Origin of the sequence: Streptomyces ziwulingensis (genome assembly GCF_039542605.1) — a bacterium.
GTDB classification, from domain to species: domain Bacteria; phylum Actinomycetota; class Actinomycetes; order Streptomycetales; family Streptomycetaceae; genus Streptomyces; species Streptomyces ziwulingensis.
Genome location: NZ_BAABIG010000022.1, coordinates 228003 through 285673, shown reverse-complemented (window position 1 = coordinate 285673; position 57671 = coordinate 228003). Strand labels below are relative to the sequence as shown.

Sequence of the window (57671 nt, the reverse complement as noted above, 5' to 3'; positions counted from 1 at the left end):
GAAGTAGGAGGAGACCAGTTCGGCGGCCTCCCCGTCCTCCTCGACCAGGAGGCGACGCATGAGCGCCTTGGCCCGCTTCGGCAGCCCGAGGGCCGAGGCCACCCGGGCCGGTACCGCCACTTCGCCGACCTGTACGAGCCGCCCGGCCGTCTGCAACTCATCACGCGTGAGCACGACACGGCCGCGCCGTTCTCTCTCCTCGGCGCCCGCGGGGCGACCGCGCACGATGGTGCCGTACCCCTGCCGGGACTCCAGCCAGCCGTCACGCTTCAGGAGCTCCAGGGCTCGCACGACCGTGGGCCGGGACATCCCGAATGCCTGGACAAGTTGGTTCTCGCTGGGAACGCGGGTACCGGGCGGGTACGTTCCGTCCTCGATGCGACCTTGCAGGGTCTGCGCGAGGCGCACGTACTTGGGGGCCTCCACCTCATATCCCATGAACGCCGCCCGTCGCGATTGGCCAAGTCAACTGGTCAACCAGACTAGCGACAATCCCTGAGCAGATGTAGAAGCGGGGCACTCCTCCCTTAGGAAGGCCAGGCATCAGCCATCACGAAGGAGACCACCGTCCCGCCGAAGCGACTGGGCCCGGAATGCCACGACTCGGCCATGGCGTCGACCAGCAGCAGCCCGCGCCCATGCGCGTCATTCGCGTCCGGCCGGCGCATGCGCACGTTCGCCGGGAAGCCGGGGTTGTGCACCTCCACGCGGAGCGAGGTTTTCTCCCGGAACCACTCCACGCGCACGCGCCACTCCTCGTCGGCCCGTCCGTACAGGATGGCGTTGGTCACCAACTCGGAAATCATCAGCGCACAGTCGTCGACCGAGCAGGCCGGGTTGTACGGGGCGATGAACTTCCGGAACCAGCGTCGAGCCCGAGGTACGGACTCCGGGACCGGGTGCAGGGTCATCGCCCCGAGCCACGGTGATTCCTCGCTGGGGAAGCGGTTGAACCGGTAGGTCATCCGCGCTCACTCCTTGCCGCTGCCGTCGCAGTCGAGGCAGCGCCGCTTCGACGTGGCACGGGTGTGGTCGTTGGCGGTGGCGAGGACCACCGACGTACGCGAAGCGACGCGCTTCCAACCGCGTCCCCGGCATCCCCGGCATGCTGCGCGCGTGCCCTGATCCGGCCGCCGACCTGTCACACCCTGCCCCTTCCAGTAAGTGGCCTTAGCCACTTACTGGATAGTGGCATTAGCCACTCGCGTCGCGCAAGCGGTTCACCTAACTGATGACCCGTCATGTCACACCAGCGGATAGCCCTGTTCGAATGCCCAGCGGTGCGGCGGATAGGTCGCCTCGGCGAACTCCAACGGCCGGTCCTGCATGTCGTAGACGACGTGGTGGACGATCAGCACGGCGGACCCCGGTTGCAGCTCCAGGTCGGCGGCCTCTTCCTCGGTGGCGCTCCGGGCACACATCCGGTCCTCGGCGTAACTCCCCTGCCGGCCGGTCATGTTCTCGACGTACATCAGGGTCCCCTCCTGGATCCGCCCGGGATCCGTGAGCCTGGGCGCCCGCTGCCCGACGTCCGGAGCGAACCACGAGGTCGACAACGTGATGGGACCGTCCTGGTTGTTGGTCACGCGCCGGCGGTGCACGGCCCGGCGGTCCTTCACCAGCCCGAGAGCCTCGGCCACGTGGTCCGGTGCGTCCATCCACCCGGCCGACGTGATCACCGCGTACTCACCGGGCGTGTAGATCTTCCCCGTCTGACGCGCCCGGCCGTACAACTCCCGCGCCCGCCGGTTGACTTCCAAGCTGCGCACGTAGGTCCCCGAGCCCTGCCGCTTCTCGACGAGCCCCTGATGACTGAGCGCCTCCAGAGCACGGGCCGCAGTCGGACGCGACACCTTCCAGTCCGCCGCCAACTGCCGTTCCGACGGCACCTCGTCACCCGCTCGCAGGTCGCCCCGAAGGATCTGATCGCGGATGTGGTGAGCGATCTGGAGATACTTCGGCTGCGCCTCCTCGATCTGCGGCACATTCCCTCCTCGTCCAAGTGGCTATGGCCTCTGGCCACTATAGGGTGAGTGGTAAATAGCAGAACCCGTAATGTTGACCACATGACGCGGTTGATCGTCGCAGCAGGAGGAGGGGGCGACGCAGTCGCCGCCGCAATGCTTCACGCCGCCCTGTACGGCGACGAGGACCAGGCGGTGATCCTCACGTACGCGTGGGACCGCCTGTTGGTCGACCCGGTACCGGGCCCGCGCGGCGCGCACGACTTCACCGACCTGGAAGCCGTCACCCCGTCCGTGTGGTCAGTGCCGGCGACCGCCCGCCCAGTCGCTCCGGCAGGGTCGACACTCCCTCGCCTCGCGGCCGAGCTCCCACAGATACTCGCCCTGCTAGACCCCTCCCACGGAGTCGAGGGCGTGACGCGCCAGCTGGAAGAGCTGCTGGCCCACTTGGCGCCCGAGTCGATCGACCTCCTGGACGTCGGCGGAGACATCCTCGCCCGCGGCGACGAACCGACCCTGAAGAGCCCGCTTGCCGACGCAGTGACGCTTGCAGCGTGCTGCCAGGTAAACGCCCCGGTCCGGCTCCTGGTCGCCGGCCCCGGTCTCGACGGCGAGCTGTCGGCGGAGGATCTCCGCCCGTTGCTGGGCCCCGTAGTCCACACCCTCACGGCGCAGGACGTGGCCCCGGTCGGCAACGTCCTGGAGTGGCACCCGTCCGAAGCCACGGGGATGCTCGCGGCGACGGCCCGGGGAACGCGCGGCATCTGCGAGGTACGCGACGCCGGCTTGCCGGTACCGCTCAGGGACGAAGGCCCGCGTGTCCACGAAGTCGACTTGGACGAGGCACTGAGCCACAACACCCTCGCCCGAGCCATCACGGCAACGACGACCCTGGACGAGGCCGAGGCCCACAGCCGCGAGATCTGCGGCTTCTCGGAGATCGACTACGAACGCAACAAGGCCCTGTGGTTGAAGGACCAGCCGTCGGCCCCGCTCGACGAAGGGGCGGTACTGCGCCAGGTCGACGAGTTCGAGTCGGAAGCCCGCACCCGCGGAGTCACACACACGACGTTCCGCCACCTCACCGAGGTCCTGCACCTCAACGGCTCCCAGCGCAGCGACCTGCGCCACCTCCTGCTCAACAGACGCCCGGAGCAGTACGCAGCCCCACTCTGGCGCATCCCAGACGCCACCTGAGTTACAACCTTCTTTACTGGTTCAAGGCGGCTCGCTCCGCTCCCCGCACGCGGCCCGGCCCCCGGCCGGGCCTGCGCTCCAGTCTCCGCCCCGCTCCAGCCCGGCCGACGCCCAGGCCGCGCGCACAGCAATCAGCCACCTGACCTCAGAGAAGGGGTATGTCATGGCTGGGGCGGTCGGCTCCACGGCTTTTAGCCACCTCCCCGGTCCGGGTCCCGCGTCGAGCAAGACCAGGGGGCCACTCGTGCACATTGCGGTCAGGCCAAAAGCCTGCCCGAGTTGCCAACCAGCGTACGGCCCCCTGATCATGCTCGACCCCAGACCGGGCAGGCCACCGGCCGAACCCGTTACGCCGACTCGGCTTCCAGTTCACGTTAGCCACACCTACTGCCAACTTGCTCGGTACGCTTACATGAGGTGCGCATGCGCATCCACCCTTGCCGGGCCAGATCTCAGTAGCGGGGGGCTACATGCAGCAAGAAGAAGACCGAACCAACCTCCGAATATCGGATCATGCGACGGTCGGCAAGGCCGTGGTGATCGAACACGCTGGCCATGTATCCCTGAGCGGACCGGAACTCAAGCAGCGCAGACGTCCGCTACAGATTCCACGCGATATTCCTGAATTCACCGGACGCGAGGGAATATTTGAAAAGATTAGCGGATCTCTCGCCATCAACCTCGAAACCCCGGCCATTTGGGTTCTTTCAGGAATGGCCGGCGTAGGAAAAACGTCAATCGCCATCAGGGCGGCAAATAGGCATTCGGAAAGATTTCCCGATGGAATCCTCTATGCGAAACTCGCCGGCGCAGGTTCCAATCCAGCAGATCCCAATGAGATCCTGGTGCGCTTCCTAAAGGACCTAGGCGTCACGCTCGGCGAGATTCCAGGAGATTACGAAAGTCTCGTGACCGCCTACAGGACACTAATTGCAACCAAGGCGATACTCGTAGTCCTCGATGATGCAGCTGATACGGCGCAAGTGAACGACTTGATCCCTACATCGCCGCGCAGTGCTGCACTGATCACAAGCCGTCGCCCATTGGCCACGCTTCCGGGAGCGCAAAGCATCTCGGTTGACGTATGGACTTTGGACGAGTGTACACAGTTCCTCAAAGTACTTCTTGGTGCCAACCGTATCGCAGACAGCATTGATGAAGTCCATGAGCTGTCGGAGATCTGCGGACGACTCCCACTAGCTTTGCGTATCGCTGGAGCACAGTTGCTCAGGCGTCCACTCTGGCCATTGGCGCGCATGGTGAGCCGACTGCGAGACGAACAGAGGCGTCTGGAGGTACTGCGCGCTGACGATATTGCAATCCGATCAGTTTTCGCAACGGCCTACGAATCGCTAACTGATGCCCAATCGCGCATATTTCGCGCAGTAGGACTAACTCTTGGATTCTCATTCAGCGTGGAATCAGTCGCCAGGTTAACTGATGCCGACGAGTATTTTGTTGAAGATGCGCTGGAAGACCTAGCAGATCGCCATTTGATCAGTCCTGACGACATTCCCGGCAGGTTCAAGATCCATGACCTGATGCGCCTTTTTGCGAAAGAAAGGGCTGTCGATCAAGACGCGCCCACGGCTGTAACAGAATCTGTTCATCGCCTGCTTCAGTGGCACCTCGAAATCCTGGAAGGTAGCAGTCCATCCATCCGCAAATGGGTGCGTCTAGAAAGGCCCAGTCTTGTCGCTGGCGTGTTGCTGGCCAATGAAAACCATTGGGATTATCTGTGCTGGAAAACAGCAGATTACCTGGCCGACTTCCATTCAATAGAACGTGATTACAGCGACTGGATCCTATGCAACGAGGCTGGCCTAGTAGCCGCGCGCAGATGCGGGGCTCGCGAAGGCGAAGCATTGATGCTCGGAGGACTCGGTCAAGCAAGCAGGCGTCTAAATCGGTTTAATGACGCCCGATCATATCTAGAAGAATCCTTGAAGGTCTTTCGTGACTTGAAGGACCTTGAACGTTGCGCCGAAGTTCTCTGGGAAATTGGTAATACCTCAAGCAGCCAGTGGGACGTCGGTCGAGCCATGTCTGCCTACAGGGAATCTGTTGAGATATACACTGCGCTAGGTTATCCGCCAGGCCAAGCTAGGGCCCTCCATGCACTTGGGCATTTGCACAGCGGAATTGGGCGTCATGACGAAGCGCTAAAGTATTTTCAGGAAGAACTTGCACTGGCCATAAAAGCTAGCGCCAACTCAAATTCCCTTAGCACCACCTACCAAGGCATGGCATCTTGCTTGGCCGCTGGAGGCATGCTCGAAGAATCGATCAACGCTTATGAAAAATCGATTTCTGAGGCGCAGGCCGCTAGGGACAAGAAAGCTCTTCGAATCCGGCTAGCGAGGAAAGCCAGTGTCCTCCAGCGCATGGGTAAGGCCGATGAGGCCAGCGCGACTTACGAAGAGGCTCTGAGACTGGCGCGTGAGCAGAATGACACGTCAGGAATTGCATGGATCCTGCACAATCTCGCGGACAACCACGAAAGGGCGAAGAAGTACGAGGAAGCAGATTCTCTGTACGCGGATATTCTCAACACTGACGGCATTGATGAGGTGCCGGAAGGTTTGATCAACACGCTGCACTGCTGGGCAGATTCCCACATACGGCGCGAAAATTTCGACCGGGCTAATGAATTGCTGGACAAAGCCCAAGATATCGCCCGCCAGCATGACAGAGTGCCTGAGCTGATAAAGGTATTGCTCTGTCAGAGTGCAGCACTGCAAAAGAATGAGGACATTACTGAGGCGCTCTCTCTTGCCCGCGAGGCTGCAGATATTGCGACATCATACGGTTCGGCAAAGCATCTCGCGCAATGTCTGCGCAGAGTAGGAATGTCTCTGCGAGGACTCAATCGTATAGAGGGTGCCGCGAAGATATACGCGGAAAAAATGCGTTTGGAGGTTCTCATGCAGCAACATGGGAGCGCGCGCGAAACAGCACAAGAGCTCTCCTTGATCTGGACAGAACTAGGCGACACCGATAAGGCGGAATTTTATTCTGCTAGAGCGTCAGAATTTACTCGTGAGGCTGAGCGCGTCGCCTCGGAAGAGCGCAAGCCCCTTGGCAGTCATTAGATCAACAACGAAGGAAACACCATGACTGATCCTATTTCCTTGACTGTAGCAACCTTGCTGGCCGGAGGATACCTGGCTGAGGCTGGAAGTGGGGCCTGGCGAACGACCACTCGTATTGTTGCCTTTTTGCGAAACAAATTCGGGCGGGATCAGCAAGCACTCGATGCCCTGCAACGCTGCGAAGATGATCCCTCTAGTGCATCAGCGCAAGCCGATGTGCGTACCGCGCTAGACCGCTATCTGGACACGGACCCGGGCTTTCGCAGTGAGTTGCTGTCCGTACTGGATTCTCAGGGATACAGCCAGAAAGAGGTGCTGAACAATCAAGTGACTGTGACAGATCAAGCCAATGTTGGAAAGATCGTTACAATCAAGGATGTACAGGGCGACGTAAGTTTCTAGGTTCAGAACGCAAGCGGACTCAAGGCTCTGCGGGGGCCCTACCTGAGCGCAGACACTCAGCATGGGGCAGGGTTGCGTGTCTAACTGCGTGACAACACGCACGCACACCAGCGAACAAGCACGGACGGTTGCGAACCGTCAGCGCAGGTGAGACGCCCACCGACCCAATGCAACGCTCCTGTCCCAGTTGCTTCGGGACGAAGAGGTCATCGTCAAAGGTCTCACCGCCGCGCTTCCACCGACGTAGCTTGCTCTGGTCGACGCCATGGCAGCGTGGCTAAGGCCGGTGGGGGTGCGGCGAGGCACACGCGCGCCTGATCGGTCGGAGTACCCACCATCGTTGCTGACTGTCGTCGGCTGAGGATCGGACACTCCAGCGCAGCTCCGAGAAGGGGCGTACGAGGCGAAGGGCCCGTGCCGTTCGCGTGCCAGAACCTGCGGGGAACCACGGGGAACAGCGGGAACTCGCCCCGGTGCGACCAGGACTCCAACACCACTCCGCCGCAGGTCAGCGCCGCAAACGCCCCCAAGAAACCCAAGCTTCCCAAGCTGAGAGCGCGAGTTCGATTCTCGTCACCCGCTCCATGTGGAACCCCCAGGTCGCCGACCCGGGGGTTGTTTGTTGTCCAGTCCAATTCGGGGGCGGCGTGCCCTCCGCGAGCCCTAAAACAACATCGTGCGCTGGGCACGTCCGGGATCAGGGCCTGCTCGGTGCGGCGACGCCGCCAGTCAGCTGAGGGCGGCATCGGGACCGACCGGTAGGAGGCGCTTCCTCGGCCCGACGGGTCGACGAGGTCCAGTCGTGGTACGCCCAGGTGGGTACCACGGCCCAGGCCCACGGCCGGCTTTCTGGGTTGTCCCCGGCACATTGGTCACAGGTGACGATCAGCTCACTCTAAGGCTCGACAGTGACAGCGGCGGCTCGGTCATCCTGCGTGCTGAGGGAGCGGGGCGGGTCAGATCACGCGGAACAGGTCGGCGGCGGCCTGGACGTCGGTGAGGTTGTCGATGGAGCGGAGGTTGTCGCACAGGGACTCCAGGACCGAGTCGGCTTCGGCTACGCGTGGAACGCCCACGGCCACGCCGAAGACCCGGAAGCCCAGCCGGTGCTTGGCGTCGTTCCAGGCGCGCATCCAGTCCTCGGTGACGCCGCAGTCGTCGTCGGTGAGCAGCACGATGTCGCCGCGCGTGCGGGAGGCGTCGTCGAACTCCTTCTCCAGCAGTTCGCCGGCCGCCGACAGGGGCCTCTGGTAGCTGGTGCCGCCGCCGAGGAAGGTCTCCGCGAAGTCGAGGATCCGGTCGATGCCGGCTGCCCGGCCGGCCGGGAAGCGGAAGACCTGGAGCTGGTCGGCGGCGGAGAACAGGATGCCGACGAAGTCACGGCCCGCGTGGCGGGCCTGGTCCAGCAGCGCCAGTGCGCATGCCCTGGCCCATGCCTCCCGGGTGACCCCGCCGGGCCCTGCCTCGTACATGGAGTGCGAGGTGTCCACGCACGCGATGACGGCGCCCCGGCCGGTGGGCTGCTCTCCCTGGCTGTCGTAGGGCATCAGCTCCCCGGCGGCGTAGCGCGCGGCGAACACCGCGCGCAGCTCAGGCAGGCCGAGGTTGGCCAGCTCGGAGGGGATGACACGGAAGAGGTCATTGCCGAGCGTGACGCCGATCAGCTCCCCGGTGGCGTTCTCCACCTTGCGGGCGCGTTCACCGCCGGCCATCTGCCGGAAACGGCCGATCAGCTCGGCTCACTGTGCGGATCGGCTCGCCGCCGCTCTCGGGGTGGTAGATCCGCTCGTTGAGGTAGCCCAGCGTCTCGTTCAGCGCCGCTGCGGAGCACTTGAAGATCTCGTCGATGAACGCGATGTGCGCGGTCGTGGCACGGCCGTCATACACCTGGCGGTACTCACCGCGGGCCAGCGCGGCGACGTCGATGGGACCGAACATCCTCGTCGGCGCGGTGAACTTCGACAGGAGGATCTCCCAGTACGACGCCCCCTCGAACCTGCCCGTGAGCTCACGGGCCATCTCGGACTTCGCCGTACCGGGCGGGCCGAGCACCAGTGAGTGCTGTCCGGCCAGCAGCGTCACCAACAGCGTCCGCACCACGTCGTCCCGCTCGTAGAAACGGTCCGACAGTTCGTCGCTGATCGCCCGCAGCCGCCTGGCCGTGTCCTGCGCGTCCTGCGGGTCCTGCGCGCTCATGTCCAACTCCTCGCCGGCGACGCCCGGTGGGCACGGGACGGCCCTTCCCCGACGGTACGACGAAGTGGCGCGGAGCCGTTCGGTGTTGCCTGGAACCGCGAGCGTCAGTATCTGAGCAGGAGGCGGGCGGGGATCGGCTGCCGGCCGGGCCCGGTCAGCTCGCGGGCATGAGGACCGTGTCGATGAGGTAGACGTTGGCGTTGGCGGTCCTGACATCGCCGCAGACCACCTTGGCGGAGTCGTTGACGGTGTACTCCTCGTCGGCGCCCGAGGTCATCAGCTTGGTCTTCTCCAGGGTGTCGAAGGAGCCGGAGTCCAGGTCGCCGGGGGTCAGCTTCTGGCCCACCACGTGGTAGGTCAGGATCTTCGTGAGCTGGGCCTTGTCGCTGAGGACCTTGTCCAGGTCGGCCTTCGGGATCTTGGCGAAGGCGTCGTCGGTCGGGGCGAACACCGTGATGTTCTCGGCGTTGTTGAGGGTGTCGACCAGGCCCGCCTTCTTCACCGCGGCCACCAGGGTGGACAGGGCGGGGTTGTTCGAGGCGGCGGTCGCGACCGGGTCCTTGGCCATGCCGTCGAAGGATCCGGCACCGTCCTCGGGCACGGCGGAGCAGCCGGGACCGAACGGCTCGCTCATGGCGGAGTCACCGCTGCCGGAGTCGGCCATGGAGTCGTCGGACGCCGACGCGGACGCCGACGCGTTGCCGCTGGCATCCGACGCGGCCGAGTCGCCGCCGTCGTCGGAACACGCGCTGAGCGCCAGCGGGAGGACGGCCGCCGCGGCGGCGGTCAGGGCGATACGGCGGATACGGGTGTGCGTCATGGTGTTTCTCTTCCTGGGAGCGAGCGGACAAGCGCGGCGGTCGCCGTCTTGGGGGGGGGGAAGGTGGTCGGGGGTGGTCATTCGACGGTCACCACGACGGAGTGCCATCCGCTGGCGCCGTCGGGGACGGTCCGGGTGCGTTTCTCGGTCTGTGTCTCGCCGGTGCGGTCCGTCGCCCGCACGGTGAGGGTGTGGCCGCCCTTCGTGGCCTGCCACGCGTAGGACCACTGGCGCCAGGTGTCGCGGGAGTCCTCGGCGGCGAGGGTGGCGTCCTGCCAGGGGCCCTCGTCGACCCGGATCTCGACCCTGTCGACACCGCGGTGCTGGGCCCAGGCGACGCCGGCCACCATGACCGTCCCCGTCTTCGGCCGGGCGAACGGCTTGGGGGTGTCGATCCGGGACTGGGTCTTCACCGGGGCCTCACGGGCCCAGTCGCGCTTGACCCAGTACGAGTCGTAGGCGTCGAAGGTGGTCAGCTCGATGTCCTCGATCCACTTGCAGGCCGAGACGTACCCGTACAGGCCGGGGACGACCATCCGGACGGGGAAGCCGTGGTCGAAGGGGAGGGGCTCGCCGTTCATGCCGACGGCGAGCAGGGCGTCCCGGCCGTCCATGACGTCCTCGACGGGGCTGCCGATGGTCATGCCGTCCACGGAGCGGGCGACGAGCTGGTCGGCGGGTCCGCCGCGGGAGGGCGGCACCACACCGCAGTCGGCCAGCAGGTCGGCCAGGCGTACGCCGATCCAGCGGGCGTTACCGGCGTAGGGACCGCCGACCTCGTTGGAGACGCAGGTGAGCGTGATGTCCCGTTCGATCAGCTTCCGCCGCAGCAGGTCGTCGAAGGACAGCGTCACCGGACGGCGTACGCCCGTGCCGTGGATGCGCAGGCGCCAGGCCGTGGCGTCCACCTGGGGCACCACCAGGGCGGTGTCCACGCGGTAGAAGTCGTCGTTCGGGGTGATGAACGAGCTGACGCCCGCGACCCGCACCTGCGCCCGACCGGGCACCGCCGGAGCGGGCGAGGCCGCGGGCGGCAGGCGGAGGTTGTCGCGGGAGGCGACCGCGTCCCGGTCACCACCGCCGTTCAGGACCCGGCCCAGTACCCCGGCCCCGGCCGAGGCGGCGGCAGCCGCGGTCGCGGCGATCACGAACCCACGCCGGTCCCAGCCCTGCCCCGGGTGCCGCGGCGCGGCCGGGGCGGCGTCCGGTTCCGGCAGCCGGCCGGCGAGGACGTAGAGGAGTACCGCCCCGGCCACCCCTCCCACGGCGGACGGCAGGGAGTCGGTGAAGCTGGTGGAGTCGGGCCGGGTGGTGGCCGCCGCGGCTCCGACCACACCGAAGAGCAGGACCCCGGCGGCGGCGGCCCGCCGGTGACGCGGCGCGAGCACGCCGAGGGCCAGGGCGAACAGGGCCAGCACGGCGAGGATGCCGAGCTGAAGTACCAGCTTGTCGTCGGTGCCGAAGGTGCGGATCGCCCAGTCCTTCACGGCGATCGGCGCCCGGTCGATGGCGGCACCGCCGACCGCGGTCACCGGACCGGCCTGGGGGCGGACTCCGGCCGCCGCCAGCTCGGCGACGGCGAGCGCGGCGAACCCGGCCAGCAGGCCGATCAGCGCGCCCAGGCCGAAGCGTGTCGCCCGCCCCGGGTTCCGCGTCTCCTGCTCTTCGTCGCTCACACCGGTAATCCGGCTCCGGTCGGCCGGCGGATTGGCCCGGAATCCGGGCAAGTCGCGAATTTCTCGGACCGATCCGCGGCTTCGACGGCTACGTACGGGCGCCCGCGTGCCCGGCGGCGGTCCGCGTCGCGGCGGTCCGCGTCGCGTGCCGGGCACAGTCACGCCGTGTCCGTCAGGCCGGCAGGGTGACCAGGGCCAGGGGCGTGGTGGTGGGGCGGGTCGAACCTCCCGCGGGTTCGATCGTGATGCCCACGGCCGAGGCGGAGTTCGCGGAACCGGCCAGGACGACGGCCCGGTCGGTGCGGCCGGCGTCCATCAGGCCCGCCGACCGCATGGTGCCGTCCACGTCGTACCAGAGCTGGTAGACCCTGCCGGCGGGAGGCGCGGTCAGGCCGGACGTCATCCAGACGGCCTTGTCGCGGGCGGAGGAGACGACGACCGTGGCGTCAGCCCCGCCGTCCAGCGGCACGCGCCGGGAGGCGGCGTCGGGTGCGCCGAGCACAGCGACCAGTTCGTCCGTCCGCTGCCGGGCCTGCTGTGCCTCGGTCGCGGCGTCCTCGGCCCTCCCGTGCTCCCGCACGGCGATGCCGCCGAGCCCGGCGGCCACCGCCATACAGGCGGCCAGGGCCAGCCGGGGAAGTCGCCGCCGGTACGTGCCGGCCGGTCTCGGGGGGCGGGTGGGCGGCGGGAGCTGCCGGATGGCGGCGACCCGGCGCAGGACGTCTTGCCTCATGGCGGGGCGCGGGGTGACCGCGACCGCCACCGCGAGCTTCGCGGCGGTGGCGGTGAACTCGGCCACCTCGTCGGCGCAGGAACCGCAGGTGCTCAGGTGCCGGGTGAACCGCGCGCGTTCCTCGTCGGGCAGGGCGTGCAGGGCGTAGGCGCCGGTGAGGGTGTGCGGGTCGGTGTCGGCGGTCGTCATGCGCTCACTCCCAGGCAGTCACGCAACCGGATCAGCCCGTCGCGCAGACGGGTCTTGACCGTCCCCAGCGGAACGGACAACTGGGCGGCCACCTCGCGGTAGGTGAGCCCCCGGTAGTAGGCGAGGGTGACGGACTGGCGTTGCAGCTCCGTGAGTGTCCGCAGGCAGCGGCGGACCTGTTCCCGCTCCAGGCGGTGCTCGACCTGCTCGGTCACCTCGTCGTACTCGGGCACCTGGTCGAGCAGCGCCGCCTTGTGGTCCCTGGCGGCGGCCGCCGCCACCGAACGGACCCGGTCGATGGCACGCCGGTGGGCGAGAGTGAGGACCCAGTTCATGACGGTGCCGCGCTCGGGCCGGTAGCGGGGCGCGGTGCGCCACATCTCCACCAGCACCTCCTGGGCGACCTCCTCGGACTGCGCCATGTCCCGCAGCACCGCGCGGACCACACCCAGTACGGGGGCCGCGACGATGTCGTACAGCGCCGCGAAGGCGTCACCGTCACCGCAGGCCACCGAGCGCATCAGTGCCTGCGGGTCCGGTTGGTGCGCCGGGGAACGGCCGATGAATACGGGCTCTTCCAACAGATCCGTCCTTGTCCGAGCGGAGCGGCCCGCGGCGGGAGACGACGCGGTACCCACCGCGGTACCCACCGCGGCACCCCGGGTCATTCGTCACTCAGGGAATCCGTATCTGGCGGGCCGGAGGATTGGTCTCCTTCCCACTTCTCTTCCCGGGCCTTCTCTTGCCGGGCCTTCTCTTCCCGGGCGATCGTCCCCGCGGTCCTGGCGCCGCTCGGCCACCGGGCCCGGTGGCCGCCCCGTATTCTCGACCGTGTGCTGCCGCGCGTGGACATGAACGCGAGCAGCGTGCCGCTGAGCAGCACCACGCCGGGCCGGTCGATCCCGTGGTCCGGCCGGACCGGCGGATCGCGATCGGGACAGGGGAACGCGCGGCTCTCGCGCGCCTCCCACACTTCCCTCCGGTGTCCGGGCCGGGCATCGTCTCCCGGCGCGCCGCTTCGGTTCAGGCCTCGTCGACGTGGCCGTTCAGGTGGAAGAGGAGCCATTCGAGCCGGTCCGCGGTGACCCCCATGGACGAGGCCCAGCCGTGCACGGAACTGACGTAGGTGGCGTAACGGGTGGGCCAGTGGCGGGTGCCGGCCGTCTCCCAACTGGACCAGCCGAGGGCGTTCAGGGAACGGAAGACCCGGTCGTCGAGGATCAGCGCCCGGTCGCGTCCGGCTCGGCGGTCGTCCACGGCCGCGAGCCACTTGGTGAAGAAGGACCGCCCCACCCCCGTGAGGACGAACTTCCGGTAGGCGCCGCTCAAATCGCCGCCGCGGACCGCCTCGCGCGTGGTCCGCAGGACCGCGGGCATGCGCGGGTCGGCGAGGGCCGCTTCGGTGTAGCGCGGCCCGCGTCCGTTGGTGGTGCCCGCGCCCCAGATCATGACGGCCACGAACAGGTCGCGCAGGCCGTCGGCGTCGTCGCCGACGCGGTCGCGGAGTTCGGTCAGGTCGGCCCGTGCGACGAGACGGTCGCCGTTCGCCCCGTGCGCGGACGGGACGCCGATGTCGAGCACGTGCGCCGCCCCGAGCGGCTCCAGCCGCGAGCGCCAGGTGCCGGGGCGGAAGCGCACGGGCTCCTGTACGCAGTCTTCGTGGCGGACGACGAGTCTCTGAAGCTGCTCCATCATGCTCCCCCGGGCCATGACAACGGCGGCGTGCCGTGGGTCACAGCGTACGGGGGGTGTGGGGGTGGGGTTCCCGGGTTCCGGAGCTTGGTGGTGCGCAGGTAGTGGTAGATCACCGAGGTGGCCGCCAGGACCAGCAGGGGGCCGGCCAGCCAGGGGTGTTCGGCCATCCGCAGGGGCAGGTAGCGGTAGGAGAGCAGGAGCGCGGTGAAGACCGCCGCGCCGTGCCCGACCAGCCGGATGCCGGCGCGGTCCCAGCCGCGGTCGTACGCGCGCAGGGCCGCCTCGACGGTGAGGGCGAAGACCACCCCGGCGAGCAGGTCCACGCCGTAGTGGTAGCCGAAGCCGAGCGTCGCGGCGAGGGTCGCGAGCAGCCAGAACGTTCCCGCGTGGCGCAGCGCGCGGGGGCCCGTGCGGGAGTGGAGGAAGAGCGCGGTGGCCCAGGCCGTGTGCAGGCTCGGCATGCAGTTGCGGGGGGTGACGGCGTCGTACGGCATCGGGTGCGGGACGGCCGGCGGCGGCGGGGTCTGCGGCCACAGGTGGGCCACTGCCCAGGACCCGCTGGACGGGGTGTCCGCCCACAGGCTGACCGTCGCCCAGTGGGCGGGGCCGTCGCCGTACGCGAAGATCGGGCCGACCACCGGGAAGATCATGTAGACGGCCGGTCCGAGGAGCCCGATCGCCAGGAAGGTGCGCACCAGGTGGTGGCCCGGGAAGCGGCGGCGGACGGAGACGTCCCGCAGTTGGTACAGGGCGACGATCACGGCGGCCACCGCGAGCTGGCCGTAGACGACGTCGAGGAGATTGAAGCCGATCGGGCCGGTGGCGGTGAGGAGCCGGCCCGCCAGCCAGGACGGGTTGCCCAGGGCGTGGTCGGCGGTGGCCACGTACTGGTCGAGCACGACCGGGCGGGCCTTGGAGGTGATCAGCAGCCAGGTGTCGCCGGTCTTGCGGCCGGCCACCAGCAGCAGGCCGAGGCCGACGCCCTTCAGCAGGAGGACGCGTTCCTGGCCGGTACGGCGCGTGACGGCGATGACCGCGCAGCCGAGCAGCACCCACAGCGCGCCGTTGCCGAAGGGGTGGCCGTCGCTCGGGCCGGCCTGCGCCAACCGCCGGACCAGGGAGAGGACGAGGTCGATACCGATCGCCGCACCGGCCGCGAGGAACCGTTGCCGCCAGGTGAGGACCACCATCATCAACGCCATGGCCGCGTAGAGCAGAGCGCCCGACTTGGGGGCGGCCACCAGCTCTCGCACCTGGGTGCTGACCGGGCCCGGCAGACCGTAATGACGTGCGGCGAACTCCAGCGCGGCGAAGAACCCGAGGGCCGCGACACCCGCCGCGACGAGGAGCACGGGCCGTGCTCCACGGGGCGCGCGGGAGGCGCTTATTCGGTCCGGTCGCGGGTCCGGTCGCGGGACGTTCCGCAGATCCTGCGGTGGTATGTGGCTCAACTCTTGGCTGCTTTGCTAGATTCTGGTGGTTGTTTAGTCGCACTTAGTTATATACGAGCGGTTTTTACCCGTGGTTTTTCGGCCGCAGTGTCATTCCCTCACAAGGACTGCCCGTCGGAGCTAGACAGAAAGGTCACAGCTTGGGTTGCCTCGGTTCGTCGTCGACCGCGTCACCCGCGACGCCCGGTCGGCGCGGGTGCGGTCCCGGTGGCGGCCAGTTTTCTTGCCGGATACCGAAGGGCCAGGTCAGGGGCTTGATCTCGGGGACCGGCCCGGGACGCTCCCGCCGCCGTCCGGGGATCGGGAAGGGGAACGGCCGCCGACGGCCACACCGAGCGGTGCGCACTGGCGCATACTGGGGGCACAATGACAAAGCCAGTTGCAGCGAAGCGCTATCTGCCCACCAGCCCCTTCAAGGCTCCGGTCGCGCCGCCTCCCAAGCAGTTCGCCGTGGGAGACCAGGTCACACACGACATGTACGGCCTCGGCCGAGTGATCGGCATCGAGGAAGGAATCGCGGTGCTCGTGGACTTCGGTTCCACGAAGGAGCGGATCCTGAGTCCGTACCCCAAGTTGAGCAAGCTGTAGTACCGACGTGCCCGGTCACGGCACGCCAGGCCCCTTCGTGGCCTGCATCACCAACGGGAGCCTCTCATCGACTCGACCTCGCTTTTCTCCGCTCCGGAAGGAGCGCCCCGCTATGCCAACGCGGCATCGCCACTTCCCGCGACGGACCCCTTCCAGGCCCCGGACTTCGGGGACATCGACACCTACGAGGGGGACCTGCCCTCGGACGACCCCAGCCGCCCGGGTCACCCGTTCTCGTAGCGTCAGCCGGATGCCCGGGGCGTCGTCGCTCCCCCGGGGGCGACGACTGCGGGAGTGCCCCGCCCCCTACGGAACGCCGAGTTCGAAGAGGGCGTAGCCCGCGTACGAGCCCGAGGCCAGGGCCGCGAGGCCGAGCAGGCCGAAGAGGTAGGGCCGGCCGAGGCGGCGCAGCGCGAAGGCCAGGGGGAGGAACAGGGGGAAGAGGGGGAGCAGGTAGCGGGAGACGTTGCTGAAGATCTGCTGGCTGCCCAGGACGAGAACCAGGGTGAGCACGGTGTGCACGATCAGCACGAGCGGGGGGCGGGTGCGGATCAGCAGGGGGAGAAGCGCGAGATCCAGGAGCACGACCGCCACGGCGATCAGGTCCGCGAAGGGCCAGGCGAAGAGGTAGTCGCGATGTCCCACCGGAAGTGAGGTGAGGACGTCGAGGGTCTGTACGCCGAAGTCCCACTCGTGGGCCCAGGCCCCGGACTGCAGCGTGAAGTAACCGCTGAGGTCGCCCATGCGATGGCCCACCCAGGCGAGGTAGGCGAGCAGACCGAGCGGGGCGACGGCCAGCGCGGCCAGCGGGCGCAGGACGCCGTCCCGGCGCCGGTACAGCGCGAGCAGGGCGGCCAGCGCGACGGCGGCGATCAGTGCGCCCGCCGTGGGCCGGTTGAGTCCGGCGAGACAGGCGAGCAGGCCGGCGGTGAGCCAGCGGCGGGTCAGGACGGCGTGACAGGTCCAGGCGGCCAGCGCCACGTAGAGGGAGTCGGAGTAGACCGCCCACTCCACCCCCGAACCGGGCCACACGGCCCACAGCCCGGCCGCGGCCAGTCCGGCCCGCCGGCCGCCGAGGAGTTCGGCGATCGCGTAGATCCCGAGGGCGGCGGCGAAGGACGCGAGGACGGAGACGAGCAGGCCGGCACCGTACGAGCCGAGTCCGGTGGTCTCGGAGGTCAGCCGGATCAGCGCCGGGTAGAGCGGGAAGAACGCCGCCGAGTTCCCTTCCAGCGTGATCAGGCCGGTGGCTCCGGGGACCGGGACCAGGGCGGGATCGTAGCCGTGCTCGGCGATCTGCTGGTACCACCACCCGTCCCAGGTGGCCAGGACGTCCCACGGCCGCTCGCCGCCGCCGAAGCGCGGATTCTTCGTCCGGTGGTCCCCGGCGGAGTGCAGCAGGCACATGAAGACGGTGAAGCCGATCAGCTTCAGGGTGCCGTAGAGGGCCAGTACGGGGCCGAGGTGCGCGGCGGTGCGGCGCAGACTCCGCCGCCACCCGCCGGGCGGACCGGGAGGGGAACCGTGGTCCGGGACGGAAGCCGGGGCAGGGGCCGGGAAATGGGCGGGGGCGGGGGCGGGGGCGGACGGTGATCGCGGCGGTCTCGCGTGCCAGGCGCCTGCCGGGGTGGCGCTCGGGTTCATCCGCGGAACACCCACGCCCGGAAGAGCAGGAACCGCAGCAGGGTCGCGGCCAGGTTGGCCCCGAGCAGGACGGCGAGTTCGGTGGAGTGCGCGGCCGAGGGCGCCGAGTGGTGCAAGGTGGCCAGCGAGCCGCTGGTGAGTGCCAGGCCGATCAGGAAGACCACCAGGCCCCGGCCCTGGTGGCGCAGTACGCCGCCGCCGCGCAGCCCGAAGGTCAGGCGCCTGTTGGCGGCCGTGTTGGCGACGGCGCAGACCAGCAGGGCGAGCGCGTTGGCGGCCTGGGCGCCCGCCGCCGGACGCAGCACCGCGTACAGGACGAGGTGCATGAGGGTGCTCATCGCGCCCACCCCGGCGAAGCGGAGCAGTTGGGTGAGGAGTTCGCCGGGCGGCGGCTCCCCGCCGGGTCCCCCGGCACGGCGCGGTACGGCGGGGGACCCGGGGCCGCGTCTGGGCGCGAGGGCGATCCTGGCGATGCCGCGCAGGTCGGCCAGGGCCGTGGCGAGGAGGTCGACCCGGCTGTCGGGATCGTCCACCCAGTCGACGGGCACCTCGTGGATACGCAGTCCGGCGCGCTCGGCGGCCACCAGGAGTTCGGTGTCGAAGAACCACCCGTCGTCCCGCACCCCGGGCAGCAGCCGCTCGGCCACCTCACGCCGTACGGCCTTGAAACCGCACTGCGCGTCGGTGAAGCCGACGGCGAGAGTGGCGCGCAGGAGGGCGTTGTAGCAACGGGAGGTGGCCTCCCGCTTCGGTCCGCGCACCACCCGGGAGCCGGGGGCCAGACGGGTGCCGATGGCGAGGTCGGAGTGGCCGGATATCAGCGGGGCGACGAGCGGCAGCAGCGCCGCGAGTTCGGTGGACAGGTCGACGTCCACGTACGCGAGCACCGGGGCCGGTGACCGCGACCAGGCGGCGCGCAGCGCCCGGCCGCGGCCCTTCTCGGGCAGCCGCAGCCACTGCGTCCCGGGCAGTTCGGCGGCCAGGCGGGCGGCGATCACCGGGGTGCGGTCGGTACTGGCGTTGTCGGCGACGGTGATACGGAAGGGATACGGGAAGGTCTCGCGCAGGTGTGCGTGCAGCCGGCGCACGCTCGGCTCCAGATCCGTCTCCTCGTTGAACACGGGGACGACCACGTCCAGGACGGGCTGCTCCTGTTCCCGCTCCGGCTCGGGCTCCGGCTCGGGCTCCGGCTCGCGGTGGTGCTGGTGGTGCTCGTAGTGCTGGTAGTGCTGGTGGTGCGCCTTCGGTAGGTCTCTCATCCTTGTCCTTGTCCTTGTCCTCTGGCTCAGGGCACGCCGAAGGCAGTGGTGGGCGTGGGGCGGGGCGGGGCGTCGGCGGGCTCGTCATCCGCCTCCGGGCGAGGCGTCGTAGGAAGGGAGGGAGGAGGCGGGGGCCGTGCGGGTCGCCGACGGCTGGTACGTCGGTTCGCCCGACGCGCCCCCCGTGTCCGACGCGCCCGAAGGCGGGGGTGGATCCGTCGTGGGCGGGGGCGTGGAAGCCGTGCTCCCGGGCGGGGACGCGCCGTCCGTGGCGGGAGCGCCGGTCGTGGCCGGGGGCAGCGACGCGCGCGTGGTGGTGACCGCCGAGGAGGGGGCACCGCTGAAGGAGGGGTCCGGGGTCGTGGCCGGGGCGGTGGGCGACGGACTGGTCGCGGGCCGGGGTCCGGGGTGGGGGCTGCCGGGCTCGACGCGGTGGGCGCTCTGCGGCAGCAGGAACAGCCCCGCGCCGACCGCGGCGACGGCGAGGACGGAGCCGACGGCCCCCTGTACGGCGCGGGCGCGGCGGCGGGCCCGTACGGCGAGCCGGAGACGTTCGCGGTGGCGCGGTTCGAAGGACGCGGGCCCGGAGGTGTCGCGCATGATCCGCGCCAACTGCCGCTCGAAGTGATCCACGGGGTCCTCCTTCACCGGGCCGGCTCGACGACATCGACCAGGAGCCGGCGCAGCCTCGCCACTCCCCGGGCGGCGTGGGAGCGAGCGGTGCCCACCGGGCAGCCGAGCACCTCGGCGACCTGCCGCTCGGGCAGGTCCTGGTAGTAGCGCAGCACCACCGCCACTCGCTGCTTCGGTGACAACTGGGCCAGCGCGGCCTCCAGCCGGTCCCGCTCCACGACGTCGGCGGACACGTCGCCGGCCATCGTCACCTCGGGCAGCCGCTCGACGGGGCGCTCACCCCACCAGCGCCGCAGTCCGGAGCGGGCCGCGGCACGCACCATCACCTTGCGGACGTACGCCTCGGGCGCCTCGTCCCCGACTCTGGGCCAGGCGAACCAGAGCTTGACCAGGGAGTCCTGCACAAGGTCCTCGGCCCGGTGCGGGTCGCCTCCGACGAGCAGACGGGCGAGCGGGAGCAGCGCCGGCCACCGGGCCGCCACGAACTCGTCGAACTCACCGGCCCGAGCCTGCTCCATCCGCGCCGTCCTCGCTGTCGCCCGTTGCGGTCACCATGGGTAAGACAGCGGCTCCTGCCCGACGATGCACCTGGGGGGCGTGATCTGGATCACAGGATCGGCGCGTGGCGGACGACGCGCGCCTGGTGATCACCGGTCCGTGCCGGGTACCTGAGGCGTATGGCAGAGGTGGTGCAGGCGGGGCTGTGGGGACTGGTGGCGGGTTCGGCGCTGCTGGTGGGCGCGGTGGCGGGGTTCGGCCTGCGGGTCCCGCAGAAGGTGATCGCCACCGTGATGGCCTTCGGCGCCGGGGTGCTGCTGTCGGCGGTCAGTTTCGAACTGGTCGGTGAGGCGTACGAGCAGGCCGGGCTGGCTCCGGCGGCGATCGGCACGCTGGCCGGTGCGCTTCTCTACACGGCCGGCAACGTCTGGCTGGCCCGCCGCGGCGCCCGGCACCGCAAGCGCTCCGGCCACCATCGCGCCCAGGCCCAGCCCTCCGAGGCCCAGCAGGGCGGCTCCGGCCTGGCGCTCGCGCTCGGCGCGCTGCTGGACGGCATTCCGGAGTCCGCTGTCATCGGCGTGGGCCTGCTCGACGGCGGAAAGGTCAGCATGGTGACCGTGGCGGCCGTCTTCATCAGCAACGTTCCCGAGGGGCTGTCCAGTTCGGCCGGCATGAAGAAGGCCGGCCGCGGCAAGGCGTACGTCTTCGGGGTGTGGGGCGCCATCGCCGCCGCGAGCACCGCGTCGGCCGTGCTCGGTTACCGCGTGGTCGGCGGTTCCTCCCCGGCGGTGATCGCCGCCGTGACGGCGGTGGCCGCCGGCGCGATCCTCGCGATGATCGCCGACACGATGATTCCCGAGGCGTTCGAGGACGCGCATCTGGCCATCGGGCTGATCACCGTGAGCGGTTTCCTCGTCTCTTTCGCCCTCTCCCACGCCTGAGGCTCCCACGCCTGAGGCCGGTGAGGGTCCGGTGGTGCGGAAGGCCGTCGCGGTGACCGTCAGGACGAGGGCGGGGAGCGGCGAGGCCCGGCCGGCCGACCGGCCGGCCAGGCGCCTCAAGGTCTGTCTGACAAACCCTGGCCCTGGTCAGGCGCCTGGAAGGTGATCCCGGAGAAGTCACGGCCCTGTAGGAGGGGGCCGTGCTGAGTTCCACCGCTCACGGTGTTCCGGGTGTCCCCCGCCGCGGCGTGGAGCACCTGCGCCTGCTGACCCCACTCGGTCAGTCGCGCTCCGAACACGGCGTCCTGAGCGGCGCGTCGGCTCAATGCCTCGCTGAGCGCCCTCGCCCGCTCCGCGCTGTGCGGAGCCTGGGACAGGGAGACCAGCTCCGCTTCACCGGGCGCCGGGTCCGGTGTCGTGGGGGTTTCGTCCGCCGGTCCCCTGCGCACCAACCCGCGCAGCGCATCCCAGAGTTGCCGCCCCATCTCGCCACCGGCTCCGGACGCCGCCGCCACGAGTAGGCTCGCCGAGATCGGATCCACGCCTGTTCCCCCAGTCGTACAGCGGTCGTGCGGCGGAGTCGATCGGATGGGACGCCATCCTCTCAGAGCCGCCTGCTCGGCGGAGCGGTCGCGTCGGCCACATCCGGGGGCCGGTGCCCGGTACCGAACCGCGGGTTCGCGGAAAGGACCGGACACCGGGTCGCTCACATGCTTGAATAGGATGAGCCCTGCTTGCTGGCTGTCACGCATGCAATGCACGTGAATATCATTGCGGTGGCGGCCAGACATCCCAGAAGTTTCTTGCTCATTTGCGTCTTTCATCTAGCAGAGACAAGGTCTGTCGCTTGAGCACGGCAGAGCTGCGGCCCGGAAAGATGGCCTCCATGCCCTCACGTGGCAGAACTCTACAGTCACTCGGTCAGGCGTACGTACCGATGGCACAGGAATCGAAATCCGGGCCGCCCGCTCTTTTTGACTAAGCGGTAGCTTCTCCTCGCAGTTCCGCTAAAGCCCTCGCGGCGCGAGCCTGCTCGGCGGGAGCGCCGATGCGCCTGCTGACGGCAAGGCTCTCCTCCAGGTGGGCCACCGCGGGAATCGTCTGCCCGGCGTCCCGTTCGGCGAGGGCCAAGTCGTAGAGGACATCCGCCTCCTCGCCCGCCGCGTGAATGGCACGTGTCACCTCAAGTGCGGTGATGTGCTGCCGCAGAGCCTCTTCCGTACGGCCGGCGGCCCGGTACGCCCGGCCGATCCGGGTGAGCGCGATGGCCTCCGCACGTCGGTCTCCGACGTCCCGCAGCACCGGCAGGACAGTGCCGTACAGAGCGAGGGCCTCGTCGGTTCTGCCCAGCTCGTCCATGACGGCGGCCAAGTTCATCTGAAGCGTGGCCCGGTCTCTCGGATTACCCAACCGCTCCGCCACGACAATGGCCTTCAGGTAGGCCGCTTCCGCCGCTTCCGGACGTCCCGTTTTCCTATAGATCTCAGCCGTGTTGTTCAGGGCGCTGTATTTTCCGCGCTCGTATCCTATTGCCGTGAAATCGGCCAGGGCCGACGTGAAGCACGTGAGCGCTTCCTCGTTCTCCGCCAGGTGAAGGTGGATGATTCCCAAAAGATTTCTGCAGCGCCCGATCCGGAGCAGATCGCCTGTTCGCAGAAGAGAATCAGCGGATTCCCTCTGAAGTGACTTCGCCTGCACGTACTGACCTGTCTGCCACAGCGAGATGGAGAGTTGGTGAACGCACTCGCTCTCCAGTTCCCGGTCCCGCAGCGACCGCGCGACGTCCAGCGCCCGGCGCGCGGCCGAGATCGCCTCGTCGTAGCGGGAACCGTGGGTGTACACCGCGCACAGGTCCAGCAGGGCTCGCGCCCCGGCCACGCTGTCACCTGCGGCGTTCCAGTGGGAGGCGGCGCGTCGCAGCAGCGGCTCGGCCGCGGCGAGGTGCCCCTCCATGTCCAGGAAACCCGCCAATACATGTACCGCTGCCGCGAGTTGCCTTTCCGTGCCATGGTTGACAAGCCAGTCCAGAGTGTCCAGCAGATTTGCCGATTCGGTGATCAGCCACTGTTCCGCGGATTGCGGGTCGACGATCTCCGGACACGGTGCCACGGCCCGGTCCCCGGCATCGAGAGCCGTGCGCGAACGGAAGGGATAGGCCAGGCGGTCGGCTTGATCGGCGGTCAGGACATAGTGATCGACAAGGCGTTGCACGGCCCCTCGAACATCATCCTCGGAATCGCTGTCTCCGGCATCGATCAGCGAGCGGGCGTAATCGCGCAAAAGATCATGGATTCTGAAGCGGTGCGGAACAGGCTCGGACACAAGGTGGTGGATCAGAAGATCCTCAAGAATGTGTTCCGTTGTCTCCACGGAGAATCCGGTGAGTGCGGCGATCGCCCGCGGCCCGAACTCGACCCCCATGTGCAGGCCGATACGGCGGAACACCAACTGCTGCTCGGCCGTGAGTGCGCGGTAGGAGACCGCGAAGACGTGGGTCAACGTCCGTTCCACGTCTCGTAGCTGAGCGAGGTGACCGCCGGTGCCGCCGAACTGGCGCAGCAGGTCGGCCGTGGTCCACGAGGCCCGCGCCAGCAGTCGGCTCGCCGCGATCTCCACCGCCAGGGGGAGGTATCCGCAGATCCGGACCGTTTCCGCCACGTCCGACGGATCGGTGTCCCGCCCCCGCCCCAGCCGCTTCACGAAGAGCGCGGCCGCGTCGGCGGGCGACAGCACGTCGAGGGAGACCGGCCGCACTCCGGGCAGTCCGGGCAGCAGGCGGCGGCTGGTCACCACGACCGCCGTCGGGGAAGCACCCGGGAGCAGGGGCCGGATCTGGTCGGAGGACGTCGCGTCGTCCAGGATCACCAGCATCCGCCGGTTGCGGGCCGTGACACGCCAGAGGGCGACCAGTTCGTCGAGGTCCAGCGGCAGTTCCCCGGTGTGCGTACCGAGCAGTCGCAGCAGTTCGGTGAGGGCCCTGGCCGGGGCGGGCGGTGTGCGGTCGGTGAAACCCCCGCCGAGGTGGAGGAAGACGCGCCCGTCCGGGAACCGGTCCCGCAACCGGTGGGCCAGGTGGACGGCCAGGGCGGTCTTCCCGACACCTCCCATGCCGTGGATCGCCTCGACGGTGACGACGTCCGAGGCGCCCCGTTCCTCGCAGAGCGCCGCGGTGAGCCGGCGCAGTTCTTCGCGGCGGCCGGCCCAGGGGACATCGCGCGGCAGGTTGTCCGGGACCCGGCGCGCCGGCCGCGGCTGCGTCCTCTTCCCGGCTCCGGCGCCCGGAAGCAGGTCCGCCGCCGGGGTTCCCGCCAGGATTCCCTGGTGGACCCGGTGCAGCCCACGGCCGGCGTCGAGACCGATGTCCCGGACGACACGCTGCCGGGTCCGCTGGAGCAGCCGGGTCGCCTCGGCCGTCCGGTTGCTGCCGTACAGGGCGACCGCCAGGCGTTCGGCCAGCGCCTCGTCCACCGGGTGCGCCTCGGCCAACGGCACAAGCACGGGGACGGCGTCGCTGAACTTCCCCTCGCCGAAGAGGATCTCGGCTCTGGTCATCGCCGCCACGAGCGTGGTCTCCGCCACGGCGGACCGCAGGTGCTCGGCCCAGGGACCGGTGATCCCGGCCAGCGGTTCACCGTGCCAGAGGCGGTCCGCCCGGTCGAGCAGGCGCAGGGCGGCCTTCTCGTCCACGCCGTCCTTCAGGGTGCGGGCCCGCTCGACACAGCTTGTGTAGTAGCGCAGGTCCACCCTGTCCGGGGCGACCTCCAGGGAGTACGAGTTCGTGCGACTGATGATCGCGGGTGCGTCGTCCCCGGCGATCCGCAGGGCGCTGCGGATCCGGGAGATATGGGGGTAGAGGGCGTCCCTGGCCTTACCGGGCGGGTGCTCGTCCCATATCCGGCGGATCAGGGTGTCCACGCTCACCGCATGGCCCGCGTCCCAGGCCAGGGCGGCCAGTGCCAGTCGCGTCTTGGTCGATTTGAGATCACTACGGCAACCCGCCGCCCGGATCTCCACCGCTCCCGAAATCCTGATCTCGAACTCCACCAGCGTCCTCCCCGCCGGTAGGGCCTGTGATTGTCGAGCATTTGAGAGTGACATGACATTGCCATCAACGACCATAAGGAGACGACATCAGCTCAAAGTTGACCGATTAGCGGTCACGTCAGTTCACGCCGAGCGCGGAGCGGGGAGTGAATCCCGGGAAACCGGAAGGAGTCCGCACGTGCATGCCTTCTCCTCGGACGATCTGAAAACGCTGCTGTGGGCCATGGCCGCCTGTGACGCCGACCCGGAAGGTCCCGCGTGGCGGGATCTGGTCCGGGTGCGGGACATCGCGGTCCGCGCGGACCCGGCGGTGGCCCGCCGCTGGCCTTCGCCGGCCGCGGGGAGACAGCCGACCGGGACGGAGCCGTGGCAGGAACTGGTCGGGGAGCTGGACTCGTTGGCCGCGCGTGACGCGGCGACCCGGGCCGCGCTGACCGAGTGGCTGCGCCGCCACCCCGCCCGCCCCTCGGCCGGCCCCGCTCCCGCCCCCGCCGCCCCCGCGGTGCACACCAACGTCATCAGCGGGGACGCCGTGCTGCACGGGCCCACCGTGCAGGCGCGGGACATCCACGGGGACATCCACTTCCATTCCCCCTCCCAGACGCCCCGGCGCCCACCCGTACCCCGACAACTGCTGCCGGTGACCGCGCGTTTCGTCGACCGGGAGGCCGACCGACGGGCGCTGGACGCCTTCCGTGCCCAGTGGCCGACGCACGCACCGCAGATCCTCGTGGTCAGCGGGCTCGCCGGCATCGGCAAGACCGCCTTCGCCACCCACTGGCTGCAGCAGCGCGCCGCCGGCTTCCCCGACGGCCAGCTCTACGCCGACCTGGGCGGACGGGCCACCGCGGAACCCGGCGCAGACAGCGGAGACAGCGGCGAGACCGCGGGGGCCGGGCCCGTCTCCCCGGCCACCGTGCTGGAAGCCTTCCTGGTCGCACTCGGTGCGTCCGCGGTGCCGGCCGGTATCGCGCAGCGCAGCGCGCTGTGGCGCTCGATGACCTCGGGACTGCGGCTGGCCGTCCTCCTGGACAGCGCGTTCACCGCCGCTCAGGTACGCCCGCTGCTGCTGGGCACGCCGACCGGCCTGACCGTGGTGACCAGCAGGACCAACCTGACCGGTCTGCGCGTCGACGGCGCCTCGGTGCACCGGCTGGAGGGGCTGCCCGCCGATTCGGCCGTCGAACTCCTCGCCGCCGGTGGCGGGGCGCGCGTGGAGCGGGAGCCGGCCGCCGCGCGGGAGGTGGTCAGACTCTGCGGCCGGCTGCCCCTGGCGCTGGCCCTGGCCTCGGCCCAGCTCGCTCTGCGCCCCCACCACTCCTTGTCCGCCCTGGCCACCGGCCTGTCCCGCGGCCGGGGTGTCGTCGACTCGCTGCACGCCGACGGGGAGGCCGTGCTGCGGACGGCGCTCGACATGTCGTACGCCGCCCTGCCGGCCGAGAGCCGGGTGCTGTACCGCCGGACGGGGCTGCTGCCGGCGGATCGCCATGACCTCTCGCTGCTGACCGCCCTCGCGGGCGGCGCGGAGGGGCCGGGTGACACCGGGCAGTCCGCCGAGTTCGCCGTCCACGCGCTCGTGGAGGCGAATCTCCTGGAGGAGACGGGCCCGCGCACCTACCGCTTCCACGACCTCGTCCAGCCGCACGCCCGTCGGCTCGGCGAAGAGCGGGAGACTCCCCACGGGCGCGCAAGCACCCTGCGCCGCTTCGTGGACTGGTGCATGTCCACCGCCGCCTCGGCGGAACACATCCTCACCCCCGGCCACCGGCTGCCCGGCCACGACCTGCCCGCCGAAGCGGTGGCCCCGGCCCCGCTCGACAGCGCCGAGGAGGCGCTCGGCTGGCTGGACACGCACCGCAACGGCCTGATGGGCGCGGTACGGCACGCGGCCCGGGCCGGCTGGCACCACTCCTGCTGGCGGCTCACCGACTTCATGTGGCCCCTGTTCCTCCGGTTGCGCCCGTCCGAGATGTGGGTCGAGGCACACCGCCTCGGGCTCGAAGCGGCACGGCGGAGCGGTTCGACGCAGGGCGAGGGCCGCATGCTCACCTCCGGCGCGATCGGTCTGCGCAACGCCGGCCGGTACCCGGAGGCCGCCGACTGGTACCGGCGGGCGCTGGAGATGGCCACGGCCGACCAGGACGTACGGCAGCAGGCGCAGGCCGTCAGCGGTCTGGGGCACGTCGATCTCCTGTCCCACCGGCTCGATGAGGCGCGGGCCCACTTCGAGCACGCTCTGCGGCTCAGGGAGTCGATCGGCTACCGGCGCGGGGCCGCCCTCTCCCGGCGGCGCCTCGGCGAGACCGCGTTGGCCGCCGGCGACCTGGTCACAGCCACCGCGCAGTTGCGCCGGGCCGGCACCGAACTGGAGGCGCTGGACGAGACGTACGAGGCGGCTCGCGTCCTGGCCCTTCTCGGTCACGTCCTGGAGCGCGACGGGGAGCGCGCCGACGGCGTCCGGCGCATGCGGGAGGCGCTCGCGCGCTTCCGGGCGGGCGACGCCCGGTCCGAGGAGTGGGAGGCGCGTTGCCTGGAATGGCTCGGCCAGGCCGCCGAGTCACGGGGTGACCTCGTGGAGGCAGTACGCCACTACGAAGCCGCCCGGGATCTCTTCCGGCGGCTGAGCGCCGAGGACGCGGCACGGCTGGACGGCCGGCTGCGGCAGTGGTGAGCACCGCGGCCGGCCGTCCACCGCTCAGCGGCGCGGCACCGGAGCGACGGAGCGCAGCGTGCGGGCCGGCCGCCCGGACACCACCCAGGCGTGCACGACCGACCCGACCAGAGCGACCGCGTGCGCCGGCACCGGGGCACCGGGCCCGGCCGGCTCCTGCGCACGCGGCGACTGCGGGCGCGGTGGCTCCGCGCGCAGTGGCTCCGAATGGACCCACGACACGGCGCCCGTGGCGTCCCTCACCCCGACCACACACCTCGTGGCCGTGTCGGGTACGGCGGCGGCAAGACACCCGGGGTGGTCGTCGAGCAGCTCACGCGCCCGCCGGTGAGCCGGACCGGGCGGCAGCGGCACATGGCTCACGAGTACGTCGGCGTGATCCACGAGCGCGGACCGCTCCGGGCTGTCCGCGTCGACGCACAGGTGCACGTCGCAGGGCGGGGAACCGTTGCCGTGCGCGCACGGCAACGGCGGAGGGGTCGGACCCGGGTGCTGTCCGGCGGACGGGGGCAAGGGGACGGAGCGGACGAGTGCCGGGCCGTGCGTCGCACCGCCGTGCTCCGCGTCCGCACGCCACACCACGAGGGACGACCGGATGTGCGGGCCGTACCGACCCGGCCGGACAGCGCCGCGTGCCGCGCGGAAGCACACCGCGGCCCACACGGCGTCCGGCGCCGCGGCCGGCTCCCGGCCGGTGCGGCGGCCGCTCACAGCGCCGCCGCGCTGCCGACGGGAATCTCCCATCGCGTCAGGTCCGGCGGGAGCGGGGGCGGTGCCACGGACGGCGGACGGGCGGGCTCGCCCAGTCCGAGCATGCGGTAGAGAAGCGCACGCATCCGCCGGTGGAACCGGCCCGGTGCCGACGACAGCGAGGCGGCGACATGGTCGTACTGTCCCGGGCGGAGCAGTTGTGCCGCGTACTCCAACTGCTCCACCAGCGGGTACACCGGGGAGATCACGGGAGCGGCGGCGGACAGCAGAGCCGCGGGAGAGCAGGCCGACACCTCCCGCCGGGACCCGGCCGTCAGCAGCATCGTCGCCTCCGTGAGCGTGCCGTAAGCGGTCAGCGACCCGTGGTCACCGATGATCCAGTCGGCCGCGATCAGCGGTGCCTGCCAGTCGGCCTCCGGGGGGACGACCGCGATCCCCCGGCCCTGGCAGCAGGAGAGCCAGCCGCGCACCTGCCGCATGCCGTGCCCCGCGAACACATTGGGGTGGACCAGCATCGCCACCCGGTAGCCGTCGCCCGGAAGCTGGCTCAGCAACTGCGGCAACAGGGTGTCGAGCCGCCCGAAGGTCGAAGCCGGGCCCCAGGTGGACGTGACGACCACGAGCCGCTGTCCGTCCGCGAGCCCCAGCGCACGGCGGTACGAGTCGCGCCCGGAGCTGCCGACGATCATCCGGTCGACGCACGGATCACCCGTCACGTGCGCCACGGGAAGGGCCTCCGGGCAGGACCGGGCCAGTTCCTCCAGGTCCCGGTCGTGGGCGTAGCCGATCGCGGCCGGCACCAGCCGCCCGTCGTGCAGCAGGTGCTGACGGCTCAGCATTCCGGGCGCCCGGTGCTCTCCCGGTGCCAGCCCGGTGACGTCGGTGAGCAGTTTGATCTGCCCGGCCCCGTGCGAGATGCGGACGACCGGAGCCCGCAGTTCGTGCACGCCGCGGGAGCCCGCCGCGAGCGCGAGGTCGAACTCGGCCCGCAGCGCCTCCTCCCAGGGCACCGTGGTGATGCCCAGGCTCCGCAGGAACTCGGTGACTCCGCTGCCGAAGGCATGCGGTGCGGCCGTGAAGACCAGTTGCACACGCAGGTCGGTCTCGAGTAATTCGAAGACCTCCCGCAGTCGTTGGGCGAAAGTCACTGTGTGCACGACCACCAGGACCCGCTTGCAGTCCCGTACCGTGAGCCAGTGCCCCTGCTCGATCAGTGCGGATCTCGTCGTGTGGACGGTCACGCGATCCCCCCTCGCTCGTCGCCGGATACATCGGACGGCAAGGGGGTTCCCGGTGCGTACGGTGCTTTCCTTGCAGACCTCTTGCAGCACCCTTGCCCCGGTGTCGGACGCCGGGGCAAGTCCGCGGGGAGGACTCACCGGGTCCGGGCCGCCCAGCCCTCGGTGTGCCTGACGGTCCCTCGCGCCGTCACCGCCCCCGGACCGCCTCGGCCGGCGGCACCCGCAGGGCCCGGCGGGTGGGGAGTTCGGTGGTGAGGAACGCCGTCGCGGTGACCGTCAGGGCGAGGGCGGGGAGCAGCCAGGCCGGGCCGGCCGGCCAGGGGCGGCCCAGGAAGCCCTGCCCGAGCAGGGCGAGGGGGACCGCGGAGAGCAGCAGGGCCGCGCCGAGGGCGGTGGCGGCGGTGACCGCGGCCTCGCGGCGCATCATCGCGCGGACCTGCCGGGGGGTGGTGCCGTTGAGGCGGAGGGCCGCCAGCTCGGTGCGGCGCTGCGCGGTGGCGGCGACCAGTTTGTTGGCGATGTTCAGCAGGAGATGGCCGAGCAGGACGGTGACGACGGCCAGGTCGATCCAGACCTCGGGCGGGGCGTCCGCCAGGCCGGTGGCCGGGCGGGGGCGGGCGTCGTCGAGGACCAGGCCGGGGCGGGAGCCGGCGAAGGCGGCGAGGGCCCGCCCGGACGCGGCCGTGCCGTCGGTGCGGACCAGGACGGACGGGTCGAGGCCGGTGGTGGTGTGCCCGGCGGCCAGGTCGTGGGAGAGGACGACCGGGCCGAAGCCGAGGCCCCGGTCGTACACCGCGACGACCTTCGCGTCGACCGGTGTGCCGTCGCCGAGGACCAGGTGGACCGTACCGCCCACCCGCGCGTCCCGGGGGCCGGCCACGTCGGCGCCGACGGCGACGGTGGCACCGGTGAGGGCGCCCAGGTCGCCGTCGCGCACGTCGAGGTCGAGGACGTGCGGGGCGTCCGGGGTGAGCACCGTCGCGGCCGCGGACTCGGTCTCCGGCTCACCGAACATGTCGTACGTCCACACCACGGTGGTGTCGCCCACCGGGGCCGCGGCCCGTACGCCGGGCAGCTCGCGTACGGCGGCGAGGGTGCCCTCGGGCAGGCCGCCGAGGGCGGGCGCGGTCAGCCGCTGCTGGGCGAGGGTGCCGGCCCGGACCTCGGCCGCGGTCGCGGCGAGCACGGTGGTCTGGGCGAAGGTGTAGGTGAGGACGAACATGACCGCCATCGCCAGGGTGGCGACGATCCCGGCGTTGCGCAGCGCGTAGGCGCGGAGGTTGGACATCGCCAGCCAGGTGGGGGCGGAGGCGCCGGACCGGGTGAGCCGGGCGGCGGCGGTGCCGACGCCCCGCACGAGCGCCGGACCGGCCAGCGCCAGGCCGATCGCGCCGAGGATGCCCGCCATCGAGGTGCCGGTGGCGCCGAGGACCGTGCGGGAGAACAGCGGCAGGGCGGAGAGGGCGGTGGCGGCGGCCATCAGGAGCAGGCCCGCGCCCGTGCGGGCCCGCGCGGGGTGCCGGGGTTCGCTGCGGGACTCCGCGACCGCCTCCGTGGCCGGCCGGCGGGAGGTGCGCCAGGCCGCGCCCCGGGCCGAGAGCTGAACGGCGAGGACGGTCAGGAGCAGCGCCGCGGCGCCCGGCGCCGGACTCCAGGTGAGGGGCAGTTCGGCCGGGATGACACCCCGGTCGGCCAGCAGGTGGCGGAACTCCTCGGCCAGCAGGTAGCCGACTGCGACGCCGGGGACGAGCGCGACGCCCGCGATGACCGTGGCCTGCGCGGCGGCGAGCCGCCTGATCTGGCGGGGGGTCGCGCCGACGGCCCGCATCAGCGCCAGGTCCCGGCGCTGCCCGCCGATCGACACGGCCAGCGCGCTCGCCGTCACGAAACCGGTGATCAGCAGGACGATCCCGGCGAGTGAACCGGCGAGCAGGATCAGCAGCGAGCGGGACGCGCCCGCCCCGGGCGACACGAGGTCGCCGCGGTCCGCGCCGGTGACCGTCTCCAGTCCGGTGCCCGCCAGCGCCGTACGGACCTCGGCGGCGACCCGGTCCGCCGCGCCGGGCGCGGTGCGCAGGCCGATCAGGTCGACGGTGCCCGCGCGCGGTCCGCCGGAGCCGCCCGCGCGGCCCGCCAGCCGTACGGCCGTGGGGTCGGCGAAGTAGATCCCGGCGTGCGGGGCGTCGACCACCGCCGAGACGCGGTAACCGGTGGCCGGACGGCCGTTCGCGGCGATCCGGACCCGGTCGCCCACCCCGATCCCGGCCGCGGCGGCGGTGGCGGTGTCCACGGCGGCCTCGCCGGGACCGGCCGGCGCCGCGCCGTCGGTCCTCGCCGCCGCCAGCAGCCGGGTCGAGGACCAGCCGTGCCCCGCCGACGCCGGGTCGGCGCCCGCGGCCACGACCGGGCCGCGCCCGTCCAGCACGGCGGCGGGGAAGCCGAGGTCACCGGCGGCCGCCTCGACCCCGGGCAGCCCGGACAGCTTCGCGACCAGCGCGGCCGGGACGGTACGGCGTTCCGGGAGCGCCAGCGGGAGGTCCTGGTCGGGGTGGTGCTCCTGGTCGGCGGCGACGACGACGTCGGCGCCGGCCAGCCGGCCGGCCGGGAGGTGCGAGCGGAGCCCGGACTCGGCCAGGACACCGGTGCCGGTGATCAGGGCGGCGCCGCCCAGCACCGCGCAGGCCACGGCGATCAGCGCGGTGAGGCGGTGGCCCGCCATGTGCAGCGCGAGACGGAACATGGCGCTCACCCCTCGCCCAGCGTGACGAGACGGGCGGCCAGGTCGTCGGCGGCCGGCTTCGCCAGCTCCTCGACCACCCGGCCGTCGGCCATCACCAGCGCCCGGTGGGCGCGGGCCGCGGCGGCCGGGTCGTGGGTGACCATCACCACGGTCTGCCGCAGTTCGTCCACGAGGTCCCGCAGCAGGTCGAGTACCTCGTGGGCGCTGCGCAGGTCCAGCGCGCCGGTCGGCTCGTCGGCGAAGACCACGGCCGGCCGGGCCGCCAGGGCCCGTACGACGGCGGCCCGTTGCTGCTGGCCGCCGGAGAGTTCGGCGGGCCGGTGGGCGAGCCGGCCGGCGAGCCCCACCCGCCCGACCAGCGTGCGCAGCCAGTCCTGGTCGGGGGCGCGGCCCGCCAGCCGCAGCGGCAGCGTGATGTTGTCCTCGACACTGAGGGAGGGGATCAGGTTGTACGACTGGAAGACGAAACCGACGCGGTCGCGGCGGAGTTCGGTGCGGCGGGTCTCATCGAGGCCGCCGATCTCCCGCCCGTCGACGCGGATGCTCCCCGAGGTCGGGGAGTCGAGGCCGGCGGCGCAGTGCATCAGCGTGCTCTTGCCGGAGCCGGACGGGCCCATCACGGCGAGGAACGTGCCGCGCTCCACGGTGAGCGACACGTCGTCCAGGGCGCGTACACCGCCCGCGTACTCCTTGGTGACGTGGGCAAGGGCGATGGCGTTCACCGGCGGCCTCGCAGGTGGCGTACGACGAGGGCGCCGCCGCAGACCACGGTGACGGCACCGCAGGCGAGCTGCGCCCAGGTGCCGGCGCCGGTGGCGGAGACGACCGTGTTGGCGACCGCGCTGAGCACGACCAGGGTCCAGAGCAGCGCGCGGAGGATCTCGCCCGGGGCGAGACCGGGCGACGACGGCCGGTCGCCGCCATCGCCGCCATCGCCGTCGCCGTCGCCATCGCCGGTCAGACGGTAGGGGTCGGGGGTGGGGTCGGGGTCGGGGGCCGGATGCGGCATGGGGTTCCTCCGTGGTGCGGGGCGGGTGTTCCGCCGTCGTCACCGACGCTATGGACCGGCGCCCCTCCCGGCCGATCCCGCAGCCCGCCCGGTGCGGGTACAGCAGGCTGTACTTCCCGTGCTCCGGCCTGACGGCAACCGGACCGCGTCATACGGTGGTTCGCGCACCGGCCGGACGATCAGACCGACCGGCAGGCAAGCAGGCGGGCAGGCAGGCAGGCAGGCGACCGGACAGGCAAGTGGGGGGCGGAAGGATGGCCGTACAGCGACAGGCTCCGGCGGGCCGCCGCCCGTACTCGGGGATCAGGGCCGGCGCCGTACCGGCCCTGCGCGCGGCCGGCCGCGCGCTCGCGCAGCTCGCGTCCGGGTTCGGCACCGCCCTGCTCGCCCTGCCGCTGCTGCTCTGGGCGGCCGGCACCGCCGTGACGGGGGTGCTCGGCGTCGGACTGCCGATGGCGCCCGCCGTGCTGCGCGCGCTGCACGCCCTGGCCGGACGGGAGCGCGCGCGGCTCGGCCGCTGGGGGCCCGAGGTCGTCGCCCCGCTCCCCCCGCCGACGCGGCTGCGGCTCGCCCTCGTCGATCCCACCACCCGACGGGAGCTGCGCTGGCTGCTCCGGCACGCCACCCTGGGGGCGCTGCTGGGACTGATCGGCGTCCTGCTGCCGTTCCTCGCCGTCCGCGACACCGCGTTCCCGCTGTACTGGCGCCTCGTGCCGGAGAACGCGACCGCCACCTCCGTGGGGATCGGCGTCGCGCACTCCTGGCCGCAGGCGCTCGCCGTGGCGCTGCTGGGCGTGAGCTGGATCGTCATCCTCGTCGGTCTCGGCCCCGCCATGGCCCGTACGCAGGCCCGGCCCGGACGGCATCTGCTCGCGGCCGGTGCGGACGCCGACCTCTCGCGGCGGGTGGCGGAGCTGACGGCCACCCGGGCCGCCGCGCTGGACGCCCACGCCGTCGAGCTGCGGCGCATCGAGCGGGCGCTGCACGACGGCACGCAGAACCGTCTCGTCAGCGCCACCGTCCTGCTCGGCGCGGCCCGCCGCATGGTGGCCCGCGACCCGGCCGGCGCCGAGGCGCTGCTGGAACGCGCCCAGAGGGCCGCCGAAGCGGCCCTCGCCGAGCTGCGCACGGTCTCCCGGAGCATCCTGCCCCCGGTCCTGGACGACCGGGGGCTGGCCGGGGCGCTCTCCGGTCTCGCGGCCGGCTGCGCGGTGCCGTGCCGGGTCGACGTCGACGTACCCGAACGGTGTGCCGCGTCCGTCGAGGCGACCGCCTACTTCGTGGTGGCCGAGGCGCTGACCAACATCGCCAAGCACAGCGGCGCCGCCCACGCCACCGTCACCGTCCGCGGCGCCGGGGGCAGGCTGCGGCTGCGGGTGACGGACGACGGCCGCGGCGGCGCCGGGGAACGGGGCGGCGAAGGAGAAAGGGGAGGCGAAGGAGAAGCGGCAGGCGAAGGGGCAGGAGCAAGGGCAGGGGCAGGAGCAGGGGCAGGAGCAAGGGCAGGGGCAGGAGCAAGGGCAGGGGGTACGGGTGGTGGTTCCGGGCTGACCGGTATGCGGCGCCGGGTCGCCGCGCACGACGGTAGCCTCGTGCTGACCAGCCCGCCGGGCGGCCCGACGACCCTTCAGGTGGAACTCCCATGCGGATCGTGATCGCCGAGGACGACCCGTTGCTGCGCGAGGGCGTCGCGCTGCTGCTGCGCGCCGAGGGGCTCGACGTGGTGGCGACCGCGAGCACCGCCGACGAGGCGCTCGCCGCCATCGAGGCGCACGAGCCGGACCTCGCCCTGCTCGACGTACGGATGCCGCCGACCCATACCGACGAGGGCATCCGCGCCGCCGTCGAGGCCCGGCGCCGGCGGCCCGGTCTGGCCGTCCTGGTGCTCTCCGCGTACGTCGAGCAGAGCTTCGCCACCGAACTGCTCGGCGGCGGGGTGGGCGGCCTCGGCTACCTGCTCAAGGAGCGGGTCGGGCGGGTCGAGGAGTTCCTGGACGCGCTGCGGCGGGTGGCCGGCGGGGGCACCGCCATCGACCCGGAGGTCGTCGCCCAGCTCTTCGCCCGCTCCCGGCAGGACCCCCGCCTGGAACGGCTCAGCCCGCGCGAGCGCGAGGTGCTCGCCCTGATGGCCGAGGGCCTGGGCAACACGGCCGTCGCCGAGCGCCTCGTCGTCACCGAGGGCGCCGTCCACAAACACATCCGCAGCATCTTCGCCAAGCTCGACCTGTCCCCGGCCGACCGGGTGGACCGCCGGGTCGCCGCGGTACTGCGCTACCTGGAGGGACAGCGCCGACCGGCGTGAGCGCGGGCGCGCGGGGTGAGCGCGGGCGCGCGAGGTGTGGATGCGGTGCGCACGGCGGCGCACCACTTGCGGGAGAAGTTAGGTAACGCTTACCGTTCAAAGTCGTACCACTCAGGGCCTCGGCCGTCACACCGGTCCGCCCTCGGCGAGCGCTTCACCGACGCAGCCTGGCCGTCCGCTGCCGGCACCCGCTCTCAGGATCCGCCCGTGAACCGCTCCACCCCCGGTCTGCACGACCCTGCCCTCGACCACAGTGACTGCGGCGTCGGCTTCCTCACCCGGCTCGACGGGACGCCGAGCCACGACGTCATCCGCAAGGGCGACGAGGCGCTGCGCGCCATCCCGCACCGCGGCGGCAAGTCCGCCGAGGGCGTCGGGGACGGCGCGGGCGTCAGCGTCGACCTGTCGGTCGAGTTCTTCACCGCGCTCACCGGCGAGGACCTGCGCGCCGGGCACTTCGGCGTCGCCAACTGCTTCGTGCCGACCGACGCCCGCCGCCGCGCCGCCGCCCTGGACCTCGTCGCCGCGAGCATCACCGCGCAGGGCTTCGAGACGCTGCTGGTGCGGGACGTGCCGGTGGACCACACCGTCGCCCGGCCCGCGGCCGAGCAGTACCAGCTCCCCCTGGTGCAGTGGGTCTTCCGCGCCCCCGGGACGTGGCCGCGCGCCGACGTCGACGCCGCCGCGCACCGCGCGCTGCTCGCCGTCGAGGCCGTCGCCTACGCCGAGGAGACGTACGCCGGGCTGTACCCGCTCTCGCTCAGCGCGCGCACCCAGGTGCTCAAGGGGCGCCTGAACTCCGGCGAGATCGTCGGCTACTTCCGTGACCTGTGCGACCCTCGGCACTCGGTGCGCTCGCTGTACTTCCACACCCGGTTCTCCACCAACACCGAGCCGCACCCGACCATGGCGCAGCCGTTCCGGCTGATGGCGCACAACGGCGAGCTGAACACCGACCGCAAGAACCGGCTGAGCGACGAGGCCCTCGCCCGCGCCCGGACCAGGAGCATCGTGCGGCCGCCGGGGCAGTCGGACTCCTCGCGGCTCGACCAGACGCTGCAGAGCCGGGTCTTCGACGACGGTCTCGACCTCGTCGAGGCGGTCGTCTCGCTGATGCCGCCGGCCTGGGAGAACGACCGCACCCTGCCCGTCGCCGTCCGGGACATGCTGGAGTACTTCTCGCTGTACGAGGAGAAGAACGACGGCCCGGCGGCCGTCATCTTCAGTGACGGGGACGTCGTCGGCGCCCGGCTCGACCGGCTGGGCCTGCGCCCGCTGCGTACCGTCGAGACCGCCGAGTACCTGATGGTGGCCTCCGAGGCCGGGCAGGTCGCCTTCCCCGACGACGAGGTCGTGCACCGGGGGCGGATCGAGGCCGGCGGCATGCTCGTCGTCGACCACCGCACCGGACGCCGGATGCGCACCCGCGAGGTGCTCGACGCGCTCGCCGCGCGCCGGCCGTACAGCGAGCTGCTCGACGCGGCCCGGGTCAACCTGGACGACCTGCCCGCCCCCGACTACGTGCGCGGTACGTCGACCCTCGGCTACGACGGCGACCTGACCCTGGCCGGGCGGTACGTGGCGTACTCGCTGAACCAGGAGAGTTTCCGGTTCATGCTCGACCCGATGCTCGCCGACGGGTCGGAGCGGATCTCGGCGATGGGGTACGGCAACGCCATCAACGCGCTCAGCGACACCGAGGGCGGCATGGCGAAGTACTTCTCGCAGCGCTTCGCCCAGGTGACCAACCCGCCGCTGGACAGCATCCGCGAGGCCGACGGCATGAGCATGCGGGTCGCCCTCGGCCCGAAGCCGGACGGCACCGGGAGCGCGGCGGGCACCGGGGCCGCCGGGACCACCGGAGCCACCGGAGCCACCGGAGCCACCGGAGCCACCGGGACCACCGGGACCACCGGGGCCCGCATCGGGCGTCAGCTCGTGGTGGCGTCCCCCGTGCTCGGGCACCTCGACATGGTGCGGCTGCGGGACCAGCGGATCGTGCCGGTCGAGCGGTTCGACATGCTCTACCCGCCGGTGACCGGGGACAGCGGCGCCAACGCCGACGCGCTCCGGGACGCGCTGACCCGCCTGTGCGACGGCGTCGAGCGGTTCGCCGCCGAGCGCGGCGGCATCGCGCTGCTCAGCGACCGGGCGGTCTCCTCCACCCGCGCGCCGCTGCCCGTCGTCCTCGCCGTCGCGGCGGTCAACCAGCGCCTCATCGAGACCGGGCTGCGGCTGCGCGTCTCGCTGGTGGCGGAGAGCGGCCAGCTCGCCTCCTCGCACCACGTCGCGACCGCACTCGGTTTCGGCGCCTCCGCCGTCTACAGCCTCAGCGCACGGCTGCGCGCCGAGGAGAAGCACCCGAGCGCACCGGCGCCCGCGGGCGAGATCACCGAGACCGACCGGGCGCTCGCCAAGTTCCGCAAGGCGGCCGAGAAGTCCCTCGCCAAGACCATGGGCCGGGTCGGGCTGTGCACCGCCGAGAGCTACATCGGCGGCGAGTTCTTCGAACCCAACTACCTCGACACCCGCGACGACGTCCTCGCCCGGATCTTCCCGCACCTGGAGGCCCCGGTCGGCGGCGTCGGCTTCGCCCGCGTCGCGCAGGCCGCGACCGACTGGCACGAGCGGGCCCGCACGGTCGCCGACGAGCGGCAGATCCCGCTGCTCGGCCTGTTCAAGGAGCGGTCGGACGGGGCCGGGCACTCGTTCGGCCTGGGCGCCGTGCGCGGCTTCGGCGGCATGACCGAGGAGCAGCCCCGGTTCGGCCGGGACGACGACTCCGACGCGCTGCGCCTGCTCACCCTCGGCCAGCTCGACGACGCCTTCGGGATCACCGACGCCGCGTACCGGAACACGGGGTACGACGCGCTGAGCGACGCCGAGATCGACGCGTTCCGGATCACGCCGGGGTACCGCGCCTTCCTGCGCACCACGCACGAGGAGCGCTCGCGCCGCCCGTCGGCCCTGCGTGACGTGCTCGCGCTGCCCGCGGACGTCACGGGGCTGCGTACCGCCGAGGACTTCGCGCGGGAGCTGGGCCGGTTCTCCACCACCGGCAACGCGAGCGTCACGGCCCGGGGGGTCGTCGCGACCGTCACGGGCCGGTCCGAGGCCGGAACGGACGCCACCGCCGCCACCGCTACCGCTACCGTCACCGCCGCGGTGACGGTCCGGCTGAGCCTCACGCCCCCCGCGTCACCCACCTCGCCCGCCTCCCCCGCGGCCCTCGGCCCCGACGACCGGGCGGAGCGGCACGCCGCCCTCGCCGCCGGGCTCGCGCTCGCGCACCCCGGTGAGGTCGAGGCGCGGGCGGCGGACGCCGACGGCGTCGAGGTCACCGCCACCGGCACCGCCGCCCGCCTGCTCACCCTGCTGGAGTGCGCGCCCGACAGCGTGCCGCTCGACGAGGTCCAGCCCGCGCACACCCTCACCCGCGCGCTCGCCTCCGGCGCGATGAGCCACGGCGCGCTGGTGGCCACCGCGCACGAGGCCGTCGCGCACGGCACCAACATGGTCGGCGCGATGTCCAACAGCGGCGAGGGCGGCGAGCACCACACCCGGTACGGCACCGTCCGCGGCTCCCGCATCAAGCAGTTCGCGTCGGGCCGGTTCGGCATCTGGGCGGGCTATCTCGCCGACCCGATGCTGGAGGAACTGGAGATCAAGATCGGGCAGGGCGCCAAGCCCGGCGAGGGCGGCCAGCTCCCCGCGCCGAAGGTGACCGTGGACATCGCGGCCGCGCGCGGCGGCACCCCGGGCATCGAGCTGATCTCACCGCCGCCGCACCACGACACGTACTCGATCGAGGACCTCGCGCAGCTCATCCACGACTGCAAGGCCGCCCGGGTCCGGGTCGTCGTCAAGCTGGTCTCCTCGGAGGGCATCGGCACCATCGCGGTCGGCGTCGCCAAGGCCGGCGCGGACGTGATCAACGTGGCCGGGAACACCGGCGGCACCGGCGCCGCGGCCGTCACCAGCCTGAAGTACGCCGGCCGGTCGGCGGAGATCGGCGTCGCCGAGGTGCACCAGGCGCTGCTCACCCACGGGCTGCGGCAGAAGGTCGTCCTGCGGTGTTCCGGCGCCCACCAGACCGGCGGTGACGTGGTGACCTCGGCGCTGCTCGGCGCGGACAGCTTCGAGTTCGGCACCACCGCGCTGATGATGCTCGGCTGCGTCATGGCGAAGAACTGCAACGTGAAGTGCCCCGCCGGGCTCACCACCAACCCGGAGGCGTTCGAGGGCGACCCGCGCGCGCTGGCGCAGTACCTGCTCAACATCGCGCACGACGTACGGCAGATCCTCGCCCGCCTCGGGCTGCGCTCGCTGCGCGAGGCGCGCGGCCGCACGGACCTGCTCCAGCTCCTCGACCACCCGGCGAGCGTGGGACGGCTCGATGTCCGCCGCCTGCTGGCCCGGGTGCCGGAGAAGATCGTGCCGGACCCGGAGTACCTGGAGAAGGACTTCACCACCGACGACGCCCTCATCGACCGCGTCCGCGCCGCGCTGCTCGACCGGCGCGAGCCGGCCGTGACCGTCGACGGCGTCCGCCTCGGCAACAGCGACAAGTCGGTGGGCGGCCAGCTCTCCCTCGACGTGGAACGCCTGCTCAATCACGGGCCCGGCAAGCAGGGCACCGGCACCCACAGCACCGGCGACCACGGCACCGGCACCGGCACCCACGGCACCGACGTCTTCGACGCCCCCGCCGTCACCACCGACGACCGGGGCCGCCGCCGTCTCGTGGACGGGGCCGTCCACGTCCGCACCACCGGCTCGGCCGGCCAGTCCTACGGCGTCTTCTGCAACGACGGCATCACCCTCGAACACACCGGCACCGCCAACGACGGCGTCGGCAAGAGCCAGAGCGGCGGCCGGATCGTCGTCCGCGCCCCCGGCGGCGGTGCCGCGGAGCGCGGCGGCAACGTGCTCGTCGGCAACTTCGCGCTGTTCGGCGCGACCGGCGGCCGGACCTTCGTGCAGGGCGAGGCCGGCGACCGGTTCGCCGTACGCAACTCCGGCGCGACGGCGGTCGTCGAGGGCGTCGGCGACTTCGGCTGCGAGTACATGACCGGCGGCACCGTGCTCAACCTCGGCGGCTTCGGCAAGGGCCTGGGCAACGGCATGAGCGGCGGCTTCCTCTACCAGTACGACCCGTCGGGCGAGCTGCCCGGCCGGGTGAGCGCCGACTCCCTCCTCGTCTTCCCGGTCACCGACACCGCGCACGGCGCCTTCCACGAGGAGGCCGTCCGGCTGCTGCTCACCTGGCACTTCGAGGCCACCGGCTCGCCGCTCGCGGCCCGCCTGCTGGAGAACTGGGCGGCCGAACGCGAGCACGTGTACTGCGGGATGCCGCGCGCGCTGCTGCTCTACCAGGACGCCGGCGAGATCCTCGCCGCCGCCACCCGCGCCGAGCTGCTGGACGAGCTGGCGGCCTCGATCGCCACGGAGAAGCTCCGCGCGTTCAAGGTCGACTACCGCGACCGCCGTACCGTGCTCGGCGGCCGGGCCCCGGCCTTCGGTGACGCGGGCGGGGACGACATGTTCTCGCTGCTGTCCTCGTACACCGTGCTCGGCATCGCGCAGGACCTCGCGCTGAAGCGGGTGCCCGGGGCGAGCGGCCCGGACGATCCGCGGGTCGCCGAGGCGGTCCGCAACCTCGTGCTCACCGAGGACTTCTTCGTCCGGCAGGGCGTCGTGAAGTACCTGCGCGGCACGCTGGAGCGGTTCGGTGACGACGAACTCGCCACGCTGATCGCGATCCTGCGCCTGGACGCGTACAAGCGCGCGCTCAGCCGGCGCAACAACCTGAGCATGGACGCCCCCGGCACCTACGGCTGGATCATGCACCAGAACACCAAGAACGCCGGCCGCGTGCGGGCCGCCCGGTTCGACGAGCTGCTGGCCGGCGCGGCCCTCGCCGACCTCGCCGGACGGCTGGCCCCGCAGGCCCCCACCGAGGCGGTGACCGCGTGACCCTCATGCCCCCGACCGGATCGCTGATCCCGGCCGACGCGCCGTTCTCCGCCCAGCAGGAGGCGTGGCTCGCCGGGTTCCTGGCCGGCGTGGCGGCGGCCGGCCGCCGCCACGCCGGCGCGGGCGACCCGCCCGCGGCCACGATCGACGTCCTGTTCGGCACGCAGACCGGGAACGCCGAGTTCCTCGCCGGCGAGGTCGTCGCCGGGGCCCGCGGCCGCGGCCTCGGCGCCCGGGCCACCGCGCTCGACGACGTGCCGCCCGAGAAGCTCGCCGCCATGTCCCACGTCCTCGTCGTCACCTCGACGTACGGCGAGGGCGAACTCCCCGACAACGCCCTGCTGTTCTGGGAGGCGCTCCAGGCGGAGGCGGCTCCGCGCCTGGAGGGGCTGCGGTACGCGGTCCTCGGCCTCGGCGACCGGGGCTACGACGACTTCTGCCAGGCCGCGAAGGTCATCGACACCCGGCTGGAACAGCTCGGCGCCGTCAAGCTGCACGAACGCGTCGACTGCGACGTCGACTTCGAGGAACCCGCGGCGGCGTGGACGGCGGCCGTCCTGGATTTGCTGGTCGCCCAGACCGGCGCGACCGCGACGCCCGCCGCCGCGACGCCCGCCGCCGCGCCGGCCCCCCGCGCCCGTTCTTCCTGGAACCGGCGCAACCCGTACCGCTCCCGGCTCGCGGTGAACCGGCTGCTCTCCTCGCCGCGCGGCGCGAAGGAGATCCGGCACTACGAGTTCGACCTCGGTGACAGCGGCCTCACCTACGCGGCCGGCGACGCGCTCGCCGTCGTACCGGTCAACGACGAGGCACTCGTCGGGGAGCTGCTGGACCACCTCGGCGCCCGCGGTGACGAGGACGCCGACGGACGGCCGCTCGCCGAGCTGCTGCGCACCGGGCGGGAGATCCGCACCCCGTCCAAGGAACTCGTCGCCGACCTGGTGGAACGGGCGCCGGAGAGCGAACTCGCCGCGGTCGTCGCGCACGGCGACCGCTTCGACCTCGACTCCTGGCTCTGGGGCCGGGACATCCTCGACCTGCTCCGCGACGCCGGCCCCGCCGCCCCGGGCCTCGACGGCCTCCTGCCGCTCCTGCGCCCGCTCCAGGCCCGGCAGTACTCCATCTCGTCCAGCCCGCTCGCCCACCCCGGCCGCGTCCACCTCACCGTCGCCTCCGTCCGCTACGGCACCGGGCAGCGCTCGTACGAGGGGGTCGCCTCGAACTACCTGGCGAGCCGGGTCGGCGCGGACGGGACGGTGGGCGTCTACCTCCAGCCCAACGCCTCCTTCGGCGTCCCGGCGGACGACGACGCCCCGATGATCATGATCGGTCCGGGCACCGGCATCGCCCCCTTCCGCGGCTTCCTGCACGAGCGCGCCGCGCGGGGCGCCTCGGGCCGCAACTGGCTCTTCTTCGGCGACCGCCACCGGGAGACCGACTTCGTCTACGAGGACGAACTGACCGCGCTGCGCGCCGACGGCGTCCTCACCGAACTGGACCTCGCCTTCTCCCGCGACCAGGCCGAGAAGATCTACGTGCAGACCCGGATGCGGGAACGCGCGCGCGAGCTGTACGCGTGGCTGGAGGAGGGCGCGTACGTGTACGTCTGCGGCGACGCCTCCCGGATGGCGAAGGACGTCGAGGCGGCGCTGCTGGGCGTCATCGCCGAGCGGCGCGGACGCGGCGGCGACGACGCCGGGGAGTACCTCGCGGAGCTGCGCCGGGCCAAGCGCTACGTCCGTGACGTGTACTGAGCATGACGGACCACCGGTCCGAACGGGACGCCCACGGCGGCTGCGCGTCCGGGGAGTGCCGGGGCAGGGGGTCCGAACAGCCCGTCACCCCCGGACCACGTGATCTTCGTCCGGCGTTCACCGGCGCGCCCGGCGCCCCTGGCTCCCGGCTGCGACGATCCGGCTCCGCGATGGACCGCGGACGACACCGGAGGAACCACCATGCTGCCGAAGAGAAGTTACGCCGCCCTCGCGGCCCTGGCCGTGACCGCGGGTGCCCTGGGCGGCGCCCAAGCGGCGACCGCGGGACAGGGCGGTGGCGGCGCGCACGGGCCGGGGCGGGGCTCGGCGTTCCAGCGGACCGCCACCTACCCGGTGTTCGAGAACCGCCCGGCCGGCGCGGACGCCGCCGAACAGACCGTCGCCGAGATCTCCGCGACCAGCGAGGACGGCCGCACCCTCGTCTACACCGACGCCGCCGCCCGCCGCATCGGCTTCCTCGACATCAGCGACGCCGGCCGGCCCGAGGGGCTCGGCACGCTCTCCCTGAAGGAGCTGGGCGACGCCGAGGACGAGCCGACCTCGGTGACCGTCGTCGGACAGTACGTCCTGGTCGTCGTCAACACCAGCGCGAGCTACACCACCCCGTCCGGGCGGCTCGACGTCATCTCGCTGAAGACCCGCACCCGCGTCGCCAGCCACGACCTCGGCGGGCAGCCCGACTCCATCGCGCTGAGCAAGGACAAGCGGTACGCCGCCATCGCCATCGAGAACGAGCGCGACGAGGAGGCCACCCCGGCCGGCGGCGAGGAGGGCGACCTGCCGCAGGCACCCGCCGGGTTCGTGCGGATCGTCGACCTCAAGGGGTCGAAGCCCGCCGCGTGGACCACCCGCGAGGTGGCCCTCACCGAGGCGGACGGTTCGGCGCTGCCCGTGCTGGCCGCCGCCGGGATCGCCGCGCCGACCGACCCGGAGCCGGAGTACGTCTCCGTCAACAGCCGCGGCCAGCTCGCCCTGACGCTCCAGGAGAACAACGGCGTCGTCCTCATCGACCTGCCGACCGGCCGGATCACCAAGGCGTTCAGCGCCGGGACCGCCTCGGTCGACGGCATCGACACCGTCGAGGACGGCGTGCTCGACCAGACCGGCTCGATCACCGACGTCCCGCGCGAGCCGGACGCCGTCGGCTGGATCGACGACCGCTACCTCGCCACCGCCAACGAGGGCGACTGGAAGGGCGGCACCCGCGGCTGGACCGTCTTCGACAGCCGCACCGGCAAGGTCGCCTGGGACGCCGGCAACACCTTCGAGCACCTCGCCGCCCGCTACGGCCTGCTCAACGAGGACCGCTCGGAGAACAAGGGCACCGAGCCCGAGGGCCTGGCCATCGCCACCTACGGCTCCACCCGGTACGCCTTCGTCGGCTCCGAGCGCAGCAACTTCGTCGCCGTCTACGACATCGACAACCCGGTGAAGCCGGTGTTCCGGCAGCTCCTGCCCACCACCAACGGACCCGAGGGCCTGCTGCCGATCGCCTCCCGCGGCCTGCTCGCCGTCTCCAGCGAGGAGGACGACGCCGAGGCGGGCGTGCGCGCCTCGGTGAGCCTGTTCCGGCTGGGCCGGGGCACCCCCGCGCAGCCGTCCGTCGTGTCGGCCGGCAGCGGCGACGGCACGCCGATCGGCTGGGGCGCGCTCGGCGCCCTCTCCGCCGTCCCCGGCCGCGACGACGCGCTGTACTCCGTCACCGACGCCGCCTACGACACCACCCGCGTCCTCACCCTCGACACCTCCCGCACGCCCGCCGTCATCACCCGGGAACTGACCGTCAAGGACGCGGCCGGCCGGCCCGTCGGCTACGACGCCGAGGGCATCCACGCCCGCCCCCAGGGCGGCTTCTGGCTGGCGGTCGAGGGCCGGACCGGGGCGGGCAACCAGCTCGTACGACTGGACAGCAAGGGCGTCACCCGGCAGGTCGTGACGCTGCCGTCGGACGTCGCCGCGGGCCTCGGCTCGCAGGGCTTCGAGGGCGTCACCGCCACCACCGACGCCCGCGGCCACGAGGTCCTCTGGGCCGCCCTCCAGCGCGAGGTGAAGACCGACCCGGCGGGCGTCGTCCGGCTCGGACGGTACGACGTCCAGGCCGGGACCTGGAGCTGGTACGGCTACCGGCTCTCGACCACCACCACGGACGGCGACTGGATCGGGCTCTCCGAGATCACGGTCGTCGGCGACCGGCTCGCCGTCATCGAACGGGACAAGCTGAACGGCCCGGCCGCGAAGATCAAGCGGATCTACACCGTTCCGCTGCCCAAGAGCGCCGCCCCGGCCGGCCGGCTCCCCGTCCTGGCGAAGACCCTCGCCCACGACGTGCTGCCCGACCTGCGGGCCACCAAGGGCTGGACGCAGGAGAAGCTGGAAGGGCTCGCGGTGGCGGGCGACGGCCACCTCTACGCGATCACCGACAACGACGGCCTGGACGACTCGACCGGCGAGACGGTCCTCCTCGACCTGGGCCGCAGCCGCACGGCCCTCGGCCGCGGCTGACCCACACCGCCCCCACCGTTCCCACCGCCCCCCACCCGAGCCCCAACTCGCCTCCCTCAGCCGCCCGTTACCGTGTGGTGCCACCCTCCCGGCCCGACCGGGAGGGGACGCGGACGAGGGGGCTCGGGATGCGCGGACCGCGAGGACGCCGGGGCGGCGGGCCCAAGGGGTGGTGGGAGCGCGGCCGGGCGCTGGGGGAGACCCGTCCACTGGCCGTCGACCTCGGCATCGCGCTGCTGGTCCAGGCGGCGGTGACGATGCCGTTCGTGGTTCCGCGCCCGCCGGGGCTGGAACCGGCGACCTGGGCCGCGTACGGCGTGACCACGCTCAGTGTGCTGCCCCTGGTCTGGCGCCGGCGCGCCCCGCTCGCCGTGCTGCTCGCGATCCTCGCGGCCACCGGCCTGTACGGGCTCGCCATGGCGGGGCCGGGGCAGCCGCTGCCGTACGCCGGGCTGGTCATCGTCCACACCATCGCCGCGTCGTCACCGCCGGCCAAGCGGCTCGCCGCCGGAGTGCTGATGCTGGCCGCGGTGCCGGCCGGGGTATGGCTCAACACCCGCTCGGCCCGCGAACTGAGCTTCTCCCTCTTCGTGTTCGCCGCCGCCTACGTCTTCGGACGGCTGACCGACACCCGCCGGCGGGCCGACCGGATCGAGGCCGAACAGGCCGTCGCCCGCGAACGGGCCCGGCTGGCCCGGGAGATGCACGACATCCTCTCCCACGCGGTGAGCCTGATGCTCGTCCAGGCCGAGGCGGGCCCACTCGCGGTACGGGCCGCCCCGGACCGCGCCGAGGCCGCCTTCGAGGCGATCTCCGAGACCGGCCGGGACGCCATGGCCCAGCTCCGCCGCATGCTGGGCGTACTGCGTGAGGGGGACGGCCCGGCCCACTCCCCGCGCGCTCCGCAGCCGGGGATGGCCGAGGTGCCCGCTCTCCTGGACCGGGTGCGGGCGAGCGGTCTCGCCGTCACGTACCGGACCGCGGGGACGGCCGTACCTCTGCCGGACGCCACCGGCACGACCGTCTTCCGCGTCCTGCAGGAGGCGCTGACCAACACCGTCCGGCACGCGGACGCCCGCCTGGTCTCCGTACGGCTCGTCCACGGGGACGGTGAGCTGTGCGTCGAGGTGAGTGACGACGGGCGCGGCCCCCGGCCCGGCGCCGCGGGCGGCGGCCACGGCCTCGCCGGCATCCGCGAGCGGGCGGCGGCACACGGCGGCACGGCCCGCACCGGTCCGGGCCCGGACGGCCGGGGCTTCGCGGTACGGGTCCGCATACCCGTGGCCCCGGCGGCCCCCGTAGCCCTGGCGGCCCCCGCAACCTCCCCGGCCCCGGCGATCCCCGTCCCGTCCCCCGCCGAGGTGCCGCGTTGACGATCCGGGTGGTGGTGGCCGACGACCAGGAGCTGGTGCGCAGCGGCTTCGCGCTGATCCTCGGGCTCCAGCCGGACATCGAGGTGGTCGCGGAGGCGGGGGACGGGGCCGAGGCCGTGGCGGCGGTCCGGCGGCACGCGCCGGACGTGGCCCTGCTCGACATCCGCATGCCGCGCCTGGACGGCATCGACGCCTGCCGCGCGATCGGCGCGGCGGGCGACTGCCGGACGGTGATCCTGACCACCTTCGACACCGACGAATACGTGTACGAGGCGCTGCACGCGGGCGCGAGCGGCTTCCTGCTGAAGGACGTCCGCCGGGACGACCTGGTGCACGCCGTACGGGTGGTCGCGCGCGGCGACTCGCTGCTGGCGCCGTCCGTGGCCCGGCGCCTGGTCGAGCAGTACACCCGCCCCGCCCCCCGGCGCCGGCCCGATCAGCGACTCGACGTGCTCACCGGACGCGAGCGGGAGACGCTGCTGCTGCTCGCGCGGGGCCGGTCGAACGCCGAGATCGCCGCCGAGCTGCTGGTCAGCGAGCACACGGTCAAGACGCACGTCGGCAACGTGCTCGCCAAGCTGCACCTGCGCGACCGTATCCAGGCCGTGATCTGCGCCTACGAGACGGGCCTGATCGCCGCCGGTGATCCCCCGCCCGGGGGAGCGGCCGCTCCCGCTCCCTCCGCCGCGTGGGCGAGGAACCGCCCGCGCCGGCCCGCCCGCGCGGGCGATCCGCGGGAAGCCGCGGGTCACCAGGATGGAGCCGGCCGGAACACCGGCCCCGACCCCTGGAGTTGACCATGCGCAACGCCACCCGCGCCCTGCTGGCCGCCACCCTCGTGCTGGGCGTCGCGGCGGCCGGCCCGTCGGTCCTGCCGGCCGCCGCGTCCGCCCCCTCCGCTCCCTTCATCCCCTCCACCCCCTCCACCCCCTCCATCCCCTCCATCCCCTCCGGCCCGTCCGCCGCGGCCCGTGCCGCCGGGACCGTCGGCCCGGACACGGCCAGCGCGCTGCGGGCCGCGCTGACGGGGCTGCCCAGCGCGGACGCCACGGCCGCGCTGGTCCGCGTCGGGGGCGCCGGGGGCGGCTGGCGGGGCAGCGCGGGCGTGCACGACCTGGTGTCGGGGCGGCCGGCCGACCCCGCGGCCCGTTTCCGCGCCGGGTCCGTGACCAAGGCCTTCACCGCGGCCGTCGCCCTCCAGCTCGTCGCCGAGCACCGGCTCGACCTCGACCGCAGCGCCCGGTCCTACCTGCCGGAGCTGATCCCGGCGTCGTACGCCCGGGTCACCGTGCGGCAACTGCTCGACCACACGCACGGCATTCCGGCGCCCGACCTGTTCGGGGACACCGTCGAGGAGGCGTACGCCGAGCGTTTGCGCGGGTACGACCCCGAGGACATGGTCCGCGCGGCGACCTCGGAGCGGCCCGAGTTCGCGCCGGGCGAGCGGCAGCACTACCTCAACATCGGCTACACCGTCACCGGCCTGCTGATCGAACGCGTCACCGGGGACTCGTACGCCCACCAGGTGGCCCGGCGGGTGCTGCGGCCGCTCGGGCTGCGCGACACCTACTCCCCCGGGGCCGAGCCGCGCATCGTCGGCCCGTACAACCACGGCTACCAGACGATGACGCTGGACGACGGGACCACCGGACTGCGCGACGTGAGCGTGTGGGGGGTGACGGACGCCTGGGCCGCCGGCGACCTGGTCTCCACCACGGCCGACCTCGAACGGTTCACCAGGGCCCTGTTCGCCGGCCGGGTCGTGCGCGGGCCGCTGCTGGAGGAGATGTTCACCCTGCCGAAGGTGACCGACTTCGAGAGCGGCGAGCCCGCCGCGTACTCGGCGGGCCTGTCGATGAAGGTGCTGGGCGGGCGCGAGGTGTGGGGCAAGACGGGCGGGCGCTGGGGCTACAACACGGCCGTCGCCGGCACCCGGGACGGCTCCCGCACGCTCGTCTACAGCGTCAACGCGACCGACGCCAAGGGCGAGGGCATGAACGAGGTGGCGCAGGCACTCATGGTGGCGGCGTTCGGCCGGCCGTAGCGCGCGGCGCGCCCGGGCCGATGTGGCCTTCGTCTCACCCCGGGCGTCGCCGCGGCCCTGATCATCACGGAGGGCGACGGATGATCACCGTGGGCCACCGGAACTGCCGGGCGTCCGCGAGCCCTTAACGCGGCCGGGAGGAAATCTGCGGGCGCGAAGTGACAATCCCAGACCCGCTCCGAGCAATATTCCCGGACCGCCGCCGACCCCCGTTTCGCCGCCACGCGAGGACCATCGGGACCTGCTAATGTCGACGTCAGTTGCGGTTGTGCTTGCCTGTGTTTTTCCGACGGGGTGATCATCGCGGCGACCGGAGTTCGCACAGAGTGGACTCCTTGCACCGTCCCGAAGGAGAAAAAAATGGCTACCGGTACCGTGAAGTGGTTCAACTCGGAAAAGGGCTTCGGCTTCATCGAGCAGGACGGCGGCGGCCCGGACGTCTTCGCCCACTACTCGAACATCGCCACCCAGGGCTTCCGTGAGCTGCTCGAGGGCCAGAAGGTGACGTTCGACATCGGTCAGGGCCAGAAGGGCCCGACGGCTGAGAACATCGTTCCCGCCTGACGCCGACGCTGACGCGTACTTGAGCTGGGGCCCGCACCATGGGTGCGGGCCCCAGCTCGCTGCATTCCGGGCCCGGAGGACATGCCTCCGGATCGCCCCGTCGTTTCCGGCTCGTTCTCGCGATTCTCCGCGCGCCCCATCCCCCGCGGAGCCTCCCTTGATACGTGTCGCATCGAGGAAGGTTCTGCTTTGAATCGTGCACGCACGCCCCGAACTTACGACCGCTCCGGCGGTACCGGCGCCTCCGGCGGCTCGGCCGCGGGACGCTCCGCCGCGCCGCGCCGCGCCTTCCGCGGCAGCGCCCCGAAGGGCGGCCACGGCCGTCCCCGCCGGGCCGCGCCGCAGGGTGAGTTCGCCGCGCCGAAGACGATCACTCCCGCGCTCCCCGCGGTCGAGTCGTTCGCCGATCTCGACATGCCGGCGCCGCTCCTGGCCACCCTCGGCCGGGAAGGCGTGACCGCGCCGTTCCCGATCCAGGCGGCGACCCTGCCCAACTCCCTGGCCGGCCGGGACGTGCTCGGCCGCGGCCGCACCGGCTCGGGCAAGACCCTCGCCTTCGGCCTCGCCGTACTGGCCCGCACCGCGGGCCGGCGCGCCGAGCCCCGGCAGCCGCTCGCCCTCGTGCTGGTCCCCACCCGCGAGCTGGCCCAGCAGGTCACCGACGCGCTCACCCCGTACGCCCGCTCCCTCGGGCTGCGGGCCGCCACCGTGGTCGGCGGCATGTCGATCGGCCGGCAGGCCAGCGCGCTGCGCGGCGGAGCCGAGCTGGTCGTCGCCACCCCCGGGCGCCTGAAGGACCTCATCGACCGCGGTGACTGCCGCCTCGACGACGTCGCGATCACCGTCCTGGACGAGGCCGACCAGATGGCCGACATGGGGTTCATGCCCCAGGTCACCGCCCTGCTCGACCAGGTACGCCAGGACGGGCAGCGGATGCTCTTCTCCGCCACCCTCGACCGCAACGTCGACCTGCTGGTCCGCCGGTACCTGACCGACCCGGTGGTCCACTCCGTCGACCCGTCGGCGGGCGCCGTCACCACGATGGAGCACCACCTGCTCCACGTGCACGACACGGACAAGCAGCGCACGGCCATCGAGATCGCGGCCCGCGAGGGCAGCGTGATCATGTTCCTGGACACCAAGCACGCCGTGGACAAGCTGGTCAAGCACCTGCTGAACAACGGCGTCCGCGCGGCGGGCCTGCACGGCGGCAAGTCCCAGCCGCAGCGCACCCGCACCCTCGCCCAGTTCAAGGACGGCTCGGTGACGGCGCTGGTGGCGACCAACGTCGCCGCCCGCGGCATCCACGTCGACGCCCTCGACCTGGTCGTCAACGTGGACCCGCCCGCCGACCACAAGGACTACCTGCACCGCGGCGGACGCACCGCGCGCGCCGGCGAGTCCGGCAGCGTGGTCACCCTGGTCACTCCCGACCAGCGGCGCTCCATGAGCCGCCTGATGGTCTCGGCCGGCATCAACCCGGAGGTCACCCCGGTCCGTCCGGGCGACACCGAGCTGAACCGGATCACCGGCGCCCAGAGCCCCTCCGGCATCCCGGTCGTCATCGCCGTCCCGGTCCAGGAGCCCTCCCGGCGCCGGGCCGCGCCCTCGTCGTCGTCCCGCGGCCGTCGCGGCGGCGCCGCCGCCCGGGGTCGCGCGCGTCGCTGACGCCCGTCGGGGGCGGGCGGGCCGCACCGCGGCCGCCCGCCCCCGCTCTCAGCACCGCTCCTGCTCTGCCTCCCGATCCCGCTCCCGCTGCTTGTGAGGAACCATGCGCTGTGTCATCGCCCGGTACCCGTTCGACCTGACCGAGAAGGGGGTGCTGGACGCGATGAAGGGCGTCAAGCCCGAACTCGTCACCGCGGAGTCCGTGACCATCGGCCGCCGCCGCTACCCCGTCAAGCAGGTCGGCGAGATCATCACCCGGCAGGACCGCCGCGACTTCTCCAGCGGTGAGGTCGTCCGGGCCATGACCCGGCTCGGCTTCACCTGCCACCCCAGCCCCGAGGCCGCCGCGCCCGCGCCCGACCCGGACCCGCTGCGGGCCGCGTCCGACCTGCTCGGGGGTCCCGGGCAGGCCGACGGCTCAGCGCTCTGAGTATCAGCGCTCTGAGTAACTGAAGTCGCCCACGGTCCAGGCGGTGACGTCCTCGATCGCGACGCGGTACATCCCGCCCGTCTCCGGGATTCCCACACTGCCCTGAAGGATCCGCGCGAGGTGGAAGTGCAGGTGCGTGGGGGCGGTGTCGCCCTCCGGCCGGCCCTTCCCCTCGCGCTCCTTCTTGTCCGGCCCGCTCCCGTTTCCGTTTCCGGGTCCGCTCCCGTTTCCGGGTCCGCTCCCGTTTCCGTTTCCGGGTCGGCTTCCGTCTCCGGGTCCGGCTCCGTTTCCGGGTCCACTCGCGTCCCCGTTCCCGGTGAAGACGTCGGCGAACGGGCCCAGGCGGTCCGACTCCCGCAGCACCTCCGACACCCGCTCCCGCCAGGTGGCCTCGGGGGCCAGCCGGCCGGTCACGACGGCACCGCCGGCGACCACGGTCAGGGACATCTGATTGCTTGGCTCCGACTCGACCCTGGCGACGATGGCGGTGAGCAGCTCATCAGCGTTCGGCATGAGGGCGATTCTATGCGGCCCGCCGAGCCGCCCACTCCCCGGCGGCACTTCCCGGGCCCGTCCGCCGACCGCCCGGCCACACCGACCGCTCTCCGCCGGCCGCCCGGCCGCTGACTACGCTGCGGCCATGACCACCGAGCTGGTTCTGCTGCCCCGGGTCGCCTGCCGCGGACAGGAGATCACCGCGCCCCGGCTGCGCGGACTCCTCGCCCTGCTCGCGGAGGATCTGCGCACCGGATGCGGCACCGGCCGGCTGGTGGCCGGCCTGTGGCCCGAGGACCACCTGCCGGAGCGGCCCGCCAAGGCCGTACAGGTACTGGTCTCCCGGCTGCGGGCGCGGCTCGGCGCCGACCTGGTCGTGAGTACGCCCACGGGTTACCGGCTGGCGCTCGCCGAGACCCAGGTCGACAGCTCCGCGCTCGGGCTGTACGAGGCGGCGAGCGCGGAACGGGCACGCGCCGGTGACCACGCCGGGGCGCTGCGGCAGGCCGAGGCGGGACTGGCACTGTGGGACGGTGCCGTGGGCGCCGATCCGGACGAGGAGCGTCCCGACCCGGTGGTGGCGCTGCGCGCACGGCGGGCCGGGGTGTTCCGGTCGCTGGTCCGCGCCCGCGCGCTGGCGCTCGCCCGCACCGGCCGGCGCCCGGAGGCGACCGCCCCGCTGGCCGGCCTCGCCCGCGCCCTGCCCTGGGACGAGGAGGTCCTGGCGGAGCTGCTGCGCTGCGAGGCGGCGGGCGCCGGCCGGGCCGCGGCGCTGACCCGCTACGAGGAGTACCGGCGCGGCCTGCGCGACACGCTCGGCACCGACCCGGGGTCCGCGCTGCGGCGGGTGCACCGGGAGCTGCTCAGCGCGGACCGGCCGCGCGTCCGGCACGGCCTGCCGCACGACCCGAACCCGCTGCTGGGCCGGGACGCCGACATCGCCGCCGTCGCCGGGCTGCTGGGCGAGGGACGGGTGGTCAGCGTCGTGGGCCCCGGCGGGCTGGGCAAGACCCGCCTCGCGCACGCCGTGGGCAGGGCCGCCGACCAGCCCGTGGTGTACTTCGTCGCCCTCGCCGGCGTCACCGCCGACGAGGACGTGGCCGACGAGGTGGCCTCGGCGGTGGGCGCGGGCGAGGCACGGTTCGGCGGCGGCGCCGACCGGGCCGGCGCCATCGCCGCCGCGCTGGGCGCGGGCCCCGCGCTGCTGGTGCTGGACAACTGCGAGCACGTCGTACGCGGCGCCGCCGACCTCGTACAGGCGCTGGTGGCGCGGTCGCGGGAGCTGCGGGTGCTGGCCACCGGCCGGGGGCCGCTCGGGCTGTCCTCGGAGTCGGTGTACGCCCTGCCGCAGCTCTCCCTGGCCACCTCGGTCGAACTGTTCGAGCAGCGGGCGCGGGCGGCGCGGCCCGGGGTGGCGCTGGACGCCGGGACGGTGGCCGGGATCTGCCGCCACCTGGACGGGCTGCCGCTCGCCGTCGAACTGGCGGCGGCCCGGGTGCGGGTGCTGTCGGTCGCCGACCTCGCGGCCCGGCTGCGGGACCGCTTCGCGCTGCTGGCCGGCGGCGCCCGGGACGCGCCCGAGCGGCACCGCACGCTGCGGGCCGTGGTCGAGTGGAGCTGGAACCTGCTGGAGAGCGACGGCCGGGCCGCGCTGCGCGCGCTCTCCGTCTTCCCCGGCGGCTTCACGCAGGAGTCCGCCGGTTACGTCCTCGGCGCGGCCGGTGACCCGCTCGGGCTGCTGGAGCGACTGGCCGGCCAGTCCCTGGTCACGGTGGACGAGGGCCCGTCCGGGGTGCGCTTCGGCATGCTGGAGACGCTCCGGGAGTTCGGTGCCGCCCGGCGGGCGGAGGCGGGCGAGGACGAGGTGGTCACCGGGCGGTTCCTGGCCTGGGCCCGAGACTTCGGCCGGGCCCGCCACGACATGCTCTTCCACCGCGACCCGATGCCCTCCTGGGCGGGTGTCCGCGCCGAGCAGGACAACCTCGTCCTCGCGCTGCGCCACGCCCTGGCCCGGAGCGACGGTCCGGCCACCGCGGCCGTCACCGCCGTGCTGTCCTCCCTGTGGGCCACCGACACCAACTTCGTCCGGCTGGCCGCCCTCGCCGCCGAGACCGGCGGGCCGCTGTCCCGGTTCCGCCCCGGCCCCGAGGACATCGAGACGGTCCGCAGCGCGGCCGCGGTGTGCGCCGCGAGCGTCTTCATGGGCCACGGCCCACACGCCGTGCGCCAGTTGGTCACCCTGCGCAGGCTGCCGCCCGCGCCGCCGGACACGCTGCCCCGGGCGCTGGCCGCCGTGCTCCGCGCCGTCCCCGACATGCGCCCGCCCGACTACGGGGTGCTGCGGGAGCTGTGCGCCGCCGAGGACCCCGGTCTGGCCGGGATCGCGGAGTGCGTCGCCAGCTACGTATGGGAGTCCGAGCAGGAGCCGGAGCGCGCGCTGGACAGCGCCCGCCGCATGCTCGGCACGCTGGAACGGCTCGGCAACCCGGCCATGCTGGTGCTCGGCCACGGGCGGATCAGCGAGCTGTGCCTGCAACTGGAGCGGGGCGAGGAGGCGTACGTCCATCTGCGGGCCGCGCTGGGCGCGCTCGCCGAGTGTGACGACCCCTCGGACTCGGTCGGGGTGCGCTGGGCCCTGGTCCTGGCCTGTCTGCAGCGCGGGGAGACCGAGGAGGCCGAGTACTGGCTGCGGCTGGCGGCGCTGGAGCGGCCGTCGGAGAGCGCCCGGATCTACACGCCGGACCTGGCGGCCCGCGCGGAGATCGCCCTCGCCCGGGGGCTGACCGAGGAGGGGCTCGGGCTGTGGCGCCGGGCGGTCGAGCGGGTGCGGACGGGCAGCGCGCAGCAGGCCGGTGACCCCTTCGTGGACCCGTGGTCGCTGCGGATACGGTCGGCCGCGCTGGCGGCGCACGCGCTGCACGGCGGGCTGGAGGCGGTGGCCGGCTGGGCCGGACTGCTGCGGGACCAGGTCCTGGTGCTGCTCTCCTCCCCCACCGGCCCGTCCGGTGCCGCGGCCGGCGCCCCCGCCGAGCTGCCGGTGTACGGCACGGTGCTGCTGGCGCTCGGCCTGGCCGGCGTCGCCCGGGGTGACCGTACGGCCGTGCGGCTGATGGCTCTGGGGGAGCGGATGGCGGTGGTACGGGAGTTCCCCAGCCTCTCCGCGGCCCGGTCCCGGCGGGTGGCCGAGGACGCCGACCGGGCGGCGTACGCCGAGGCGCGGTCGGCGTACGCGGCGCTGGGGCGGGCGGAGTTGCGGGCGGCGGCGGTGCACGCGCTCGGCGCCGGACCCTGATCGGCCCCCGGGCTCTGATCGGCCCCCGGGCCCGATCGGCGCCGCGCCCCGACGGCCGCGGGCTCCGACGGCCGCGGGCTCCGACCGGCCTCAGTGCTGCCGGGGCTCGCGGAGGAACCGCGCCCTGGACCAGCAGTAGCCCAGCACCACCAAGCTCACCGGCCAGGCGAGGGCGAGTACCGCGTCCACGGTGCCGATACCGCTGCCCACCAGCAGTCCGCGCAGCGTCTCGATGGCCGGCGAGAACGGCTGGTACTCGGCGAACGGGCGGAACCAGCCCGGCATCGCCGCCACCGGCACGAACGCGCTGGACAGGAACGGCAGCATCATCAGTGGCAGCCCGGTGTTGCTCGCCCCCTCCGGGTGGGGGCTGGTCAGTCCGACGCCGACGGCGACCCAGGTCAGCGCGAGGCTGACCAGCACCAGCAGTCCGGCCGCCGCGAGCCACTCCACCGGCGTCGCGTCGGGCCGGAACCCGAGGGCCAGGGCGAGGGCCAGGACCAGCGTCAGGGCCCCCATCGTCTGGAGCACGCTGCCGGCCGCGTGGCCGGTCAGCACGGAGGCGCGGGAGATCGCCATGGTCCGGAACCGGGCGACGATGCCCTCGGTCATGTCGGTGGCCACGGACACCGCGGTGCCCAGCGCGGTGCCGCCCACCGTCATCAGCAGGATGCCGGGGACCAGATAGGCGAGGTAGTCGCCGCGGCCGCCGCCCGAGCCGCCGGTGAGACCGGCGCTCATCACGTCGCCGAAGACGTACACGAAGAGCAGCAGCAGGACGACCGGGGTGAGCAGGACGTTGAGGGTGAGGGAGGGGTAGCGGCGGGCGTGCAGCAGGTGGCGGCGGAGCATGGTGAGGTGGTCGCGCAGGGCGTGGGCGAGGGCGGGGGCGGGGGTGCTCATCGGGCGGGCTCCTTGTCGGCGGCGGGCCGGGCGGTCCCGGTGGGCGCGGAGGTGCCGGTGAGGGCGAAGAAGACGTCGTCCAGGTCCGGGGTGTGCACGGAGAGTTCGTCGGCCTCGGCGCCGAGGGCGTCCAGCGCGTCGAGGATCGCCCGCAGCTCGCGCTGAGTGCCGTCGCTGGGCAGGTGCAGGGTGAGCGCCCGGTCGTCGCGGGTGGCCCCGGACAGCGCCCGCGCCACCCGCTCGTACACCTCCGGGGCGCGGAAGCGCAGCTTCACGTGTCCGCCGGGGACCAGCCGTTTCAGCTCCTCGGCGGTGCCCTCGGCGACCAGCCGGCCGCCGTCGAGGACGGCGATGCGGTCGGCGAGCTGGTCGGCCTCCTCCAGGTACTGGGTGGTGAGGAAGACGGTGGCACCGCGGCCCACCAGCCCCCGGATGATCTCCCACATGGTGTGGCGGCTGCGCGGGTCGAGGCCGGTGGTCGGCTCGTCGAGGAAGATGATCCGGGGGTCGCCGACCAGGGTCATGGCGAGGTCCAGGCGGCGTTTCATCCCGCCGGAGTAGGTCGCCGCGGGCCGCTTCGCGGCCGCCGCCAGGTCGAACCGCTCCAGCAGCTCACCGGTGATCCGGCGCCCCTCCCGCCGGGACAGGTGGTGCAGGTCGGCCATGAGGAGCATGTTCTCCTCGCCGGTGATCAGCCCGTCCACGGCGGAGAACTGTCCGGTGACCCCGATGGCGGCCCGCACCGCCTGGGACTCGCCGGTCAGGTCGTGTCCGGCGATCCGCGCCCGGCCGCCGTCGGCGGAGATCAGCGTGGACAGGACGGCCACCGCCGTGGTCTTGCCGGCGCCGTTCGGGCCGAGCAGGGAGAAGACGGTGCCGGTGGGCACCCGGAGGTCGATCCCGTCGAGGACCTTCTTCTCGCCGTAGGACTTGCGCAGGCCGGTGACCTCGAT

At 72.4% G+C, this 57671-nt stretch carries 40 protein-coding genes and 2 pseudogenes (2 of these 42 cut by a window edge); 18 read left to right on the top strand and 24 right to left on the bottom strand.

All coding sequences use genetic code 11. The features are described 5' to 3' along the window. The 3 genes from ABEB00_RS12270 to ABEB00_RS12260 all read right to left on the bottom strand — a co-directional run. Positions 1-438, bottom strand: partial view of a GntR family transcriptional regulator gene (locus ABEB00_RS12270; RefSeq protein ID WP_345619440.1) — the 5' portion only. 291 nt of this gene lie to the left of the window's left edge; 438 of the gene's 729 nt are visible here — the first part of the coding sequence; the start codon lies at positions 436-438; its stop codon lies beyond the left edge, outside the window. A gap of 89 nt (positions 439-527) precedes the next feature. Next, positions 528-965 (bottom strand): ATP-binding protein, encoded by a 438-nt coding sequence (locus ABEB00_RS12265; protein WP_345619439.1) that lies wholly within the window; start codon positions 963-965, stop codon positions 528-530. Positions 966-1244: 279 nt separating this feature from the next. Continuing rightward, positions 1245-1985, bottom strand: a complete 741-nt coding sequence (locus ABEB00_RS12260; RefSeq protein ID WP_345619438.1) for a GntR family transcriptional regulator — start codon at positions 1983-1985, stop codon at positions 1245-1247. Positions 1986-2066: 81 nt separating this feature from the next. Between ABEB00_RS12260 and ABEB00_RS12255 the strand changes: the two genes are divergently transcribed. The 3 genes from ABEB00_RS12255 (at position 2067) to ABEB00_RS12245 (ending at position 6655) form a co-directional block, all read left to right on the top strand. After that, a complete protein-coding gene (locus tag ABEB00_RS12255) occupies positions 2067-3161 on the top strand; it encodes a DUF1152 domain-containing protein (protein ID WP_345619437.1) in 1095 nt (364 codons plus the stop codon). Between the two features lie 470 nt (positions 3162-3631). Then, positions 3632-6253: an ATP-binding protein gene (locus ABEB00_RS12250; protein ID WP_345619436.1), complete on the top strand. Its 2622-nt coding sequence runs from the start codon at positions 3632-3634 to the stop codon at positions 6251-6253. Positions 6254-6274: 21 nt separating this feature from the next. Continuing rightward, positions 6275-6655, top strand: coding sequence for a hypothetical protein (locus ABEB00_RS12245; RefSeq protein WP_345619435.1), 381 nt, complete (start codon positions 6275-6277; stop codon positions 6653-6655). 956 nt (positions 6656-7611) lie between these two features. Here ABEB00_RS12245 and ABEB00_RS12240 read toward each other — a convergent pair. From ABEB00_RS12240 to ABEB00_RS12205, 8 genes and pseudogenes are all read right to left on the bottom strand, one after another. Next, a pseudogene (locus tag ABEB00_RS12240) lies at positions 7612-8394 on the bottom strand (VWA domain-containing protein); the annotation flags it as partial. Positions 8395-8401: 7 nt separating this feature from the next. Beyond that, a pseudogene (locus tag ABEB00_RS12235) lies at positions 8402-8851 on the bottom strand (AAA family ATPase); the annotation flags it as partial. Between the two features lie 154 nt (positions 8852-9005). Beyond that, positions 9006-9671 carry a fasciclin domain-containing protein gene (locus tag ABEB00_RS12230; protein WP_345619434.1) on the bottom strand — a complete coding sequence of 222 codons (666 nt, stop codon included), beginning with the start codon at positions 9669-9671 and terminating at the stop codon, positions 9006-9008. Between the two features lie 77 nt (positions 9672-9748). Then, a complete protein-coding gene (locus tag ABEB00_RS12225; protein WP_345619433.1) occupies positions 9749-11347 on the bottom strand; it encodes a sulfite oxidase in 1599 nt (532 codons plus the stop codon). 172 nt (positions 11348-11519) lie between these two features. Further along, entirely contained in the window at positions 11520-12269 is a 750-nt protein-coding gene (locus tag ABEB00_RS12220; protein ID WP_345619432.1) for an anti-sigma factor, read from the bottom strand. Then, positions 12266-12850, bottom strand: coding sequence for an ECF RNA polymerase sigma factor SigK (gene sigK, locus ABEB00_RS12215; RefSeq protein WP_345619431.1), 585 nt, complete (start codon positions 12848-12850; stop codon positions 12266-12268). Before sigK ends, ABEB00_RS12220 begins: the two co-directional genes overlap by 4 nt. A gap of 442 nt (positions 12851-13292) precedes the next feature. Further along, entirely contained in the window at positions 13293-13961 is a 669-nt protein-coding gene (locus ABEB00_RS12210; protein ID WP_345619430.1) for an 8-oxoguanine DNA glycosylase OGG fold protein, read from the bottom strand. Next, the gene (locus tag ABEB00_RS12205; protein WP_345619429.1) at positions 13961-15316 is read right to left on the bottom strand and encodes a phosphatase PAP2 family protein; all 1356 of its coding nucleotides are present in this window, start codon (positions 15314-15316) and stop codon (positions 13961-13963) included. Before ABEB00_RS12205 ends, ABEB00_RS12210 begins: the two co-directional genes overlap by 1 nt. A gap of 465 nt (positions 15317-15781) precedes the next feature. Between ABEB00_RS12205 and ABEB00_RS12200 the strand changes: the two genes are divergently transcribed. Next, positions 15782-16003, top strand: a complete 222-nt coding sequence (locus tag ABEB00_RS12200; protein ID WP_345619427.1) for a hypothetical protein — start codon at positions 15782-15784, stop codon at positions 16001-16003. A gap of 306 nt (positions 16004-16309) precedes the next feature. On the opposite strand, the gene ABEB00_RS12195 is transcribed toward ABEB00_RS12200, so the two are convergent. The 4 genes from ABEB00_RS12195 to ABEB00_RS12180 all read right to left on the bottom strand — a co-directional run bounded on the left by ABEB00_RS12195 (position 16310) and on the right by ABEB00_RS12180 (position 20057). After that, entirely contained in the window at positions 16310-17647 is a 1338-nt protein-coding gene (locus ABEB00_RS12195) for a glycosyltransferase family 39 protein (RefSeq protein WP_345619425.1), read from the bottom strand. After that, positions 17644-18906, bottom strand: a complete 1263-nt coding sequence (locus ABEB00_RS12190) for a bifunctional glycosyltransferase family 2/GtrA family protein (RefSeq protein WP_345619423.1) — start codon at positions 18904-18906, stop codon at positions 17644-17646. The genes ABEB00_RS12195 and ABEB00_RS12190 overlap by 4 nt, the downstream gene beginning before the upstream one ends. Positions 18907-18990: 84 nt before the next feature. After that, positions 18991-19539: a hypothetical protein gene (locus tag ABEB00_RS12185; protein ID WP_345619421.1), complete on the bottom strand. Its 549-nt coding sequence runs from the start codon at positions 19537-19539 to the stop codon at positions 18991-18993. An 11-nt stretch (positions 19540-19550) separates the two neighbouring features. Continuing rightward, positions 19551-20057, bottom strand: coding sequence for a SigE family RNA polymerase sigma factor (locus tag ABEB00_RS12180; protein WP_345619419.1), 507 nt, complete (start codon positions 20055-20057; stop codon positions 19551-19553). 159 nt (positions 20058-20216) lie between these two features. On the opposite strand from ABEB00_RS12180, the gene ABEB00_RS12175 reads away from it, so the two are divergent. Then, complete coding sequence (locus ABEB00_RS12175; protein ID WP_345619417.1) at positions 20217-20978, top strand: ZIP family metal transporter; 762 nt, start codon at positions 20217-20219, stop codon at positions 20976-20978. Positions 20979-21956: 978 nt separating this feature from the next. Here ABEB00_RS12175 and ABEB00_RS12170 read toward each other — a convergent pair. Then, positions 21957-25022, bottom strand: a complete 3066-nt coding sequence (locus ABEB00_RS12170; protein ID WP_345619415.1) for an AfsR/SARP family transcriptional regulator — start codon at positions 25020-25022, stop codon at positions 21957-21959. A 178-nt stretch (positions 25023-25200) separates the two neighbouring features. On the opposite strand from ABEB00_RS12170, the gene ABEB00_RS12165 reads away from it, so the two are divergent. Beyond that, positions 25201-27693 (top strand): tetratricopeptide repeat protein, encoded by a 2493-nt coding sequence (locus ABEB00_RS12165; protein ID WP_345619414.1) that lies wholly within the window; start codon positions 25201-25203, stop codon positions 27691-27693. Positions 27694-27717: 24 nt separating this feature from the next. Here ABEB00_RS12165 and ABEB00_RS12160 read toward each other — a convergent pair whose 3' ends face one another. From ABEB00_RS12160 to ABEB00_RS12140, 5 genes are all read right to left on the bottom strand, one after another. Then, positions 27718-28161 carry a hypothetical protein gene (locus ABEB00_RS12160; protein ID WP_345619413.1) on the bottom strand — a complete coding sequence of 148 codons (444 nt, stop codon included), beginning with the start codon at positions 28159-28161 and terminating at the stop codon, positions 27718-27720. Positions 28162-28400: 239 nt separating this feature from the next. Further along, entirely contained in the window at positions 28401-29645 is a 1245-nt protein-coding gene (locus tag ABEB00_RS12155; protein WP_345619412.1) for a hypothetical protein, read from the bottom strand. Between the two features lie 187 nt (positions 29646-29832). After that, entirely contained in the window at positions 29833-32385 is a 2553-nt protein-coding gene (locus tag ABEB00_RS12150; protein ID WP_345619411.1) for an ABC transporter permease, read from the bottom strand. A gap of 5 nt (positions 32386-32390) precedes the next feature. Continuing rightward, entirely contained in the window at positions 32391-33107 is a 717-nt protein-coding gene (locus ABEB00_RS12145) for an ABC transporter ATP-binding protein (RefSeq protein WP_345619409.1), read from the bottom strand. Next, on the bottom strand, positions 33104-33394 hold the full coding sequence (locus tag ABEB00_RS12140) for a hypothetical protein (RefSeq protein ID WP_345619408.1): 291 nt from the start codon (positions 33392-33394) through the stop codon (positions 33104-33106). Before ABEB00_RS12140 ends, ABEB00_RS12145 begins: the two co-directional genes overlap by 4 nt. A 254-nt stretch (positions 33395-33648) precedes the next feature. Here ABEB00_RS12140 and ABEB00_RS12135 point away from each other — a divergent pair, with 254 nt between their 5' ends. The 11 genes from ABEB00_RS12135 (at position 33649) to ABEB00_RS12085 (ending at position 52028) form a co-directional block, all read left to right on the top strand. Beyond that, complete coding sequence (locus ABEB00_RS12135) at positions 33649-35049, top strand: sensor histidine kinase (RefSeq protein WP_345619407.1); 1401 nt, start codon at positions 33649-33651, stop codon at positions 35047-35049. Then, entirely contained in the window at positions 35037-35696 is a 660-nt protein-coding gene (locus ABEB00_RS12130; RefSeq protein ID WP_345619406.1) for a response regulator transcription factor, read from the top strand. Before ABEB00_RS12135 ends, ABEB00_RS12130 begins: the two co-directional genes overlap by 13 nt. 207 nt (positions 35697-35903) lie before the next feature. Next, a complete protein-coding gene (locus ABEB00_RS12125) occupies positions 35904-41672 on the top strand; it encodes a glutamate synthase-related protein (RefSeq protein ID WP_345619405.1) in 5769 nt (1922 codons plus the stop codon). Positions 41673-41677: 5 nt separating this feature from the next. Further along, entirely contained in the window at positions 41678-43426 is a 1749-nt protein-coding gene (locus ABEB00_RS12120) for a sulfite reductase subunit alpha (protein ID WP_345619674.1), read from the top strand. Positions 43427-43627: 201 nt separating this feature from the next. Further along, positions 43628-45949: an esterase-like activity of phytase family protein gene (locus tag ABEB00_RS12115; RefSeq protein ID WP_345619403.1), complete on the top strand. Its 2322-nt coding sequence runs from the start codon at positions 43628-43630 to the stop codon at positions 45947-45949. A 128-nt stretch (positions 45950-46077) separates the two neighbouring features. Further along, entirely contained in the window at positions 46078-47322 is a 1245-nt protein-coding gene (locus tag ABEB00_RS12110; protein WP_345619401.1) for a sensor histidine kinase, read from the top strand. Continuing rightward, entirely contained in the window at positions 47319-48119 is an 801-nt protein-coding gene (locus ABEB00_RS12105) for a response regulator transcription factor (RefSeq protein ID WP_345619400.1), read from the top strand. Before ABEB00_RS12110 ends, ABEB00_RS12105 begins: the two co-directional genes overlap by 4 nt. A 2-nt stretch (positions 48120-48121) precedes the next feature. Further along, positions 48122-49366 carry a serine hydrolase domain-containing protein gene (locus tag ABEB00_RS12100; RefSeq protein ID WP_345619399.1) on the top strand — a complete coding sequence of 415 codons (1245 nt, stop codon included), beginning with the start codon at positions 48122-48124 and terminating at the stop codon, positions 49364-49366. 360 nt (positions 49367-49726) lie between these two features. Then, entirely contained in the window at positions 49727-49930 is a 204-nt protein-coding gene (locus ABEB00_RS12095) for a cold-shock protein (RefSeq protein WP_009189702.1), read from the top strand. 189 nt (positions 49931-50119) lie between these two features. Further along, positions 50120-51598: a DEAD/DEAH box helicase gene (locus ABEB00_RS12090; RefSeq protein ID WP_345619398.1), complete on the top strand. Its 1479-nt coding sequence runs from the start codon at positions 50120-50122 to the stop codon at positions 51596-51598. Between the two features lie 103 nt (positions 51599-51701). Further along, positions 51702-52028, top strand: coding sequence for an SCO5918 family protein (locus ABEB00_RS12085; RefSeq protein WP_345619397.1), 327 nt, complete (start codon positions 51702-51704; stop codon positions 52026-52028). 3 nt (positions 52029-52031) lie between these two features. Here ABEB00_RS12085 and ABEB00_RS12080 read toward each other — a convergent pair whose 3' ends face one another. Beyond that, positions 52032-52541 carry a hypothetical protein gene (locus tag ABEB00_RS12080; protein WP_345619396.1) on the bottom strand — a complete coding sequence of 170 codons (510 nt, stop codon included), beginning with the start codon at positions 52539-52541 and terminating at the stop codon, positions 52032-52034. A gap of 127 nt (positions 52542-52668) precedes the next feature. On the opposite strand from ABEB00_RS12080, the gene ABEB00_RS12075 reads away from it, so the two are divergent. Further along, positions 52669-55815 carry an ATP-binding protein gene (locus tag ABEB00_RS12075; protein WP_345619394.1) on the top strand — a complete coding sequence of 1049 codons (3147 nt, stop codon included), beginning with the start codon at positions 52669-52671 and terminating at the stop codon, positions 55813-55815. Between the two features lie 90 nt (positions 55816-55905). Here the strand turns inward: ABEB00_RS12075 and ABEB00_RS12070 are convergent, their stop codons facing one another. Together ABEB00_RS12070 and ABEB00_RS12065 are read right to left on the bottom strand one after the other, a co-directional pair. Next, entirely contained in the window at positions 55906-56718 is an 813-nt protein-coding gene (locus ABEB00_RS12070) for an ABC transporter permease (RefSeq protein WP_345619393.1), read from the bottom strand. Then, positions 56715-57671: the 3' portion of an ATP-binding cassette domain-containing protein gene (locus tag ABEB00_RS12065; protein WP_345619391.1), read on the bottom strand. 45 nt of this gene lie beyond the right edge of the window; 957 of the gene's 1002 nt are visible here — the last part of the coding sequence; its start codon lies off the right edge, out of view; its stop codon occupies positions 56715-56717. The genes ABEB00_RS12070 and ABEB00_RS12065 overlap by 4 nt, the downstream gene beginning before the upstream one ends.

Bases quoted from the DNA above. Each gene is read 5' to 3' on its own strand.
- ABEB00_RS12080 (WP_345619396.1), bottom strand. From the start codon at position 52,541: ATGCCGAACGCTGATGAGCTGCTCACCGCCATCGTCGCCAGGGTCGAG.
- ABEB00_RS12180 (WP_345619419.1), bottom strand. From the start codon at position 20,057: ATGGAGCAGGCTCGGGCCGGTGAGTTCGACGAGTTCGTGGCGGCCCGG.
- ABEB00_RS12070 (WP_345619393.1), bottom strand. From the start codon at position 56,718: ATGAGCACCCCCGCCCCCGCCCTCGCCCACGCCCTGCGCGACCACCTC.
- ABEB00_RS12250 (WP_345619436.1), top strand. From the start codon at position 3,632: ATGCAGCAAGAAGAAGACCGAACCAACCTCCGAATATCGGATCATGCG.
- ABEB00_RS12255 (WP_345619437.1), top strand. From the start codon at position 2,067: ATGACGCGGTTGATCGTCGCAGCAGGAGGAGGGGGCGACGCAGTCGCC.
- ABEB00_RS12110 (WP_345619401.1), top strand. From the start codon at position 46,078: ATGCGCGGACCGCGAGGACGCCGGGGCGGCGGGCCCAAGGGGTGGTGG.
- ABEB00_RS12140 (WP_345619408.1), bottom strand. From the start codon at position 33,394: ATGCCGCATCCGGCCCCCGACCCCGACCCCACCCCCGACCCCTACCGT.
- ABEB00_RS12075 (WP_345619394.1), top strand. From the start codon at position 52,669: ATGACCACCGAGCTGGTTCTGCTGCCCCGGGTCGCCTGCCGCGGACAG.
- ABEB00_RS12230 (WP_345619434.1), bottom strand. From the start codon at position 9,671: ATGACGCACACCCGTATCCGCCGTATCGCCCTGACCGCCGCCGCGGCG.
- ABEB00_RS12220 (WP_345619432.1), bottom strand. From the start codon at position 12,269: ATGACGACCGCCGACACCGACCCGCACACCCTCACCGGCGCCTACGCC.
- ABEB00_RS12100 (WP_345619399.1), top strand. From the start codon at position 48,122: ATGCGCAACGCCACCCGCGCCCTGCTGGCCGCCACCCTCGTGCTGGGC.
- ABEB00_RS12130 (WP_345619406.1), top strand. From the start codon at position 35,037: ATGCGGATCGTGATCGCCGAGGACGACCCGTTGCTGCGCGAGGGCGTC.
- ABEB00_RS12175 (WP_345619417.1), top strand. From the start codon at position 20,217: ATGGCAGAGGTGGTGCAGGCGGGGCTGTGGGGACTGGTGGCGGGTTCG.
- ABEB00_RS12195 (WP_345619425.1), bottom strand. From the start codon at position 17,647: ATGAACCCGAGCGCCACCCCGGCAGGCGCCTGGCACGCGAGACCGCCG.
- ABEB00_RS12210 (WP_345619430.1), bottom strand. From the start codon at position 13,961: ATGGAGCAGCTTCAGAGACTCGTCGTCCGCCACGAAGACTGCGTACAG.
- ABEB00_RS12200 (WP_345619427.1), top strand. From the start codon at position 15,782: ATGACAAAGCCAGTTGCAGCGAAGCGCTATCTGCCCACCAGCCCCTTC.
- ABEB00_RS12150 (WP_345619411.1), bottom strand. From the start codon at position 32,385: ATGTTCCGTCTCGCGCTGCACATGGCGGGCCACCGCCTCACCGCGCTG.
- ABEB00_RS12265 (WP_345619439.1), bottom strand. From the start codon at position 965: ATGACCTACCGGTTCAACCGCTTCCCCAGCGAGGAATCACCGTGGCTC.
- ABEB00_RS12135 (WP_345619407.1), top strand. From the start codon at position 33,649: ATGGCCGTACAGCGACAGGCTCCGGCGGGCCGCCGCCCGTACTCGGGG.
- ABEB00_RS12190 (WP_345619423.1), bottom strand. From the start codon at position 18,906: ATGAGAGACCTACCGAAGGCGCACCACCAGCACTACCAGCACTACGAG.
- ABEB00_RS12095 (WP_009189702.1), top strand. From the start codon at position 49,727: ATGGCTACCGGTACCGTGAAGTGGTTCAACTCGGAAAAGGGCTTCGGC.
- ABEB00_RS12245 (WP_345619435.1), top strand. From the start codon at position 6,275: ATGACTGATCCTATTTCCTTGACTGTAGCAACCTTGCTGGCCGGAGGA.
- ABEB00_RS12085 (WP_345619397.1), top strand. From the start codon at position 51,702: ATGCGCTGTGTCATCGCCCGGTACCCGTTCGACCTGACCGAGAAGGGG.
- ABEB00_RS12120 (WP_345619674.1), top strand. From the start codon at position 41,678: ATGCCCCCGACCGGATCGCTGATCCCGGCCGACGCGCCGTTCTCCGCC.
- ABEB00_RS12115 (WP_345619403.1), top strand. From the start codon at position 43,628: ATGCTGCCGAAGAGAAGTTACGCCGCCCTCGCGGCCCTGGCCGTGACC.